The following is a 57671-nucleotide window of genomic DNA, read 5'->3' on the forward strand; positions in this document are numbered from 1 at the left end:
CCACCGAGGATATTGGCATCGAGAATCTCGCTGGCGGCGCCGTCGAGATTGTCATCGTGGATACGGCGGATGAAGGTCGGGATATCGATGCTGGTCGGGCAGGCCTTGATGCAGGGCGCGTCATAGCAATACAGGCAACGCGAACTCTCGATGAAGGCCTGACGCTTGGTGAGCGCCGGATGCAGATCAGTGAAGCGCGCACTCAGCGCCTCTTCCGCGAGCCCGGACGGGGCCCAGTGGGAAGGAGTGGAGGATGTCGTCACGGTGTGGCTCCTGCCCGCGCTCAGGCGCGGGGTCGTTGTTGTTGGTCTTGCAGGCGAGTCAGGTTGCGCGGCTTGGTTGGCAACGCCTTGATTGGCAGCGCTTCGGGACCGGCAGCGCGTCAGGTGCGCTGCCAGGCCGTCGTTCAGTCGTGTCGTTCAGTCGTGCCGGTCTTGTCTTGTTCGAGTCGTTCGTCGGCCGTCAGCTGCGATCCACGGCGGTGACGACATTGCTCTCGGCGCGGGCCTTGAGCTGGTCGAAGACACTGGGGTAGGGCGGGCGTTCGACGTATTGGCCGTGACCGCGCTTGGCATGCAGCTCGCCATCGCGCCATGCCCAGTCGCCGCGGCTGATGGTGTGACGCGGGATACCCTTGACGGTGCGGCCTTCGAAGATGTTGAAGTCGATGTTCTGGTGGTGAGTCTTCGCCGAGATGGTGCGTTCGGCGTTGGGGTCCCAGACCACGATATCGGCGTCGCTGCCGACCCGGATCGCGCCCTTGCGCGGGTACAGATTGAAGATCTTGGCGGCGTTGGTGGAGGTCAGGCCGACGAAGTCCTCGGCGGAGAAGCGCCCGGTGTTGACGCCCTCGTGCCACAGCATCGCCATGCGATCCTCGACCCCGGCGGTGCCGTTGGGAATCTTCGAGAAGTCGTCCTTGCCCATTTCCTTCTGCTCGGCACAGAAGCAGCAGTGATCGGTGGCGGTGGTCTGCAGGTCACCGGACTGGATGCCGCCCCACAGTGCCTGACGATGCTCCAGCGAGCGGAACGGCGGGCTCATCACGTGGCCTGCCGCGAATTCCCAGCTCTTGTTCTGATAGACCGCTTCATCGATCAGCAGATGGCCTGCCAGCACCTCGCCGTAGACCGGCTGGCCGTGCTCGCGGGCGTAGCGGATTTCCTCCAGCGCATCGGCGGTGGAGACGTGCACCAGATACACCGGCGTGCCCAGAGTGCCGGCGATGCGGATGGCGCGGCTGGCGGCCTCGCCCTCGACCTGCGGCGGACGCGACAGCGGATGTGCCTCGGGCCCGGTAATGCCATCGGCCAGCAGCTTTTGCTGCAGGTGGTAGACCAGCTCGCCGTTCTCGGCATGCACGGTGGGAATCGCGCCCAGCTCCAGACAGCGCGCGAAGCTCGAGACGAGGGTGTCGTCCGGCGCCATGATGGCGTTCTTGTAGGCCATGAAGTGCTTGAAGCTGTTGACCCCGTAATCGGAGACCAGCGTCTGCATGTCCTGGCTGACGCTCTCGTCCCACCAGGTGACGGCGACGTGGAAGCTGTAGTCACAGCACGACTTCTCGGCCCACTCGCGCCAGGTGTGATAGGCCTCCATCAGCGGTTGCTGGGGGGAGGGAATCACGAAATCGATGATCATGGTGGTGCCGCCGGCCAGCGCCGCGGCGGTGCCGCTCTGGAAATCCTCGCTGGCCACGGTGCCCATGAAGGGCAGCTGCATGTGGGTGTGCGGGTCGATGCCGCCGGGCATCACCAGACAGCCGCTGGCGTCGATCACTTCGCAGTCGTCCGGTACGTCCAGGTCGGTGCCGATGGCGGTGATGGTCTCGCCGTCACACAGCACATCGGCGGTGTAGCGCTCTTCGTGGGTCTGGATGCTGCCGCCCTTGATCAGGATTGCCATGAATCTCTCCCGGCCGCATCGCGCGGCCTTGTCCGGCATTGAGTGTCAGGTCGTGTTGTCGTTGTCGTTATCGTGCTGGCCGTCATTCACCATCGGTGAGGCGGGTATAGGCGTCCGGACGGCGGTCACGGAAGAACTGCCAGTTGTTGCGCACCTCGCGCACCATCGCCATGTCGAGATCGTGGATCAACAGCTCGTCCTCGGTGGCGCTGGCCTGGGCTTCGATCTGGCCGCGTGGATTCACGAAGTAGGAGGAACCGTAGAACTCGCCGATATCCCAGGGCTGTTCATGGCCGACACGGTTGATGGCGGCGATGTAGCAGCCATTGGCGGCGGCGGAGGCGGGCTGTTCCAGCTCCCACAGATACTGGGAGAGGCCGGCGACGGTGGCGGAGGGATTGAAGATGATCTCGGCGCCGTTGAGCGCCAGCGCGCGCCAGCCTTCCGGGAAGTGGCGGTCGTAGCAGATGTAGACGCCGATGCGCCCGTAGGCGGTGTCGAAGACCGGCCAGTCGGACTTGCCGGGCTTGAAGAAGAATTTCTCCCAGAAGCCCGCCACCTGCGGGATGTGGGTCTTGTGATACTTGCCCAGATAGCTGCCGTCGGCATCGATGACGGCGGCAGTGTTGTAGTACACCCCCGGCTGCACTTCCTCGTAGAGGGGCACGATGATCACCATCTGATGCTTCTTCGCGTACTGCTGCATCAGGGTGACGGTGGGGCCGTCGGGCACGCGCTCGGCGGCGGCATACCACTTGGCATCCTGGCTCGGGCAGAAATAGGGCTGATTGAAGACTTCCTGGAAGCACAGGATCTTGACGCCTGCCTCACCGGCCTGGTCGATCAGCGGCAGGTGGGCCTCGTTCATGGCATCGCGGATCTGTGCGGGCTCGAGGTCGGTGGAGACGTTGAGTCCCATCTGGATGACGGCGCAGCGCAGCTTGCCGGCATCCTCGGTATAGGAGATGCGGGAGTCGTTCGACATGTCATCCTCATCGGGCGGCTTGGCGCCGGTTGTTGTTGTCTTCAATGAGTGCTGGTGGGCAGAGCGGGTGAACCGGGATGGCGCGAAATGGGTTCTGGAAAATCACTCCGCCTGTCCGGAAAGTCTGCATGCCGGCGGCAGGTATCGTGGGTCAGGTAGGGTCCGATGCAGATCCTGTCTCGCCAGTCAGCTTAATGAACATTAGACAGTGTTCCCGCGTTCGGCAAGACGAAGTGTCAAATAAAGTCTTGTAGATTTATCTTGTTGTTATAAAAGGATTTTTGGTCAAGATTTCGCATGAATTCACCATTGTGGTGCCAGGAGAATCAGCGTGGTTCATGCGATTTTCAAAGGAAAACTCAATGCACATCAGTGGCTTGTGATCGTCTGTATGGCCCCTGTGCAAGACCGCCTTGCACCAGCTTGGAACCTGACCATACTGACAATTGGCGCGAACACGGCGTGTCGCCACCTGACGGGCATCAGACGGTCAAACCCGCGCCATTGCCTCTCAAGTTGTCTTGCGGGACAGGTTTGATTTGACGGCAATAATGCCGCCATCGGCATGCGATTTGCCCATGAAAGGTACCGCTTCATGTGGATGGGTAATTCGAGCATCCCTTGGCTGAAACAGGGTGAAAAGTGAATCAGGAGGGTGAAGGAAGGGACGGATCTTCAAAGACGGCAAGACGCGCCACAGAGCGCAAAGCCAGGACAAGCGACGTGCATCACCCTCAACAATAACAACAGCTGAACAGGTGAGGACTCATGGCCCCGACACAGACTCGCTCGCACATGGTGCGCAGCAATGAGGAAATGATCGAGCTGGTGGTGGCGCAGGACGTCGCCCGCAGCCCGCGCTACAACGAGGATATCGCGCCGACCAGGAGTGCCGAGCGCACCTGGTCGCGCTGGAACATCGCCGCGCTGTGGGTCGGCATGTCGATCTGCGTACCCACCTATACCCTGGGCGGCGTGCTCACTGCCTACTTCGGGCTGAGTGTCGGCGAGGCGCTGATCACGATTCTGGTCGCCAATCTGGTGGTACTGATTCCGCTGACGCTGAACGCCTTCCCCGGCACGCGTTTCGGGATTCCCTTTCCGGTAGTGCTGCGTTCATCGTTCGGGATCATCGGCTCCAACGTGCCGTGCATGATTCGGGCGGTGGTCGCCTGTGGCTGGTTCGGTATCCAGACGATGTTCGGCGGCCTGGCGATTCACCTGCTGCTGTCGAGCCTCTCGGCCGACTGGAAGGCGCTGGGCGGGGTGGGCGAGGTCATCGGCTTCTTCATCTTCTGGGCGCTCAACCTGTTCGTGGTGATTCGCGGCGCGGAATCCATCAAGTGGCTGGAGACGCTCTCCGCGCCCTTGCTGCTGGCGGTGGGGGTCGGCCTGATGGTGTGGGCGCTGCCGCATACCTCGATCAGCGAACTGCTGGCCCAGCCACCGAATCGTCCCGAAGGCGATGGCGTGGCCAGCTACTTCATGGCGGGCCTGACCGCGATGGTCGGCTTCTGGGCGACGCTGTCGCTGAACATCCCGGACTTCAGCCGTTACGCGAAGAGCCAGAAGGACCAGATCGTCGGTCAGATCATCGGCCTGCCGCTGACGATGTTCTTCTTCGCGGCGCTCGGCGTGGTGCTGACGGCCGCTTCCAGCTCGCTGGTGGGGGAGACCATCTCCGACCCGGTCAACCTGATCGGTCGCATCGACAGCCCCGGCTGGGTCGCCATCGCCATGGTGCTGATCATCATCGCGACGCTCTCCACCAACACCGCCGCCAACATCGTCTCGCCGACCAATGATTTCCAGAACATCGCGCCGAAATTCATCAACCAGACGCGCGGCGTGCTGCTCACCGGGCTGGTCGGGGTGCTGCTGATGGGCTTCGAGCTGATCAAGAAGATGGGCTGGATCGTCTCCGACGTGAGCCTCGAGAGCCTCTATTCCAACTGGCTGCTGGGCTATTCGAGTCTGCTGGGGCCGATCGCGGGAATCATGATCGTCGATTATTTCGTGATCCGTCGCCAGTCCTTCGATCTGCCGGCGCTCTATCTGGATGGCAGCACCTACCCGGCCTTCAATCCAGCGGGCTTCATCGCCTTCTTCGTGCCGGTGGGGCTGACGGTGATCAGCTTCTCGCAGCCCGGGCTTTCCTGGTTCTACGACTACGGCTGGTTCACCGGCTCGCTGCTGGGGGCGCTGGTCTACTTCGTGGCCAGCAAGCTGCTGGTCAAGGCACCGCCGGTGCATCTGCCGGAGGCGATACCGGGTGGCGGCGCGCAGCGTGCCTGACGCCGCTGGCGGATAGCTCGCAACGCAACGTCACGTGCAACGACAGACGGGCTGCCCATCGGCAGCCCGTCTGTCGTCGTGGCAAGGGGAAGTGACGGCCGGTTGAGGTATTCGCGCCCTGGCCGTCAGCCCACCAGGCCGGGGATGCCGTCCTCGAAGCGCTCGACCATGAAGTCGACGAACTGGCGCACCTTGGGCGAGAGATGGCGGTGGCGGGGATAGACGATCCACACCCCGGTATCGCGCACCTGATATTCATCCAGCACCGAGATCAGCTTGCCACTGGCCAGGTGAGGCGCGACGTAATAGTCGGGAATCTGGGCAAGCCCGAGGCCCTTGAGCGTGGCGTCCAGCAGTGCCGGCCCGGAATTGGCCTGCCAGCTGCCGGAGATGCGCACCTCGCGTCGCTGGCCCTCGACCTCGAACAGCCATTCACGCTTGGAGCCCGCCAGACAGCGGTGGCTGGAGAGCTCCGCCAGGGTGTGCGGACGCGGCGCACGCTGAAAGTAGTCGTGCGAGGCGACGACATACTCCTGGCGGTCCACCAGTCGCCGCGCGATCAGCGAGGAGTCCTTGAGCACGCCCATGCGAATGGCGACATCGAAGCCCTCGTCGATCAATTCCACCGGACGATTGGTGAAGTGCATCTGCACCTCCAGCTGCGGGTGCATCAGCTGGAAGTCGTTGACCAGTGGCGCGACGTAGCGCTCACCGAAGGTGGTGGCGCTGGTCAGCTTGAGCACGCCGCTGGGACGGGCGTGGAAGTCGCCGATGGCCTGTTCGGCGGCGCGGAAGCCATCGAAGAGGTGATGGCAATGCTCGTAATACACCTGTCCGGCATCGGTGAGACGCGTCTGACGGGTCGTGCGATAGAGCAACTGGGTATCAAGCTGGGCTTCCAGCTGGCTGATCAGGCGACTGACATGTGAGCTGGAGACCCCGAGATGACGGGCGGCACCGGAAAACGAGCCGATTCTGACGACTTCCACAAAGGCTTCGATGCGGTCCCAACGCTGCATGCCCGCTCCTCATCATTGTTGTTGAGTGACAATAATCATCTGAGTGCTGACGGCTTAATCCCGCCAAGGTCACTGCGTAGACTGTGTTGCATACTGATGGCACCGCACGCGTTGCGGCAATGCATTGCTCCTTGCCTGTCCCCCTGCGTGAGCCCCTTGTGAGCAAGGGGTCACCGGCAGGCTCGCCGGGAGAATGCCACGGATCAGTCTACCGCCATTGTTGCTCCGAGGAGATATTAATGAAATCACGTGCTGCGATTGCGCTGGAAGCCGGCAAGCCGCTGGAGCTGGTCGAGATCGATGTCGAAGGACCGAAGGCCGGCGAGGTGCTGGTACGCATCGTCAATACCGCCGTCTGCCACACCGATGCCTACACCCTGTCCGGCGCAGACCCCGAAGGCCTGTTCCCGTCCGTGCTGGGCCATGAAGGCGCGGGTATCGTCGAGGAAGTGGGCGAGGGTGTCACCGGTCTGGTGCCGGGCGACCACGTCATCCCGCTCTATACCGCCGAATGCGGCAAGTGCAAGTTCTGCCTCTCCGGCAAGACCAACCTGTGCAGCGCCGTGCGTGCCACCCAGGGCCGTGGCCTGATGCCGGATGGCACCTCGCGCTTCTCGCTGGACGGCAAGATGCTGCACCACTACATGGGCACGTCTACCTTCTCCGAGTACACCGTGGTGCCGGAAGTCTCGCTGGCCAAGGTGTCCAAGGAAGCGCCGCTGGACAAGATCTGCCTGCTGGGCTGTGGCGTCACCACCGGTATCGGCGCGGTGATGAATACCGCCAAGGTCGAGCCGGGTGCCACCGTGGCCATCTTCGGTCTCGGCGCCATCGGTTTGGCCGCCATCCAGGGCGCGGTGATGGCCAAGGCGTCGCGCATCATCGCCATCGACATCAATGAGGACAAGTTCGATCTGGCCCGCAAGTTCGGCGCCACCGACTTCGTCAACCCGAGCAAGCTGTCCGTGCCGGTCCAGGAAGCCATCGTCGACATGACCGACGGCGGCGTCGATTACTCCTTCGAGTGCATCGGCAACGTCAAGGTCATGCGTGCCGCGCTCGAGTGCGCGCACAAGGGCTGGGGCGAATCCATCATCATCGGCGTCGCCGGTGCCGGTGAAGAGATCGCCACCCGCCCCTTCCAGCTGGTGACCGGGCGTGTCTGGAAAGGCTCCGCCTTCGGTGGCGTCAAGGGCCGTACCGAGCTTCCGGGCTACGTCGAGCGCTACATGGATGGCGCGATCAACCTCGACGACTTCGTCACCCACCAGATGCCGTTCGAGAAGATCAACGAGGCCTTCGACCTGCTGCATGAAGGCAAGTCGATCCGTACCGTGCTGAGCTTCTGATCCGCGAGCGATCTTTGGCTGAAACGCCTCCGGGCCGGGCAGGCAAGCGTGATGCCTGGGCGGGCTCGGAGCGTGAAACGGCGTCGGCTTGCCGGCGCCGTCTTCATGAGGCGATATCACAAGGGAGAGCATGATGACCGCGACCGAACAACTCGAGCTGGTCAGCGCCAACAAGGTGCATGGTGGCTGGCTCAAGCGTTACCGTCACCGCAGCGGCAGTCTGGATTGCGACATGGTGTTCGCCATCTATCTGCCGCCGCAGGCCGAACAGGGCCCGGTGCCGATGCTGTGGTGGCTGTCGGGGCTGACCTGCACTGACGAGAACTTCATGCAGAAGGCCGGCGCGCAGCGCAAGGCAGCCGAGCTGGGCATCGCCCTGATCTGCCCGGATACCAGCCCGCGTGGCGTGGACCTGCCCGGCGAAGACGACAGCTACGACTTCGGCAGCGGTGCCGGCTTCTACGTCAATGCCACCCGCGAGCCGTGGGCGCGCCATTACCGCATGTACGACTACGTCACCGAGGAGTTGCCGGCACTCGTCAAGCGTCACTTCCCGGTGGATGGCGAACGCGAGTCCATCTCCGGCCACTCCATGGGCGGCCACGGCGCGCTGATCTGCGCGCTGAAGAATCCGGGCCGCTATCGCTCGGTCTCCGCCTTCGCGCCGATCGCCAATCCGATGGCCTGCCCGTGGGGCGAGAAGGCCTTCAGCGGCTATCTCGGCGATGACCGCACCCAGTGGGCGCAGTGGGATGCCTGCGAGCTGGTCAAGCAGGCGGGCAACAGCGGTGCCGCGCGTCAGGAGCTGTTCGTCGAGCAGGGCGAGAATGACCAGTTCCTGGAAGAGCAGCTCAAGCCGGAGCGTCTGGAGGCGGTCTGCGCCGAGCAGGACCACCCGCTGATCCTGCGTCGCCAGCCCGGCTACGATCACAGCTACTTCTTCATGGCCAGCTTCATCGATGAGCATCTGACCTACCATGCGAAGCACCTCCTTTGAGGTGTGAGTGTGGTGGCCGGTAGAGATGAAAAGGCACGCGAAGCACCTCCTTTCTTGAGGTGAGTCTGAAGCCTCGAGCTGTGATGTGACATGGCCAGCCACAGGGGATCGCTCCCCGAGCAGAGAACCTGCGTGAAAGACAGAAACGACAGCCCCGGCATCCATCACAGGATGTCGGGGCTGTCGTTTTTCCGTCATGAGCGACACCGCCTTTCAGAACCTTTCGCTATGAAGAACAGTTTTCGTGGCTCGCGGTTATATCGCGCCGATGTCAGCCAATCACGGCGTTATTCTGTGCCGTACAGCAACGATGATTTGCCGTGCAGCGGCGATTTAATCGCTGCGCGGTATCAGGGCGATGGTTTACTGTCGAGAGGTGGACAACGCACGACGTCCAAGCAGTGATTCACGACACCCCTGACGTTATCGGACTCCTTCGGGTCGCATCCCGAGTCGCTCAAGCGAGAGATCACGATGATGGCTGTCATCACTGCTGGAATCGCCAGCCTTCCGGTCGATTCCCTGCTGAGTGCCAACAACGACAATATCGCGGACCCCCTGATCGCCGACTGATCCGGGTGAGGGCATTCATGCTCCGGTCTGCAACTCAGGCAGATAGCAAGAAGGAGTTTCCCATGGCACTGACCAGTGGCCGCATTGATCGCCCGCACGATCGCTCTCACATGACATCCGGCTTTTCCTCCGATTCCCGCCGGGCGGGGGCTCGCTCGCTGGGCCCTCAGGCCGGCGAGACACGCCAGCCGCAGACCATCGGCTTCCTGTTGCTCGACAGCTTCACGCTCATCTCGCTGGCCTCGGCGGTCGAACCGCTGCGCATGGCCAATCAGCTGGCCGGACGTGAGCTGTATCGCTGGTACACCGTGACCCTGGAAGGCATGCCCGTGCGTGCCAGCGATGGTCTGCAGGTCACACCGGATGTGTCGGCCGAGACCTGCCCGGCGCTGGACATGGCCATCGTCTGTGGCGGCGTCGGTATCCAGCGGGCGGTGCAGCGCCCGCATGTCAGCTGGCTGCAGGCCCAGGCGCGCGCTGGCCGTCAGCTGGGCGCCGTGTGTACCGGCAGCTGGGCGCTGGCGCAGGCCGGGCTGCTGGAAGGTCACGAGACCAGCATTCACTGGGAGTGTCTGGCGGCCATGCAGGAGGCCTTCCCGCGCGTACCGCTGACCACGCGACTGTTCTCCATCGACCAGCAGCGTGCCACCGCCTCGGGCGGCACCGCGCCGATGGACATGGTATTGACCATGATCGCCCGCGAGCATGGCCGTGAGCTGGCGGCGGGCATCTCCGAGATGTTCATCTGTGACCGCGTGCGCGGCGAGCAGGACCAGCAGCGTGTACCGCTCAAGCACGTGCTGGGCACCACCCAGCCCAAGCTTCTGGAAATCGTCGCGCTGATGGAGGCCAATCTGGAGGAGCCCATCGGTCTGGACGAGCTGGCCCACTACGTGGATGTCTCCCGCCGTCAGCTGGAGCGCCTGTTCCAGCGCTATCTGCACTGCTCACCGTCGCGCTACTACCTCAAGCTGCGCCTGACGCGGGCGCGTCAACTGCTCAAGCAGACGGCGCTGTCGATCATCGAGGTGGCCTCGGCCTGTGGCTTCGTCTCCACGCCGCACTTCTCCAAATGCTACCGCGAGTACTTCGGCATGCCGCCGCGCGATGAGCGTATCGGTGGTGAGCGTCAGCCCGGCGTGTCTGACGTGCCGTGTCGTGCCGATGTCGATCATCAGCTGCACGGCGTGGCCAGTCTGGAAGGCGTACTGCATGGTGCCATCCATCAGTCGCTGAGCCAGACGACTGCCTCCTCGCCGCTGCATACCGCCGCCGAATCGCCGGTGTCCTCGGCGATCCTGGCGCTGGCCAATGCGCGTGGCGAGCCAACCTACGCAAGCGTCAGGCTCTGATCGCCATACACCTGCGTGACGGGATGACCCCTCGATGCCCCTGCCCTTCGGCCGGGGCATCTTGGTTTTCACAGGAGCCATCGGCGGGCTCTGGTACACTCGAGCGCTGCATGAGGCAGTAGCTGACAACAAGGGCTGGGAGACGGGATGACCCGTCGTGATCAGCCACGACACGCGCGACAGGGGACGGCGAGGGATGGCACGAACACAGGGGCAGAAGACCCGCGATGGGCAATCGGCACGCCGCGGCGCGACACGCAGGCCGGCGGCGTCCGTGAAGATGCGCCCGATGGAGCGTCTGCGCTGGCTGGCGACATGGGCGATCAAGGTGCTGGGCTGCTGGATGGTCGCCTGCATCGGCCTGGTGGTGTTGCTGCGCTTCGTGCCATTGCCGGTGTCGATGGTGATGCTGGAGAAGTGGGGCTACAGCCTGGTCTCGGGGGCGCCGATGGCGCTCCAGCATGACTGGGTGCCGATGGAGAAGATTTCCCGCAATGCCCGGCTGGCGGTGATCGCCTCGGAAGACCAGAAATTTCCCGATCACTACGGCTTCGATGTCGATCAGATCGTCAAGGCCATCGATGCGCGCCTGGCCGGTGAACGGCTGCGCGGGGCCAGCACCATCAGCCAGCAGACCGCCAAGAATGTCTTCCTGTGGAACGGGCGCAGCTGGGTGCGCAAGGGGCTGGAGGTCTGGTTCACCATCCTGATCGAGGTGATCTGGCCCAAGGAGCGCATTCTCGAGGTCTATCTGAACGTCGCCGAGTGGGGGCCGGGGGTGTTCGGTGTCGAGGCCGCGGCCGTACATCACTTCAATACCGATGCCACCAACCTGTCTGCCTATCAGGCCAGCCTGCTGGCGGCGGTACTGCCCAATCCGATCCGCTTCAATGCCGGCAAGCCCTCGGCCTATATCCAGCGGCGTGCCAGCTGGACGCGGCGCCAGATGAACAATCTCGGCATGGGCTATCTCAAGCGGCTGGAACAGCCGCGTGGCTGGTTGAGCTGGGACCTGCTGCCTTCGCTGAAGGAGCTGTCTCCCGCGCACTGACCGGCTTGACGGTACACCATCGGCTGTCCCACGACGCCCCGGCTCTCTCGAGTCGGGGCGTCGTCGTTTCAGAAACGACAGTCCTGACGCGATTCGGTAGCCACGCGTCGCATCTGGCGTCAGAGGGGGAAGAGGGCAGGACTATGCTGGCACAGCCTGCTGGAGATCGTGTTCCGGCAGACCCTGTCCGCCGGGTACGGGCAGTGACCTGACTTCCAGAGCCGCCTGCCCAGCGCCGGAGCGACATGATGTCCGAATTCTCCTCCTCCTTCGGTGGGTCCGATGCGGCCCGCGCCCTGCACGATGACAGCATCGTCATCGATGGTCTGGTGATCGCCAAGTGGCAGCGCGAGCTGTTCGAGGACATGCGCAAGGGCGGTCTGAGTGCGGCCAACTGCACCGTCTCGGTCTGGGAAGGCTTCCAGGCGACCGTCAACAACATCGTCAAGAGCAACCAGCTGATCGCCGAGAGCAGTGACCTGGTCTGCGTGGCGCGCACCGCCGCCGACATCCGCGCCGCCAAGGCCGCGGGCAAGACAGGCATCATCTACGGCTTCCAGAATGCCAACGCCTATGAAGACCAGATCGGCTATGTCGATGTCTTCAAGCAGCTCGGCGTGGGCATCGTGCAGATGTGCTACAACACCCAGAATCTGGTCGGTACCGGCTGCTACGAGCGCGATGGCGGCCTGTCCGGCTTCGGGCGCGAGATGGTCGCCGAGATGAACCGCGTCGGCGTGATGTGTGATCTCTCCCACGTCGGCTCGAAGACCTCCGAGGAAGTCATCCTCGAATCCAAGGTCCCTGTCTGTTACTCCCACTGCGCGCCGGCCGGTCTCAAGGACCACCCGCGCAACAAGTCCGATGCCGAGCTGCGCTTCATCGCCGAACACGGCGGCTTCGTCGGCGTCACCATGTTCACCCCCTTCCTCCGGGCTGGCGTCAACGCCACCGTCGATGACTACGTCGAGGCCATCGAATACGTGATGAACCTGGTCGGCGAGGATGCCATCGGCATCGGCACCGATTTCACCCAGGGTCACGGTCAGGACTTCTTCGAGTGGCTGACCCACGACAAGGGCTACGCCCGTCGTCTGACCAACTTCGGCAAGATCGTCAATCCGGAAGGCATCCGCACCATCGGCGAGTTCCCCAATCTGACCGAGGCGCTGCTGCGTCGCGGCATGAGCGAGCACCAGGTGCGCAAGATCATGGGCGAGAACTGGCTGCGCACGCTGGAAAACGTCTGGGGCGGCTGAGTCTGCCTGCCTGGGCCTTTTCTGGTTCGCTCTTTCTTGATCGCACTTTCGTGATCTCTCTCCTGATCTCTTTCTTGAACTCTCTTTTGCATCTCCCTTAAGCCCCCTTTTGAGGACACCGACATGAGCAAGATGGCCCCTGAACTGCCGATCGAGGTGGATAGCGAGACCGGCGTCTGGACATCGGACGCACTGCCGATGCTGTACGTGCCGCGTCACTTCTTCATCAACAACCATGTCGCGGTGGAAGAGGCGCTGGGCGTGGAGAAGTACGCCGAGATTCTCTACCACGCCGGCTACAAGAGCGCCTGGCACTGGTGCGAGAAGGAAGCCGAGCTGCACGGCCTGGTCGGGGTGGAGGTCTTCGAGCACTACATGAAGCGTCTGTCGCAGCGCGGCTGGGGCCTGTTCATCACCGAGGAGATCGATCTGGAGCGCGGTACCTGCAAGGTGCGCCTGGAGCACTCCTGCTTCGTCTATCAGCAGGGCAAGACCGGCACCAGGCTCGAGTACATGTTCACCGGCTGGTTCGCCGGCGCGATGGACCAGATTCTGGCCGCGCGTGGCAGCGAGCTGCGCACCGTCGCCGTCCAGACCCAGAGCGGCGGTGAGGAAGGCTGTGATGTGGGGTATTTCGAGGTCGCTCCCGGAACAGTGTGACGTTTTCAGATCCGCCACTCTCTATTCCATGGCTCGGGTCAAGGCCCAGGCCCGGCCCAGGCAAAAGGCAAAAGCCAAAAGCCGGCTGCCCGATCCTCTCTCTGTCACGACACTCACCACATACACAACAACGACAACGCAACGCCTGAGCGCCGCCTTTCCTGACATGCAAGACGCCTGACGCCGCCCGCCGCCACGAGCCCCGACTCGAGGCGGCGGGCAGGCCAGGCCGGCGTGACAAGGCGGCGCTCTCCCCGGCGAGGAGCTTTCACCATGGCATTCGACGCACTCTTCCAGCCGATCGAGATCGGCAAGCTGACCATCCGCAACCGCGTCGTCAGTACCGCCCATGCCGAGGTGTATGCCACCGATGGCGGCATGACCACCGAGCGCTACGTGCGCTACTACGAAGAGAAGGCCAAGGGCGGGTGTGGCCTGTGCATTTGTGGTGGCTCCTCGGTGGTGTCCATCGATAGCCCGCAGGGCTGGTGGAGCTCCGTCAACCTGTCGACTGATCGCATCATTCCGCATTTCCAGAATCTGGCCGATGCCGTGCACAAGCATGGCGGCAAGATCATGATCCAGATTACCCACATGGGCCGTCGCTCACGCTGGGACGGTTTCGACTGGACCTCGCTGATGTCACCGTCCGGTATCCGCGAGCCGGTGCACCGCTCCACCTGCAAGACCATCGAAGTCGAAGAGATCCAGCGCATCATCGCCGACTTCGCCCAGGCGGCGCGGCGTGCCAAGGAAGGCGGCCTGGACGGCGTCGAGCTGTCCGCCGTGCACCAGCACCTGATCGACCAGTTCTGGAGCCCGCGCGTCAACAAGCGCACCGATGAGTGGGGCGGCAGCTTCGAGGGTCGCATGAAGTTCGGTATCGAGGTGCTCAAGGCGGTGCGCGCCGAAGTCGGTGATGACTTCGTGGTCGGCATGCGTATCTGTGGCGATGAATTCCATCCCGATGGCCTGTCGCATGACGACATGAAGCAGATCGCCGCCTATTACGACGCCACCGGCCTGCTCGACTTCTTCGGCGTGATCGGCTCCGGCTGTGATACCCACAACAGCCTCGCCAACGTCATTCCCAACATGTCCTACCCGCCGGAACCCTTCCTGCATCTGGCCTCCGGCATCAAGGAAGTCGTCAAGATTCCGGTGATCCACGCCCAGAACATCAAGGACCCCAATCAGGCCGAGCGCATCCTGGAAGGCGGCTATGTCGACATGGTCGGAATGACCCGCGCGCACATCGCCGACCCGCACATCATCGCCAAGATCAAGATGGGTCAGCTCGACCAGATCAAGCAGTGCGTCGGCGCCAACTACTGCATCGACCGCCAGTACCAGGGCCTGGATGTGCTGTGCATCCAGAATGCCGCGACGTCACGCGAATACATGGGCCTGCCGCACGAGATCGAGAAGACCAGCGGCCCGGTGCGCAAGGTCGTCATCGTCGGTGGCGGTCCGGCCGGCATGGAAGCGGCCCGCGTATGTGCCGAGCGTGGCCATGCCGTGACGCTCTTCGAGGCGAAGGAAGAGCTGGGTGGCCAGATCACCACGGCTTCCAAGGCACCGCAGCGTGACCAGATCGCCGGTATTACCCGCTGGTATCAGCTGGAGCTGGCACGTCTGAAGGTCGATCTGCGCCTGGGCACCCGCGCCGATGAGGCCACCATCCGTGACCTGCGCGCTGACGTGGTGATCCTCGCGGTGGGCGGCCGTCCGTTCATGGAGCAGTTCGAATCCTGGGGCTACGACGAGGACCCGGCCAAGAGCCTGATCGTCTCTTCCTGGGACGTGCTGGACGGGCGTGTCGCGCCGGGCAGCAACGTGCTGATCTACGACAGCATCTGCGAATTCTCCGGTGTCTCGGTGGCCGATTATCTGGCCACCAAGGGCGCCAGGGTCGAGATCGTCACCGATGACATCAAGCCGGGGGCGGCGGTCGGCGGTACCACCTTCCCGACCTATTACCGCAGCCTGTATGCCAAGGAAGTCGTGATGACCTCCGACATGGTGCTGCATGAGGTCTACCGCGAAGGCGAGGGGCTGGTGGCGGTGCTCGAGAATGAATACACCGGCACGCTGGAAGAACGCGTCGTCGACCAGATCGTGGTCGAGAACGGCGTGCGCCCCGATGAAGCGCTCTACTACGCCTTCAAGGACGGCTCGCTCAACAAGGGCCAGATCGACGTCGAGTCGCTCTACGCCATCAAGCCGCAGCCGTGCCTGAGTCAGGCCACCGACGGGGATGATTACCTGCTGTTCCGTCTCGGCGACTGCAATGCACCGCGCAACACCCACGCCGCCATCTATGACGCCCTGCGCCTGTGCAAGGATTTCTGATCGCGTCTGACACATCGGTGGGAGGTTTGGCTATGAACGAAACAGTGTTGTCGGTGTTGATCTTCGCCGCCTTGGCGCTGGCCGCCATCGGTGCGGTCAAGCGCATCGGCCTGTGGCGCCAGGGGCGGGGGGATGCCACGTCCATGAGCGTGGGAGAGCTGATCGCGAGCCTGGCCAAGGTGCCGCGCCGCTACGGGGTGGACCTCCACCACGTGGTCGCGCGCGACCGCTACATGGCCAATACCCACGTCGCCACCGGCGGTGGCTTCGTGGCCGCGGCGCTGCTGATGGTGGTGGTCTACGGCTTCGGCATCGACTCCGCCTGGCTGGGCGTCTTGCTGCTGCTGGCCAGTGGCGCGATGTTCGCTGGTGCGCTGTTCGTGCGTCGTCGTCGTCTCGACCCGCCGGCGCGCCTGTCGCGTGGTCCGTGGATGCGTCTGCCCAAGAGCCTGCTGGTGTTCTCTGCCAGTCTGTTCGTGATGAGTCTGTCACTGGTGCTGCCGGAAGGCGTCGGCGGCATGATCTCCGGCGGTATCCTCGGGCTGGTGCTGGTGGCGGGGATCGCCTGGGGGCTGCTCGAGATGATCGTCGGCATGACCGGTGGCGGCTCGCGCATCACCGGGCCGATGAAGCATGCCTTCGCGGGCGCGCTGCATCTGGCCTTCCATCGGCGTCCGGGGCGTTTCAGCACCCGTGACAGCGCCGGCATCCGCGACAGCGCATTGCTGCCGCTGGATCTTTCCAATCCCGAGGCGCCGCTGGGTGTCGGCAAGCCTGCCGACTTCAACTGGCGTCAGCTGCTGGGCTTCGATGCCTGCGTGCAATGCGGGCGCTGTGAAGCGGTGTGTCCGGCGTTCGCGGCCGGTCAGCCGCTCAATCCCAAGAAGCTGATCCAGGACATGGTGGTGGGCATGGCGGGGGGCAGCGATGCCGCCTACGCCGGTTCGCCCTATCCGGGCGATGAGCCGAAGCGCGCCCCCGGCCAGCATGGCGGCGGCCCGCAGCAGGCCATCGTCGGGATATCGCCGCATGCTCGACCGGCAGGTCAGGCAGCGTCTTCTGGGCCGATCCAGATCAAGGCGGCGCCGGGCGCTGCAGGCAAGCCGGCAGACGCCGACAAGCTGATCCACGAATTCACGGTACTGGTCGAGCCGGAAACCCTGTGGGCCTGCACCACCTGTCGCGCCTGCGTCGAGGAGTGCCCGATGATGATCGAGCACGTCGATGCCATCGTCGACATGCGGCGCCACATGACGCTGGAGCAGGGCGCGACCCCGGGCAAGGGCGTCGAGGTGCTCGACAATCTCATCGCCACCGACAATCCGGGCGGCTTTGCGCTCGAGGCTCGCCTGCACTGGGCGGCGGATCTCGACCTGCCGCGCATCGCCGAGGTTCAGGCCGCCCGCGAGGCGGCGCGTGATCCGCGTCCTGTGGAAGCGCTGCTGTGGCTGGGCGACGGTGCCTTTGACATGCGCAACCAGCGCACGCTGCGCGCCTTCGTGCAGGTGCTGCGCGCGGCCAGGGTCGATTTCGCCATCCTCGGTGCCGAGGAGCGTGACAGTGGCGACGTGGCACGCCGTCTGGGTGACGAGGCGACCTTCCAGTCGCTGGCCACCCGCAATATCGCCACCCTGTCGAAGTACCGCTTCGCGCGCATCATCACCTGCGATCCACACAGCTTCCATGTGCTGGGACGTGAATATGTCGCCTTCGGTGGCGACTACCTCGTCAATCACCACACTAGCTACATGAACGAGCTGCTGGCGGCAGGTCGTCTGAGTCTCGATGCCACCAGACTGGCCACGCTCGGCTCGGTCACCTGGCATGACCCCTGCTATCTGGGCCGCTACAACGGGGAATTCGAGGCGCCGCGTACCCTGCTGGCGGCACTGGGACTGGAAGTGCGCGAGATGCAGCGCGCCGGCTTCCGCTCACGCTGCTGTGGTGGCGGCGGTGGCGCGCCGGTGACGGACATTCCCGGCAAGCAGCGTATCCCCGACATGCGTATGGGCGACGTGCGCGAGACCGGCGCCGAGGTAGTGGCGGTGGGCTGCCCGCAGTGCACCGCGATGCTGGAAGGCGTGGTGGCGCCGGCGGGTGAAGCCGAACCCCAGGTGCTGGATCTGGCGGAACTGATGGCGCGGGCGCTAGTACTGGAAGCGTCCACGCAAGGCTTGGCGGCGTCGACCACGCAGCCCACTGACGCGGAGGTGGCGGCATGACGATTCCCGTCGATCCACAAGCAACCGAGCGCGAGTCACTGCCACGCCGTGACCCGCGCCTGGAGCAGCAGGCACGCAATCGCCTGCACCCGCAGCATCTCATCGCGCTGCAGGCGCTGGGTCGCGGCGCGGCAGCCCCTCAGGAACGCTGGATGGGCCCGAAGGGCGTGATGCGTCGCAATCCCCACGTCGGGCACTTCATCGCTGCCAATGGTCGCAAGCGCATCGATCGCAGTGGCCGCTCCGGGCCTGCCGCGGCAGGTGCCGGTCAGGCCGCCGTCGTTGCCAAGGCGCGCGTGCTGCCGCTGGTCGAGATCGCATCACCTGCCTTCCTGATCGCGGTGGTGCCGGACATGACCGGCGGGCGACTCTCGAGTCACGACCGCGATGTGCTGGGGCTGGCGCGTCAGATCGCCGATGCCGACCCCGCCCATCTGGGGGCGGTGTTGGCCGTCACCTTCGGCACCTTGCGCGAGGAGGGTGACGCCGCCGACAGTGTCGGACTCGGTGCGGCAGGTGCCGATCGCTGGCTGCACTTTGCCGACAGTGTCCACGATGGTTACGCGCCGCTGGCCCAGCTGGCGGAGCTTGAGGCCATTGATACACGCCTGGCACCACGGCTGTGGTTGCTGCCGGAATCCCGCACTGGCGGCGGTGAGCGTGGCCGACGTCTCGGGGCGCGCCTGCTGTGCACGGGCGATGCGCTGGCGCGGCCCAGCGGCAATGTCTATCAACTCGAGGGCGAGCTTGCGGCCATCGGGCGTGGCGAGCTTGCCGAGGTGAACGTCACCGGGCGCAGCGGCAATGGTCAGCAGGACCTGACCCGCGCGCTGACCCGTATCCTGCTGTGCGAGGCGGAATGCGCCGAGCCGGTGGAAGATGTGCGCCACGCCGCGCTGCCGCTTGAGTGGGAGGCAGCCAGCACCGCGCACGCCGTGCCAGACGTGATCGAGGATCTTGGCCCGGTGGCGGTCGATCCCTCCGCGATCGCGCTGGGCGAGGCCGAATTCATTCTCTCGGCGGGCAACGGCATTCGCGACTGGGATGGCTTCCACCGTGCCGCCAGTCTGCTGGGCGCCACCGAAGGCGCCTCGCGGGTGGCGGTGGATGACGGCTTCATGCCGCGTGCCCGTCAGGTCGGCGCCACCGGTACCTGGGTGACGGCGCGGGTGTACGTGGCGGTGGGCATCTCGGGGGCCATCCAGCATCTGCAGGGCATCCAGCGCTGCGACAAGGTGGTGGCGATCAATCTCGATGGCGGCTGTGACATGGTCAAGCGCGCGGATCTGTCGGTGATCGGCGATGCCGGGGCGATCCTCGCCAGTCTCTGTCAGCAGCTCGAGGCCGAACCCGGTGCCGGTGGTGACGCCCAGGCGGCAGGTGGTGCCTCGGCGGCGGGTCAGTCGTCTACTGCGCCCGCTATGTCCTCCAACCCGTCATCCAGCCCGTCATCCGCCACGCTTGCCGCCGACGCGGCCTGAACTCGCGCCTGCGACAGGAGAAAGGAGAAGGACATGAAGGCAGATCATTCGTCCATTGCGCAGCAGGCCTCGGAACCGCTTGAGGTCGTGAGTCTGGTATCGCTGGGGCAGCACCCGGTCTCGGGGCGTCTGCGGCGCGCCGAGCAGGACGCCCGCGCCCTGGAGCTGTGTCTGGCATTGGAGCGCCAGTCGGCACCCGGTGCCGTCAGCCTCAGCGCCTGGCACGCCAGTGGCAGCAAGATCGCGCCTGGCAGCGAGCAGGACCAGGCGCTGCGTGGCTATCTGGGCATGGGGCTGGAGTCGTTGACGCTGGTGACGCCTGACTCTCTTCAAGCTGAACCGCTCACGGCTGTCGATCCGCAGGCGGCGGCTGCCGATCAACCGGTCATCGATGTCTGGCCGCTGCTGGTGACGCGCCTCAAGCAGGCGGCACCGCAGCTGGTGGTGTGCGGTGGCCAGAGTGAGACCGGCGAGGGCAGTGGCCTGCTGCCGCATCTGCTGGCGGAGAGCCTCGGCTGGCCGCTGGTGGAGGGCATCGTCGCAATCGAGAGCTGCGATGGCGCGCATCTCACCGCCTTGCAGGCCCTGCCGCGTGGTCAGCGGCGGCGACTGCGGGTGAAGCTGCCGGCACTTGTCAGCGTCGATGCCGCCGCGCCGGCAGCGCGTCAGTCGGCCTTCGCGCAGGCGCGGCGCGGTGAACTTGCCGCGGTGGCAAGCGGCGAGCTTGCCCATGACGCGGTGGCGGAAACCTTTGCCATCGCGCCGGCTCGCAAGCGACCCAAGCGCTTGAAGCGCATCAAGGCGACCAGCGCGCGGGACCGCTTCAAGGCCGCGGCCGCCAAGGCCGAGGGTGGCAGCGGCAAGCGTCTGGAAGGCGTGAGTGCCGAGGAGGGCGCGGCGGAAATCCTCAAGCTGCTGCGCGAGGAAGGCGTGCTGCGCTGAAGTTGCGCAGACATGAAAACGCCCCTGTCAGCTCGGCTGGCAGGGGCGTTTCGTCGTTCAGGCGTGTCATTCATCCCACTGCCAATCCTCGTCATCCAACGGCGCGGGCGAGGTATGTTCCTCGCTGCCCGAGGAGGTCTGACGGGTGGCCTCGCCGGCTTCGCGCTGGCGCATCGGCATGCTGTCGATCACCTGATAGATCTGGTCCGGTGCGACGAACCCCTCCAGCTGCATCTTCTTGCCACCGTCCTTGCCGATCAGGATGACGGTGAAGGGCGCGCCCTCGCGCAGCTGCATGGCATCACGCAGGGCACGAACCTCCTCGAAGCTCATCGGCACGCCATCGTGGATGCCGCGCGTGCCCATCAGCGTATAGAGCGTGACATCGCGCTGCTGCATCTCGCCACGCGTGGCGCGCAGCTCATCGCGCTGGCGTTCCAGCTCACGGTCCTGTTCATCCGGCGCGACCAGTACCAGCGAGCGACGGTTCCAGGTCTCGCCCAGCAGCGGGTTGGCGGCGGGGTCGACGTTGGCGGCGGTCATGGTGGTGTCTACCGTGTCTGGTGGAGAGGGCGGTGGCGGCGCACCTGCGGAAGTCTCGGCGGGCGCATTCAGCTCCGGATTCTCATCCAGCAGGCTGAGGGCCTGGGCGGGGAGACTCGTGAACAGTCCGGCCAGCAGGCACAGACTCACTCCTCGGGCGAATGCTGCCCGGACAGCGATGTGGCGCGGCAACGAGCGGCGCGAGGGCGAAGACGGCGTATATCGGGACATGACAGTCCTCCGGCGGCGTGGGGCAAGAATGCAGGACAGTCCGGCATGGGACCGCAACGCAGGGGCCTGATGTCAGGTTATGTCAGTCTGCACCAGTTTGCCGACCTTGTGCAGGCGGTTTGTGTGGTACTGCACGGGGCGATATATCAGCGGTAACTGCACGGACATGACGCCTGCTGTCTGACAGGATGGCTGCCAGATGAGGGAAAGTGTCTGCATGATCTTTCTCGGGCCACTCGGTGCTTGTATGGGTGTCCAGCTCGCAGGAGGCCTGCCATACGGGGCTTGGTGGTCTTTGCGTTGCTCGTTTGCGACAGTTGTATCCAGAGTTATCCGAATGTTTTTCAAACAGTTACACGAAAGATTGAACATCCGGCCGTGGTGTCCGTCTGAGTTGGTGTAATCACTTTTTGATGATCAATGAATGACTGGAGGTTGCAATGAAACGGATGACTGCATACATGACGGCTGCCCTGATCTCTGCGGGCATGATGTCTGCGCCGGCGTTCGCTGCTGACGCACCGGCCCAGGGTCAGGCTCCTGCTCAGGCGACACAGGCTCAGGCCGGTGACTTCAGCGATGCGCAGTTGGAACAGTTCGCTGCTGCCTCCCAGGAGATCGCACGCATTTCCCAGGATTTCGCCGGCAAGCTGCAGGAAGCTGACGACGAGACCGAAAAGCAGAGCGTCCGTCAGGAAGCCAATGACGAGATGGTCAGCGCGGTCGAGGACTCCGGTCTGGAAGTCGCGACCTTCAACTCCATCGGTCAAGCGGTGCAGAACAACCCGGACCTGATGAAGAAGGTGCAGAAGCTGGCTCAGGAAAACTCCTGATCTAGCCTGGATGACGTTCGGGTCATCCAATGAAAACGCCGCCCCCGGTTGCCGGGGGCGGCGTTTTTTTGTGCTCATGATCCGTCAGCGCCGCATGTCAGGCGCCGGTGACCGGTCGGGCGAGCGCGTCCTGCGCCTTCCTTTCCTGCATCAGACCACGGAACAGCGAATAGCACATCACCAGCAGTACCAGCGTGAACGGCAAGCCTGTCGCGATGGCACCGGCTTGCAATGAGCCGAGTGCGGCACTTCCCCCGCCGTACAGCAGGGCACCGGCAATCAGTCCCTCCATCGCCGCCCAGAAGACTCGCTGGCTGACCGGCGCATCCACCTTGCCGCCGGCAGTGATCGAGTCGATCACCAGTGAGCCGGAATCCGAGGACGTGACGAAGAACACCAGCACCAGCAGGATGGCGATGAAGGACGCCACGCCGGACAGCGGCAGGTTGTCGAGCATCTGGAACATGGCCAGTGACACGGAATCGATGCCGTTGGCCAGCGCGCCGACCCCATTGATGGCCTGTTCCAGCGCCGTGCCCCCGAAGACGGACATCCACACGATGGTGACGAGTGTCGGTACCAGCAGCACGGCGGTGACGAATTCGCGCACCGTGCGGCCGCGCGAGACGCGTGCGATGAACATGCCGACGAACGGCGACCAGGAAATCCACCACGCCCAGTAGAAGACGGTCCAGCCGTGGAACCAGCTCTCGTCCGGGCGATCGATCCAGTTGGACAGCGGCAGCAGGTATTGCACATAGCTGAGTGTCGTGGTGCCAAGTCCCGTGAGGATGGCCAGTGTCGGCCCGAAGATGAGGATGAAGATGATCAGCACGGCGGCGATGATCATGTTGATGTTGGAGAGCAGCTTCACCCCGCCATCCAGGCCGCGACTGACCGAGTAGATGGCGACCAGGGTCACCAGGATGATGATCGCGATCTGGGTCGGCAGGCCATCGCCGATGCCGAACAGGTAATCCAGCCCCGATGCCGCCTGAGCGGAGCCCAGCCCCAGCGACGTCGCCAGCCCGAAGATGGTCGCCAGCACGGCCAGAATGTCGACGACATGCCCCATCCAGCCCCAGGTGCGCTCACCGAGTATCGGGTAGAACGCCGAGCGGATGGTCAGCGGCAGGCCCTTGTTGTAGGTGAAGAAGGCCAGCGACAGACCCACCACTGCGTAGATGGCCCAGGGATGCAGGCCCCAGTGATACATGGTGGCACCCAGCGCGGCGCGAGCGCCCTCCGGCGTGCCGGCAGGCGCATTCAGCGGCGTGCCGTACCAGTCGGTGTAATAGGCCACCGGCTCGGCGACGCTCCAGAACATCAGACCGATGCCCATGCCGGCGGCGAACAGCATCGCGAACCACGAATGCGTCGAGAACTCGGGAGTCGCCTTCTGGCCGCCCAGGCGCAGCTTGCCCACCGGGTGAATGATCAGCAGCAGGCAGAACAGCACGAAGAGGTTGCCGGCCAGCATGAACAGCCAGTCGCCATGTGCGATGGACCAGGCCTTGGCGCCGCCCAGGGCACTTTCCGCGCCCGCGGGGAAGACGATGGCAAACAGGATGAAGCTGACGATCAGCACGGCGCTGATCGCGAAGACGGGGTTATGCACATCGAGACCCATGACCTGGACATTGTCCTGGCCGATCTCGTAGTCCGTGTCATACGGATTCGATGACATGTGGTGACCTCATGTTGTTATTGGTGTCGCCATCCGAGCAGGGCGGGTGGGGCGAGTCGAGGCGTTGTCGCGGGTGTCTCCCGTGGCTGCGATGAGGGAAGGGGGTGGAGTGGCAATCCGGAGCGCGGTGGCGAGTCTGACTGCGGGACAGGTCGCCGCCGGGCCTCGGTGATTGTGTGAGGGCTGGGCGAGGGCGAGTTAGCTGGATACGACGCCGACATGTGCGTGACTGACATGCGAGGCGATTCGGCGGGGGAGGCGGTTGTCGCGGCTCTGCCCGCTTTGTAGATTGCGATCTACAGTGAAGGAACCTGCCCGGCGTGACGCACCTGCCGGACAGCGCCCACCTTCACGCAGACGCGTCCACGGTCCAGCCAGGCCGTTGTCTCGACCGCACGATCCGCCAGTTCATAACGATAACAATGTGGTGCCGCCATGACGCCTGAGACCCTGACCGAGCCGACCCCCGTCGCTCGTCGCCGTTCGCGCAGCCAGTTGCGCGGCCGCCCGCTGGATGCCGAGGCCTGGGCCGAGGTGCAGCGCCTGCTGGGCGATGCCCCGGCGCAGCGTGACCTTCTGCTCGAATATCTTCACGTGCTCAATGATGAGGTCGGCTACCTGACGCTGGCCCATCTGCGCGCGCTGGCCGAGTGGATGCGCCTGCCGATGGCCGAGGTCTTCGAGACGGCCACCTTCTATGCCCATTTCACCGTGGTGCGCGATGGCGAGACGCCGCCTGCGGCACTGACCGTGCGCGTCTGTGATTCGTTGTCCTGTCAGCTGGCCGGCTCCGAGGCCCTGCGCGCCGGTCTCGCCTCCGGGCTGGACCCCGCACAGGTGCGCGTGCTGCGGGCACCCTGCATGGGGCGCTGCGACAGTGCGCCGGTGGCGGAGGTCGGGCATTGCCATCTTGGCCACGCCAGCGTGGAAGGCGTCACGGCGGCGATCGCCGAGGGCCATGTGCACGCCGCGCCGGCCGCGAGTCTCGACTATCCGCGGCTGGCGGAATATCGCGCCAGTGGCGGCTATGGACTGCTCGCCGCGCTGGAGGGCGGTGAGGTCAGCATCGATGACCTGGCGCAGATGATCGAACAGGCCGGTCTGCGTGGCCTGGGCGGAGCGGGCTTCCCGACGTTTCGCAAGTGGGGCTTCGTGCGTGCCGAGGCAGGGCCGCGCTATTGCGTGATCAATGCCGATGAGGGCGAGCCCGGCACCTTCAAGGACCGCTGCTATCTGGAGCGTGAGCCGCACACCTTTCTCGAGGGCGCGCTGGCCAGTGCGCATGCCATCGAGGCCGAGGCGCTCTACCTTTACCTGCGCGACGAGTACCCGACCCTGAATGACGTGCTGCGCGAGTGCATCGCGGAGCTGGAAGCCGCAGGCATCGTCGCGCCCGGCTTCATCCATCTGCGGCGTGGCGCCGGGGCCTATATCTGCGGCGAGGAATCGGCGCTGATCGAGTCGCTGGAAGGCAAGCCCGGCAAGCCGCGCCAGCGTCCGCCCTTCGTGGCCCAGTGCGGGCTGTTCGGACGCCCGACCCTGGTCAACAACGTCGAGACGGTCTATTGGATCGCGCGGCTCCATCGCGAAGGGCACGCGCCATACGTGGCAGCCGGACGCCAGGGGCGTCAGGGGCTGCGCAGCTTCTCGCTCTCCGGGCGCGTCAGACGCCCGGGCATGTATCTGGCACCGGCTGGCATCACGCTCAATGAGCTGGTCGAGGAATACGGCGGTGGAATGGCCGAGGGCCATCGCCTGCGGGCCTATCTGCCCGGTGGGGCCTCCGGCGGCATTCTGCCGGCCAGCAAGGCGGACCTGCCGCTGGACTTCGACACCCTGCAGGCCCATGGCTGCTTCATCGGCTCGGCCGCGGTGGTGGTGCTGTCGGACCAGGATGACCTGGCGGCGGTGGCACGCAATCTGATGAGCTTCTTCATGGATGAGTCCTGCGGCCAGTGCACGCCGTGTCGCGTCGGCACGCGCCAGATGCTGGCGGCGCTGAGCGGCGATGAGTGGGACGAGGCGCTGCTGGCGCGCTTGTCGCAGGTGATGATGAATGCCTCGATCTGCGGGCTCGGACAGGCCGCGCCCAATCCGGTGCTCGGCCTGCTCAAGGATTTCCGGGAGATCCTCGCCAGCAGCGGGGTGCGCTTGATCGCCACGAGCCATGCGGCTGACGCCACGGGAGGTGAGGCATGAATGCGCTGACAGGACTCGGCAACTCGCCTTCGGATGATCAGCCGCTGCGCGAGGATGGCTTCACCATCACGCTGGATGGTGCCGAGGTGACGGCCTATCCCGGCGAGACGCTGTGGACGATCGCCAGGCGTGCCGGCGAGACGATTCCCCACCTCTGCTACAGCGAAGCGCCGGATTATCGCGGCGATGGCAACTGTCGCGCCTGCATGGTCGAGATCGATGGCGAGCGCACCCTCGCCGCCAGCTGCATTCGCGAGGCGCGCGCGGGCATGGTGGTGCGCAGTACCAGCTCTGAGCGGGCGCGCGCGGCGCGCGCGATGGTGGTGGAACTGCTCGCCGCCGACATGCCAGCCGAGGCCCATAACCCCGATGTCAGCAGTCACTTCATGGCGATGGCCGAGCTGCTGGCGGTGGATGTCGGGCACGCTCGCGAGACGCTGGGCGGTGCCCGCGAGACGGTCCGCGAGTGGCTAGGGGATACGGCTGAGGAGTGGCTGCCGACGCCGGCCAGCGCTCTCGATCACTCCCATGCCGCGATGGCGGTCAATCATGACGCCTGCATCAGCTGCGGCCTGTGCGTACGCGCCTGTCGCGAGGTGCAGGTCAATGACGTGATCGGGCTGGCGGGGCGTGGCAGCAATACGCGCATCGTGTTCGATCTCGAGGACCCGATGGGCGACAGCACCTGCGTCGCCTGCGGCGAGTGCGTGCAGGCCTGCCCGACCGGCGCCCTGATGCCCGCCGCCCAGGTGGATGAGCAAGGTCATGGCGACAGCGCCGCCGTCGATGCGCGCGTCGCCTCCGTCTGCCCGTACTGCGGCGTGGGCTGTCAGCTGGAGTATCAGGTCAGTCGGGGCAGCGGCGAGGCGTTGGTCGGCGAAGGCCAGCAGGCCGCAACGCTGGCGGATGTCCGAGAGCTCAGTGCGCCCTCAGACGCGATCACTCGCGAAGCGACCAGCCACCGTCAGCCGGTCGCGGATGCGCGGCTCGACAACATCATCGCGGTCAGTGGTCGTGATGGCCCCTCCAATCACGGACGCCTGTGCGTGAAGGGACGCTTCGGCTTCGATTATCCGCGTCATCCGGAGCGCCTGATTCGCCCTCTGATCCGCCGTGACGGCGTGGCCAAGGGGCTGGACGCGAACTTTGACCCCGCCCACCCGCTGACCCACTTCCGTGAGGCCAGCTGGGACGAGGCCCTCGAGGTCGCGGCCGAGGGGCTCATGCGCCTCAAGCGAACGCATGGCCCCGATAGCCTGGCGGGCTTCGGCAGCGCCAAGTGCACCAACGAGGAGGCGTGGCTGTTCCAGAAGCTGGTGCGCACCGGCTTCGGCTCCAATCATGTCGATCACTGCACGCGGCTGTGTCATGCAAGTTCAGTGGCGGCGCTGATGGAAGGCGTCGGCTCGGGCGGCGTGAGCGCCTCCTTCATGCAGGCCGAGCAGTCTGATCTCATCGTGCTGACCGGCTGCAATCCGGGCGTCAATCATCCGGTGGCCGCCACCTTCTTCAAGCGCGCCGCCAGGCGAGGCACGCGCATCGTGGTGATCGATCCGCGCGCGCTGGCGCTGCGGCGTCATGCGCATCGCTCGATCCAGTTCACGCCGGGGGCGGACGTGGCGCTGTTCAATGCCATGCTCAACGTCATCATCACCGAAGGGCTGGCCAATCAGGCCTATATCGAGGCGCATACCGAGGACTTCGCCGCCCTGGCCGAGCACGTCATGGCATTGACGCCGGAGGCGATGTCGCCGCTGTGCGGCGTGGCGGCCGAGGAGATTCGTGCCGTGGCCCGTGAGTACGCGACGGCCGAGCGCGCGATGATCTTCTGGGGCATGGGGATCTCGCAGCACACCCACGGCACCGACAATGCCCGCTGTCTGATCGCGCTGGCGCTGGTGTGTGGCCATGTCGGGCGGGAGGGCACCGGCCTGCATCCGCTGCGCGGGCAGAACAATGTCCAGGGCGCCTCGGATGCCGGGATGATTCCGATGGTCTTCCCGGATTATCAGCCGGTGGGTGACACGGCGGCGCGCGCGCGACTGGAAGCGCTGTGGGATACGCCGCTCTCGGCCACACCGGGCCTGACGGTGGTGGAGATCATGCACGCCATCCATGCCGATCAGATTCGCGGCATGTACATCCTCGGCGAGAATCCGGCGATGTCGGACCCGGACCTCGATCACGCGCGCAGCGCGCTGGCGCATCTCGAGCATCTGGTGGTGCAGGACATCTTCGTCACCGAGACGGCGCAGTTCGCCGATGTGGTGCTGCCCTCATACGCCTGGCCGGAGAAGGACGGCAGTGTCACCAACACCAATCGTCAGGTGCAGCGCGGGCGGGCGGCACTGCGTGCCCCGGGCGAGGCCAAGCCGGACTGGTGGATCACCCAGCAGCTGGCGCGGCGCATGGGGCTTGCCTGGGATTACGCCGGGCCGCAGGAGATCTACGCCGAGATGCAGCAGGGCATGGATTCCCTCGACAACATCGACTGGGCGCGGCTGTCCGAGGAGAACTCGGTGACCTACCCGTGCCTGACGCCGGGAGGCGAGGGTGAGGATGTGGTGTTCGGCGATGGCTTCCCGCGCGCCAACGGTCGGGCCCGCTTCGTGCCGACCTGGCCCACGCCGCCGGATGAGACGCTGGATGACGACTATCCGACGGTACTGACCACCGGCCGTCAGCTGGAGCACTGGCATACCGGCTCGATGACGCGCCGCGCGTACGTGCTCGACAGTCTGGAACCTGCCGCCGTGGCCACGCTCAACCCCGTCGAGCTGGAGCGACTGGGCATCGCGGCGGGGGAGGCGCTCTCGATCACCACGCGGCGCGGTCAGATCACGCTGGCCACCCGCGCGGACCCGCTGACGCCGGCCGGCATGGTCTTCGTGCCATTCTGCTACGCCGAGGCCGCCGCCAACCTGCTGACCAATCCGGCGCTGGACCCGGTGGGCAAGATCCCCGAGTTCAAGTACGCCGCCTGCCGCCTGGCCAGAGCCGAATCTGCTTCGGCCAGTCTGGACACCTGACCGCGAGGGGAGGTGAGAGGAGGGAAAGGAAAGGGCAGGGCACGTCTGGCGCAAATGCCTATGGCAGTGGCGCTGGCGGATACGCAGGGCGTGCCTCGGTCTGACCAGAATGTCGGAGACAGCCCGCCGCGCGTTTCGGCTATCCTCAGAAGGGCCATGCTCAGAACAGAGTGGGTCAATACCAATGACAATGCCCGCCGTCAGCGAGCAAGGAGAATGACGATGATGATCGTGGAGCTGATTGATCACGAAGACTTTCGTGAGCGGCTGGTGGCACTGGGCGTGCAGATTTCCGAACATGCCTGCGCGGACACCTGTGCGCGCATGGCGTTGAGAAAGCATGTGGAAGTCGGGGTGCCCGGCTTGCAGGAGCTGGTGCGCGAGCTGGTGATGCACTCCGATATCCTGCTGCCTTCGGTGCGTCAGGCACTCGACAAGTACCTGCTGCCGGGGTTGCGCTGAAGCTTCCCCGCCACCGTCAATCCCCGCCACCATCAAGCCTCTGGGGCAGCGATTGCGGGATAGGTGAGTCACCAGAGTCACGAGAGCATCTTGAGCGGGCCTGTCATCAGACAGGCCCGCTCTGCGTTTCGGCCCGCTCAAGGCTGATCAGGCAGGTCGCTCAAGGCTGAAAAGACTGTCGGTGCGCGCATAATCGCTGCCGGCCATGCGCCCGATGGCGCGCAGCACCTCATTGTCGACATGGCGGCCATCCCAGACCTCGGGGTCTGCATGGACCACCACGACCTCGGCGAGCACCAGTGAGCCGGACAGGGGCTGGTCTCCCAGGTGGATGATGTCGCGGAGTCGGCAACCGAAGGCGATCGGAGCGCCGTCCACGCGGGGGACCTGCAGCGGCGGCATGGCTAGCTTGTTCAAGCCGGCGTGGGCGAATTCATCCTCGCTGGCCGCGAGGCTGGCACTGGTGAGATTGAGTGCCTCGCTCATGGCCTCGCCCCCGATATGGATGACACATTCCGCCACCTGTCCGAGGTTGTCGAGAGTGTCCTTGGTACGCCCTTCGCCGTTGCGCAACGGGCTGAAGGCTAGCACCGGTGGATTGACGCTTGCCACGGTGAAGAACGAGAACGGCGCCAGATTGGCATTGCCGGCGGCATCGATCGTCGAGACCCAGGCAATGGGTCGCGGCGCGATGCTGCCCGAGAACAGCCGATAGAGAATGCTGGCGGGCAGCTGGTCGGCGTCGAGCAGGGCATTGCTGGCGGAGGGGGGCTGGTCAGTCGTCATCGGGCGCTGCTCCATCGGGTAGACAGGTGCCCCTGGCAGGGGAGGGCGATGCGCAAGCGAGGTTCGACGTCGAGAAGGCAGGGCTCGTGATCGCCCAGCGGCGCTGCATCAGGATCTCGAATCTCGTCTTGACATGCCGCCTGCTCCCTTGCGGCAAGGGGGTGAACAGCAGGATAGCGCGTGTCCCTGCAGGAACAAACCTCCAAGTCTCGTTGCGCCGCGGCATGCGTATCAATGATTCGGGAGGATAGTCTGTACGGGAAAAGGAAAGTGAAAAATCAGAAAGATCATTGGCGACATTTCTGGTGTGGTCAATTGTCGCATCCCTTGACCTGATGCTGAAACATGGTTCCTGAGATGCCATCACGTTCTTCAGGCCTGGTGGCTCCGCAGGACTTTTCAGAGACTTGGCTGGCACTTGTGTGGTGTTTTTGTATCTATCTGGTATCTATTTGGTGTTTATTTGTAAAATTTTTATGAAATGGCGCGAGGCGTCATCTGATGAAAAAAGACTGAATATGAACAAATGATGAGGACGAAGTCGCTGGATTGTGACAACGATTTCATCCATTCGTGCGGGAATGAAAAATGTCATGGTGAATCAATATAAGGAGAATTACGTCACGATTTCCAGAGCAGGATGGGAAATTATAATGGAACGAAGTGCGGCATTTTTTGCAATTGAGAGTGTGAAAAAGACGTCGGTGATCTCGGTCCGTCGGTAGGCAGGCAGTCAGGCGTCTCGATGTGACGAGGTGTTTCTGCCAGGCGGCACTCCTTGCGCGGGTGTCATTGCGCGCACTTCTTTGGATGAATATTGCTGTATTTATTGTTTTGTTGAAATTTTATGCTCTTGTCGTGCTTGGGGTTGGCGTTTCCCGTGGGGGCTCGGCGGTCGCTCGTGGACCTGGGAAGGCACGTGAGTCGGGAAATGGTCATCGCGCAATGCGGGGGTGGCCAGAGCCTTGTCGGCGGGAGGAGTCAGGGCACCTCGAAGGGAGGAAATACCGGATTGGCGTCTGGTCGCCCAAGTGACGCCGTGTTGCCTGTCAACATGATTGACGCCTTCGTCAGGTTCCTCGTTCAGTGGTCAGGGCATAACCCGAACGCGTGAGGGAGGGCATCGTCCTCTCCCGATGGCGATTGGCTGCGCGCGCGAGGGGAAATTGATCGGCAGGTGCGACTACCTGCGTCAGTGTGCCCCGTAGTCAGCCCCCCTGATTTTTCTCTATCCTGTGCCCCGCCTGCGGGAAATCCTCTGATTTCGTTCGAACGATCGACGGCTTCCTGTTGGTCATTTCTTCGAACGCTGTGTTCCACATGTGGGCTCGTCATGACGTCATGGCGTGTTCCAACGAGGTCGTGAGATGAGAAAAAGCCTAATGCGGGGGGCTCTGCGGGGACTCCCCATCCTCGCGGGATTGTTGATGCTGTCCGGCTGTGATGCCGTGCTCTTCGATCCCAAGGGACCCATCGGTGAATCCGAGAAGTCGCTGATTCTGACTGCTACCTACCTGATGCTCGTGGTCGTTGTCCCGGTCATCTTCATGACGCTGTGGTTTGCTTGGCGCTATCGCGATACCAAGCAGAGCAAGGCGACCTATACGCCCAACTGGGCGCATTCCACCAAGATCGAGATCGTGGTCTGGGGCATTCCGTGCCTGATCATCCTCGCGCTGGGCATCCTGACCTGGAAGAGCACGCATGAGCTGGACCCGCGTGCCGAGATCCAGGATGGCGGCGAGCCGATCGAGGTTCAGGTCGTGTCGATGGACTGGAAGTGGCTGTTCATCTATCCGGAGCAGGGCATCGCGACAGTCAATGAGCTGGCCATGCCGGTGGATCGCCAGGTGCGCTTCCACATCACCTCCGAGACCGTGATGAACTCGTTCTTCGTCCCGCAGCTCGGCAGCCAGATCTACGCGATGGCAGGCATGGAAAACCGCCTGCACCTGATCGGCAACGAAGTGGGTACCTATGACGGTATCTCTGCCAGCTACAGCGGCGCCGGCTTCGCTGACATGCACTTCAAGGCGCATGTGATGAGCGAAGGCGACTTCGACGCCTGGATCGAGAAAGCGCGTGGCAGCAGCAAGGTGCTGGATGACGCCGGCTACGAGGCACTCAAGGAGCCGAGCGAAGACGTGGCACCCACCTTCTATGGTCAGGTCAAGCCGAATCTGTACGAACAGATCATGGCGCCCTACATGGATGGCATGGAGCTGGGCATGGGTGACATGAAGATGGGGGGCAAGCATCACGGCGAGTCCGCCCACGACATGTCAGGCCATGACGCTGCCGGTCACGCTGAATCTGCGATGGCAACCGAGGAATAAGCAATGCTTGGAAAACTCACAATAGAGGCTGTTCCGTATCACGAGCCGATCGTCATGATCGTGCTTGCGGCGGTAATCCTCGGTGGTGCAGCCCTGTTCGGCTTCATCACGGTAAAGAAAAAGTGGGCCTACCTGTGGAATGAGTGGTTCACCTCTGTCGATCACAAGAAGATCGGCATGATGTACATCATCGTCGCGCTGGTGATGCTGATTCGTGGTTTCTCCGATGCGATCATGATGCGTTCCCAGCAGATGCTGGCGTCCACCGGCGGTCACGGCTATCTGCCCCCGGATCACTACGACCAGATCTTCACTGCCCACGGCGTGATCATGATCTTCTTCGTGGCGATGCCGCTGGTCATCGGTCTGATCAACGTCGTCGTGCCGCTGCAGATCGGCGCACGTGACGTGGCGTTCCCGTTCCTGAACTCGCTGAGCTTCTGGCTGTTCGTGGTCGGCGCGCTGCTGGTCAACATCTCGCTGGGTCTGGGCGAGTTCGCCAAGACCGGCTGGCTGGCCTATCCGCCGTTGTCGGGGGCCAATTACAGTCCCGGGGTCGGGGTGGATTACTGGATCTGGTCATTGCAGATTTCCGGTGTCGGTACCCTGCTGACAGGTGTCAACTTCGTCGCCACCATCCTCAAGATGCGTGCGCCGGGCATGACCCTGATGAAAATGCCGGTCTTCACCTGGACCGCACTGTGCGCCAACGTCCTGATCATCGCGGCCTTCCCGATCCTGACCGCGACCATCGCGATGCTGACGCTCGACCGTTATCTTGATTTCCACTTCTTCACCAATGACCTTGGTGGAAACATGATGATGTACGTCAACCTCATCTGGGCCTGGGGCCATCCTGAGGTATACATCCTGGTGTTGCCGGTCTTCGGTGTGTTCTCCGAAGTCATCTCCACCTTCTCCAAGAAGAAGCTGTTCGGTTACACCTCTCTGGTGTGGGCGACCATCGTCATCACGATCCTGTCGTTCGTCGTCTGGCTGCACCACTTCTTCACCATGGGTGCCGGCGCTGACGTGAATGCCTTCTTCGGTATCGCGACGATGATCATCTCGATCCCGACGGGCGTGAAGATCTTCAACTGGCTGTTCACCATGTACCGCGGTCGTGTCGAGATGACCTCTCCGGTGCTGTGGACCCTCGGCTTCATGGTCACCTTCACCATCGGTGGCATGACCGGTGTCCTGCTGGCCGTGCCGGGCGCCAACTACGTCCTGCACAACTCGCTGTTCCTGATCGCCCACTTCCACAACGTCATCATCGGCGGCGTGGTCTTCGGTGCGATGGCCGGTATCACCTACTGGTTCCCGAAAGCGACCGGCTTCATGCTGTGCGAGAAGTGGGGCAAGCGTTCCTTCTGGTTCTGGATCACTGGCTTCTACCTCGCCTTCATGCCGCTGTACATCCTCGGCTTCATGGGCATGACCCGTCGTCTGCAGCACGTCGACAACCCGCTGTGGGTGCCGTACCTGGTCGTCGCCTTCATCGGTGCCTGCCTGATCATGATCGGTATCGCGTGCACCGTGATCCAGATCGCGGTCAGCATCAAGGACCGCAAGAAGCTGCAGGACACCACTGGCGATATCTGGGGCGCGCGTACGCTGGAGTGGAGCACCACTTCACCGGCACCGTTCTACAACTTCGCTCACGAGCCGCAGGTCTCTGAACTCGACGAGTTCTGGGAAATGAAGGAACGCGGTATCGAGCAGGAGGCCAAGAAGCCTTATGCGCCGATCCACATGCCGCGCAACGCAGCGGCCGGTGTCATCATCTCCGCCTTCAGCCTGGTGTTCGGTTTCGCGCTGATCTGGCACATCTGGTGGATGGCCGTGGTCGGGCTGGTCGGCATGGCCGTCAGCTTCATCGTGCGCACCTTCAACTATGACATCGACTACTACGTGTCCGTCGAGGAAGTGGAGCGTGTCGAGCGCGAAGGTCGCGAGCGTCGTGCCCTGCCCAGCGCCCGCACACCTAACGACACAGTGGTTCAGGGGTAATCATGGCGAACAATGCAATGACATCTCATGATGGGGCGCACGACGCCCATGACGATCACGAGCATCACGATACCAATGGCCTGAAGGTCTTCGGTTTCTGGCTCTATCTGCTGAGCGACTGCATCCTGTTCGCGATGCTGTTCGCAGGCTATGTGGTACTCAGCCAGGCGTATGCCGGTGGCCCGACGGGCGCCGAGATCTTCGAGCTTGACTTCGTGCTGGTCGAGACCGCGCTGCTGTTGGCCTCGAGCTTCACCTACGGCCTGGCGATGCTGGGCATGAACCGCGGAGACAGCTCCGCGGTGATCAAGTGGCTGATGATCACCTTCGCCTGTGGTGCGGGCTTCATCGCGATGGAAATCTATGAGTTCCATCACCTGATCGTGAATGGCCATGGCCCGGACAAGTCCGCGTTCCTGTCAGCCTTCTTCACGCTGGTCGGTACCCACGGTCTGCATGTGACCGTCGGTTTGGTCTGGATGGCGCTGCTGATCATCCAGGTCAAGCAGAAAGGCCTGACGGAAATGCATCGTGGTCGTCTGATGATGCTCAGCCTGTTCTGGCACTTCCTGGACGTCATCTGGATCTGCGTCTTCACCGTCGTCTATCTCACAGGAGTGATGCTATGAGCCATTCCAACAACGACCACAACGACAATCACGGCAGCGTCAAGCAGTACGTGACCGGTCTGATCCTCTCCATCATCCTGACCATCATCCCGTTCGGGATGGTGATGATGATGGACGATCCGGGTGTCGGCGTGATCTGGGCCATCTACGGCTTCGCCATCGCTCAGGTCTTCGTGCAGCTGTACTTCTTCCTGCACCTGGACGGCTCCAAGGAGCAGAGCTGGAATGTCATGGCCATGCTGTTCACCCTGGTGATCGTGGCAATCGTCGTTGGTGGTTCCATGTGGATCATGATCGAGCTGAATCAGAACATGATGCCCATCTGATAGCGTGAGCCTGATGATCAAGGACTACCTGCGTACCACCAAGCCGGGCATTATCTTCGGCAACCTGATCACCGTCAGCGGCGGCTTCTTTCTCGCTTCCGGTGGTGAGGTGGATTGGGCGCTGTTCATCGCCACCCTGGTCGGGGTGGCGTTGATCGTGGCCTCAGGCTGTGTGTTCAACAACTGCATCGATCGCGACATCGATCGTCACATGGCGCGTACCCAGGGCCGTGCTCTGGTGCAGGGCGACATCTCGCTGACGGGGGCCTTCGTCTTCGGCAGCGTGCTGGGCCTTGCGGGCTTCTGGCTTCTGGCCGCGATGACCAATCTCATGGCGATGATCGCCGTGGGTCTGGGCTTCGTGATCTACGTCGGGGCCTACAGCATGTGGCTCAAGCGTGGCTCGGTGTATGGCACCCTCATCGGTTCACTGTCCGGCGCCGCGCCGCCAGTGGTCGGTTACCTGGCTGTCACCGGCCAGGCGGACATGGGGGCGCTGCTGCTGTTGATCATCTTCAGCATGTGGCAGATGCCGCATTCCTATGCGATTGCCATGTTCCGTGTCGATGACTATCGGGCCGCCAATATTCCGGTACTCCCGGTAGCGCGAGGCATGGAGCATGCCAAGCGTGTAGTGACGGGGTACATTGCCGGCTTCATCCCGGTGTCGCTGTTGCTGACACTGTGGGGATATACCGGCATCTGGTATCTGGTAGTCGCGACCGTCACGGGTGGCTGGTGGCTGTATCTGGCCGCCTGGCGCCTCAAGGATCAGCCTGATGCCTCCTGGGCACGCAAGCTGTTCGGCTTCTCCATCATCATCGTCATGGCGCTCAGCCTGATGATGAGTCTGGACACGCAGCTGTAATCCAGCCGTAGTATCTCTCGGGTGACCGCCTTCGGCGTGTTGCCCGGGTGAAAGCCAAAAAAACCCGCCACCGGCAAGTCGGTGGCGGGTTTTTTCTTGCCTGTCCTTTGGAGTCCAGGTTTCGAGGACTCAAGGAATCCAGGACTCAAGCCCTCAGGCCAGCTGCAGATGCGGCTCCTGCTGTTCCTTGAGCGCTTCCTGCATGCGCTCGGCATACCAGTCGACGAAGTCGACGACGCCGAACTCGAAGGTCGCCGAGTAGGGGCCGGGCTGATAGGCGCTGGAGTTGACGCCGCGCTGGTTCTCTTCCACCAGCTGACGGTCCTGATCATTGGTGGCGTCCCACACCTTGCGCAGCTTCGCCAGGTCGTAGTCGACCCCTTCCACCGCGTCCTTGTGCACCAGCCACTTGGTGGTCACGCGGGTCTTGAGGGGGCCGATCGGGTCGACCTGGAAGACCACGGCGTGATCGCCCATGAAGTGGTTCCAGGAGTTGGGCAGGTTGAGGATGCGCAGCGAGCCCATGTCGGGGCTCTGCAGGCGACCCAGCAGCTTCTTGCACGCCGGCGTGCCGTCCGTGGTCATCGAGACGGTGCCTTCCAGCAGCGGCGTGCGCGTCATGCGATTGCGGCGACCGAAGCGCACCAGCTGATAGGGCACCTTCTCGGCATCCCAGTCGGCCTGCTTCTTGGCGACCAGCGCCTTGTAGGCTTCGGTGGCACGCGGGTCATCGGTGTCATCGAATTCCTGCAGGGTGTTGAGCAGCTCCGGGTGGGAGCCGTCGCAGTGATAGCACTCGCGATTGTTCTCGATCACCAGCTTCCAGTTGCCTTCCTCGATGATGGAGGAGCTGGCCGCGACCTTGACGTTCTCCATGTCGTAGGGCTTGAGGTAGAACTCCAGCGTCTTGAAGAACGGCTCACAGTTCTCGGGCTGCTCGGCGAGGTTGATGAACAGCATGCCGCCGGCTGAACGTACGTGGACGGGGTGCAGGCCGTAGTCACTGGTATCGAAGGTGGTGCCCATGTCGGAACCGGCGAACAGCAGACGGCCATCCAGTTCATAGGTCCACTTGTGATAGCCGCACACCAGCTTGGCGACCTTGCCGCGCTCGGTGCTGCACAGGCGAGACCCGCGATGGCGACAGACGTTATGGAAGGCATGGATGGCCCCGTTGTCACCGCGCACGATGATGATCGGGCTGTTGCCCACGTCCATGGTCATGAAGTTGCCCTTGAGCGGGATCTCGCTGCCGAGACCGGCAAACAGCCACTCGCGCTCGAAGATCTCCTTCATGTCGAGATCGAACAGGCGCTGATCATTGTAGAAGGGCTGGGGCAGGGTATAGCCGGGACTGCGGGTCTGTAGAAGCCGCGCGGCGGCCTCGCGTACCGCCTGACGCTGCTGGTCCTGAGCGTGTTCCAATAGATCGCTCATCGCGATGTCCTCGCACGGTCGGTAGGCGCCGGGAGCAGGGTCGCCTTGGGTTGAGTGAGTGTGCTGATCATTGTTGTTGTGAAGCCGGGACAGAGGAAACGTGTGAACAGACCATTGCCGGGCAGCACCGCGGCAGACATCAGCGCACCTATGAGTCAGCGCACCTATGAGTCAGCGCACCTATGAGTCAGCGCACCTATGAGTCAGCGCACCTATGAGTCAGCGCACCTATGAGTCAGTGCCGATGCATCGCGCGGTGCGTCGTCCTGTCCTGGTCGGTTCGGGTGTCGAGGGCGGCGCAGGCAGAGGGGCCGCTCGCTCAACAGGATAGTCAGCGTGGAAGTTCAGGCAGCCCGCATGATATCCGAGTGGCTTTGCCACGCATGGATCGCAGTGTGGCTGAGGTCAAGTCGCGACTTGTGTCTGATGGCGACGCTCAATGATGTATTTCCGACGCCGGTCGTCTGCGCAGGGCCTTCGAGGCACAGGCAGGTGCAGCGGTGAGGCGGGGGCAGGGCACTGCGGGGTCGTGATTGGAGGGATCGGGCATGTTTCTGTCGTGCACGGATAAATGCTTGCCGGACGCTGACTCGACAATCCAGAGCATGTCCCACCGTTGGTCGCGCACGCAGCGCAGGGTGGCCTGACACTGTCTCTTCAAGAACTGACACTGCCCTTTCAAGAACATGTCTCCAAGAACATGTCTCCAAGAACAACATGCCCAGCGAGGCCTTCATGAGCACCACACTCAGCAACTTCAATCCGGTTACGACGCAGACCTGGACCAACGGTCGACATAGCGTGCGCTGCGTGAAGGTCATTCAGGAAACCTGGGATGTGCGCACCTTCTGTTTCATGGCCGAACAGCCGGTGATGTTCTTCTTCAAGCCGGGGCAGTTCGTGACCCTGGAGCTGGAGATCGATGCGCAGCAGATCATGCGCTCCTACACCATCTCCAGCTCGCCGTCGGTGCCTTACAGCTTCTCGATCACCGTCAAGCGCGTGCCGGGCGGACTGGTCTCCAACTGGCTGCATGACAATCTGAACGAAGGTGACGAGCTGGCCGTGCACGGCCCGGTGGGCAACTTCAACTGCATCGACTATCCGGCGGAACGCATCCTGATGCTGTCAGGCGGGGTTGGCATCACGCCGCTGATGTCGATGGCCCGCTGGTACTTCGACACCAATGCCAACGTGGACATCGCCTTCTTGCACAGCGCCCGCAGCCCGCGCGACATCATCTTCTGGCGTCAGCTCGAGTTCATGGATTCGCGGGTGCCGGAATTCAACATGCACATCATCTGCGAGCGCTTCGAGACCGGTCAGACCTGGTCGGGCTACCGCGGCTATCTGACCGACGCGATGCTCGAGATGATCGCGCCGGACTTCATGGAGCGCGAGATCTTCTGCTGCGGCCCGACTCCCTACATGAATGCGATCAAGCATCTGCTTCGCAGCCATGGCTTCGACATGAGTCGCTACCACGAGGAGTCCTTCGGGGCCACGCCGGTGGAGGTCGAGGAGGAGGCCATCGAGCAGGCCGAGCAGGCGGAAGTGCTGGCCGATGAGCTGGACCGCGCCGACCTGACGCGCGTCGAGTTCGCCACGACCGGCAAGTCGGTGCAGATCGCCCCGGGCGAGACTGTCCACGCCGCCGCCGCCAAGCTCGGCCTGCATATCCCGAAGGCCTGCGGCATGGGCATCTGCGGCACCTGCCGCGTGCAGAAGGTCTCCGGGGAGGTCGCGATGGAGCACAACGGCGGCATCACCGATGAAGACGTCGCGGATGGCTTCATCCTGTCCTGCTGCAGCGTGCCCAATGGGGATGTGGTGATCGATTACTGATCTCGCCCACCACTCGCCGGCAAGATGACAGTGGCGACAGGTTTGAGGAGAGGTGAATGAATCTCGTGCAAGTGATTGGCAGAAAGTCGTAGACGATGTCGCATTCAGGGAGGTAGATGCCGCTGTCAGCCATCTGGAGCGGCGTCAGTCGATTAGCGTGGGGGTACAACAAGTACAACTGGCTAATGGAGCAATACCTCATGACTCGTGATGTTGATGCACCGCAACGCCCCTCTCTGCCCATGGCCAGCCTGCCGATTCTGGCAACCCTGGCCGTGCTGGCCCTGCAACTCTTCGTCTTTGGCGAGTTCACTCCTCACGTGCCGCTGATCTGTGGTGTCGCCATGACGGCGCTGGTCGGTTGGAAGCTGGGGCACGGCTGGTCGGCGATGGAAGAGGGCATGATGCGCATCGTGCGTGTCGGCCTGCCCTCCATCGCCATCCTCATTCTTGTCGGCATGACGGTCGGGGTGTGGATCGCCTCGGGCAGCGTGCCGATGATCATCTATTACGGGCTCAAGCTGATCTCGCCGGAATACTTCCTCGCGACGGCGATGCTGCTGTGCTCGGTGGTCTCGGTCACGCTCGGCACCAGCTGGGGCACCGTGGGCACCGTGGGGCTGGCCTTGATGGGCATCGGCGCCGGTTTCGGCATTCCACCGTGGTGGACGGCCGGTGCCGTGGTCTCCGGGGCCTTCTTCGGCGACAAGGTCTCTCCCCTGTCGGACACCACCAACCTCGCTCCCGCCGTCACCGGGGTGAATCTTTTCGCCCACATCCGCAACATGATGCCCACCACCATCCCCTCGATGCTGATCGCCCTGGTGATCTACCTGGTCGCCGGCAACCTGCTCGCCGCTGGGCAGACACTGGATCTCGAACGCATCACCGCGATTACCCAGGGCCTGGACGGGGCCTTCGAATTCAATCTGTGGGTGCTGGTGCCACCGCTGCTGGTGATGACACTGGCCATCGCCCGCATGCCGGCGTTGCCGGCGCTGTTCGTCGGGGTGCTGGCCGGGGCGGTAGTGGCCTATGGTGTCCAGGGCGAGGCCATCAAGGCGCTGTTCGGTTACATGCAGAGCGGCTACACCCTGAATACCGGCGTCAGCGAGATCGACAGCCTGCTCAATCGCGGCGGCCTCATGTCGATGGCCTGGGTCATCCTGCTGGTGATGATCGCACTGGCCTTCGGCGGGATGCTGGAGGTGATCGGCTGTCTCGAAGCGCTGTGCGCCGCCGTGCTGGTCAAGGTGCGCGGCATCTTCGGGCTGCAGGTCGCGGCCAGTTCCACTGCCGCGCTGACCAACGTCATCGCGGGCGACCCCTACCTCTCGATCGCCTTGCCGGGACGCATGTACGCACCGATCTTCCGTGGCGAAGGCTACTCGACCCTCAACCTGTCCCGCTCTCTGGAAGAGGGTGGCACGCTGGTCTCGCCGCTGGTGCCCTGGAATGCCAGTGGCGCCGTGGTCATCAGTTCGCTGGGGCTGATCACCAGTGGTGGCAGTCTCGAGGGGCTGCTCTACATTCCGCTGGCCTTCGCCTGCTGGCTATCGCCGCTGATCGGGCTGCTTTACACCCTGGCGGGACGCTTCATCGTTCGCGCCGACGATGCCGAGCGCGCCGAATGGGCGGACAAGGGCCATGCCGTGGTCTCCCTGGCGCAACTGCGGGACACGACACGGCAGACCGCACAGGCGGGACGACCGCTGCAGGCGCACGGTTGAGCGCCTCAAGCATGAGGGTTCTACGACTTCATGCTCAGGTTCATGAGCAAGTCGACTCGCGCAGGATGACGGCACAAACCATCTGGAGGAAATGCCGGCCTCGAGACTACGCTTCAGGTGTTGCCGACAGGAAGCCTGCTGGCTGTCAGGAAGGTCGTTGCGGGGTGCCCGCAAGCGCGATCCCCGTATCGTGCACCAGAGACCGACACTTCCTCTGCCAGCTTCCAGCTGCAGATCGAGAGCGGAAGACATCCTGAACGATGCGTGATGGCCACTCCCGTCACGGGAAAATCGGAAGAAAGGGCAATGTCTCATCAAGGGAACGGTTCACTGCCCCCAGGCTGAGAGGCAGTGACGGACGACTAGAACAGCCGGCAGAACAGGAAAGTTTCGCACTGCGGGAGCACGACGCATGCCTGGGCATGTGGAGATGGGCTCCCGCGGTGCGGCTACTTTCTGCAGGAAGATACCCACGACCACGCATGCCTCGGCCTGCGTGGTTTTTTCATGCGCCGAGCAAGCGCCGGGGCGTGCCCGGCAGGCATCACTGCCCCATCTCGGCCCCCAGCACGGCGAGCAGCGCCGGCAGGTAGAGGAAGGCCGCCAGGGTCGAGCAGAAGACCAGCGTGGCCACGTATTCCGGCTCGCGGCCTGCCTTCTGGGCAAACATGTAGTTGTAGACCGCCACCGGCATGGCCATCTGCATCACCAGCACGTGCAACGCCAGCGGCGGCAGCTCCAGCAGCGTGCCGATTCCCCAGGCGCAGGCGGCGGCGAAGGGGATGCGCAGGGCGCTGAAGCCCACGCCTGCCGCCAGATTCCTGACGCGGATACTCGCCAGCGAGACGCCAAGGGTGATCAGCATCAGCGGCACGGTGAAGCCGGAGATCAGCTCCAGGCTGTTGGCCACGAAGCGCGGCATGTGGATGTCACTGAGCAGCAGGGTGGTGGCGAGGATACTGGCCCAGATGGTCGGGGATCGCACGACGCTGCGCAGCGGGTTGCCGCTGGTGCTGGCAAGCCAGGCACCGAGCGTGAACTGCAGAAGCGACATGGTGACCATGATGGTGATGGCGTAGGCGAAGCCGGCCTGGCCGAAGGCATACAGGGACACGGGCAGGCCCATGTTGCCGACGTTGGAGAACAGCAGCGGGGCCACCGCGACCTTCCACGGCTTGCCGATCAGGCGAGAGAACGGCCAGCTCAGGGCCAGCAGCAGCGCCATTACCGTGAGGGTCGCCAGGCCCGTGCGCAGGAAGCTGGAATTGTCGATCTCGGCACTGCCCAACGCGTTGAGAATCAGTGCCGGTGTGCCGATGTAGAGCACCAGCCGAGTGACGAAGGCCATGGGGTATTCATTGCCCAGGCGCACCCAGAAGAAGCCGATGGCGGCGCCACACAGCACCGGAGCCATCACCGCCAGCAGTTCCATCAACATGCCACCTTCCTCCTTGTCTTCCCGTTTCGCCCTGAGTCTTCCCGTATCGCCCTGAGCGCGACAGCCCTTGCTGTCTGCGTATCTTCGCATATGCCTGTCGCTAGCATACCTGCCTTGTGGCGCCAGCCCGAGTCGCAACTGCGCAGGCATGTCGCATTCGCACTGCACGGTGACGCTGACAAGCAGCCTGCCCGTCAGGGGCGGGGCTAGTATCGGAGCACATCTTCAAGGTTTGACCTGCCGGGTCCTCATGACCCCTCTGCATTTCCAACGACAACATCCGATAACCGGAGGCGCGCAATGTCTCAGCAACATGGCTACACCCGTGATGACCGACTGGCCAGACTCGATCCCGCTCTGGCCGAGGCCATCCTCGAAGAGACAGCGCGTCAGGAAGCGCATATCGAGCTGATCGCCTCCGAGAACTATGCAAGCCCGCTGGTGATGGAAGCCCAGGGCAGCCAGCTGACCAACAAGTACGCCGAAGGGTATCCGGGCAAGCGCTACTACGGTGGCTGCGAATTCGTCGACAAGGTCGAGACACTGGCCATCGAACGTGCCTGTGCGCTGTTCGGCTGTGACTACGCCAACGTGCAGCCGCACTCCGGTGCCCAGGCCAATGCCGCCGTGTTCATGGCGCTGGTCTCGCCGGGCGACACCATTCTCGGCATGAGCCTGGCGCATGGCGGTCACCTGACCCACGGTGCCGCCCCCAACTTCTCCGGCAAGCACTACAACGCCATCCAGTACGGCCTGACCGAAAGCGGCGAGCTGGACTACGAGGAAATGGAGCGTCTGGCGCGCGAGCACAAGCCGAAGATGATCATCGCCGGCTTCTCCGCCTACTCCCGCGTGGTCAACTGGCGTCGTTTCCGCGACATCGCCGACGAGATCGGTGCCTGGCTGATGGTCGACATGGCCCACGTGGCCGGTCTGGTCGCGGCGGGTCACTACCCGAGCCCGATCCCCCACGCCCATGTCGTCACCACCACCACGCACAAGACCCTGCGCGGCCCGCGTGGCGGCCTGATTCTCTCCGCCACCGGCGACGAGGCACTGTACAAGAAGCTCAATGGTGCCGTCTTCCCGGGTCAGCAGGGTGGCCCGCTGATGCATGTCATCGCTGCCAAGGCCGCGGCCTTCAAGGAGGCGATGAGCCAGGACTTCGTCAGCTATCAGGCGCGCGTGATCGCCAATGCTCGCGTGATGGCTCACGTCTTCATGGAACGCGGCTATGACGTGGTCTCCGGCGGCACCGATGACCACCTGTTCCTCGTCTCGCTGATCCGTCAGGGCGTGACCGGCAAGGACGCGGATGCCTCTCTGGGTCGCGCCCACATCACCGTCAACAAGAACAGCGTGCCGAATGATCCGCAGAGTCCCTTCGTGACCTCCGGCCTGCGCATCGGCACTCCGGCCGCCACCACGCGCGGCTTCGGCGAAGCGGAATGCGAGGCGCTGGCTGGCTGGATCTGCGACCTGCTCGACGCGCTGTCCAGCGGCGAGAGCGACAAGGTCGAGGCTGAAGTGCGCGGCAAGGTCGAGGAAGTCTGTGCACGCTTCCCGGTCTACGCCTCCGCCAGCATCACTGATACCGCCGAGATTGCCTGAACAGGGCGCTGGCGAGAGACAACGATAACCACGACACATGCCGCAAGCGCAGAGACATCACTCGGGTGACAACAACAGACATCACTCGGGCGAGAGCACCGGACAGCGCTTGCGGTGGCAAAGATGTGAGGAGGGTGGCAAATGCAGCGTTACTCGGGATTCGGGCTGGTCAAGCATGCGCTCAGCCACCATGAGAACTGGCAGAAGGTCTGGCGCAGTCCAGAACCCAAGAAGGAATACGACGTCATCATCGTCGGTGGCGGCGGGCATGGACTGGCCACGGCCTACTACCTGGCCAAGGAACACGGCATCACCAATGTCGCGGTGATCGAGAAGGGCTGGCTGGGCGGCGGCAATACCGCGCGCAACACCACCCTGGTGCGCTCCAACTATCTGTGGGACGAGGCGGCGGCGCTCTACGAGCACTCCATGAAGCTGTGGGAAGGCCTGTCCCAGGACCTGAACTACAACGTGATGTTCTCCCAGCGTGGCGTGCTCAACCTGGGCCACACCCTGCAGGACATGCGTGACATCCAGCGCCGCGTGAACGCCAACCGTCTGCAGGGCATCGACGGTGAGGTGCTGGACACCCAGCAGGTGCAGGAACTGGTACCGGCGATGGACTGCTCCAGCCGCGCACGCTATCCGATTCTCGGTGCCTCCTGGCAGCCGCGCGGTGGCGTGGCGCGTCACGACGCCGTGGCCTGGGGCTTCGCGCGCGGTGCCGACAGCCTCGGCGTCGACCTGATCCAGCAGACCGAGGTCACCGGGTTCCGCAAGCAGGATGGCGCCATCGTCGGGGTGGAAACCTCGCGCGGCTTCATCGGTGCCAAGCGTGTCGGTGTGGTCACCGCCGGCAACTCCGGGGTGATGGCCGAGAAGGCCGGCTTCCGTCTGCCGCTGGAATCCCACCCGCTGCAGGCGCTGGTTTCCGAGCCGCTCAAGCCGATTCTCGACACCGTGGTGATGTCCAACCACGTCCACGGCTATGTCAGCCAGTCCGACAAGGGTGACCTGGTCATCGGGGCCGGCATCGACGGCTACGTGGGCTACGGCCAGCGTGGCAGCTACCCGACCATCGAGCACACCCTGCAGGCCATCGTCGAGATGTTCCCGATCTTCTCGCGGGTGCGCATGAACCGTCAGTGGGGCGGCATCGTCGACACCTGTCCGGACGCCTGCCCGATCATTTCCAAGACGCCCGTGAAGGGGCTCTATTTCAACTGCGGTTGGGGCACCGGTGGCTTCAAGGCCACGCCGGGGTCCGGCAACGTCTTTGCCTGGACACTGGCCAAGGGACGCACCCATCCGCTGGCAGAACCCTTCTCCTATGACCGTTTCAACACGGGCAAGCTGATCGACGAACATGGCGCCGCCGGCGTCGCGCACTGAACCTGCCGTCAGGAGACGACCGACCATGATGCATATCTTCTGTCCCTACTGCGGCGAGCTGCGCGAGGAAGAGGAATTCCACGTCAAGGGCCAGGCGCATATCGAGCGCCCGAAGGACCCCGAAGCCTGCTCCGATGCCGAGTGGGGGGATTATCTGTTCTTCCGCAACAACCCGCGTGGCGTTCATCACGAGCTGTGGATTCACGCCGTGGGCTGTCGCAAGTATTTCAACATCACCCGCCACACCGTGACCTACGAGATTCTCGAGACCTATCGCATGGGCGAGCAGCCCACCATCACCGGTGAGACGAAAGCCGATCCGACCACGCAAGCCAAGGGGGTGAGCGCATGAGCCAGCAAGACCACCAGACCGCCGCTGCCCCGCGCCGTCTCGCCTCGGGTGGACGCATCGATCGCGCCACGCCGTTGACCTTCACCTTCAATGGCAAGCGTTATCAGGGCCTGGCAGGCGATACCCTCGCCTCGGCGCTGATGGCCAACGGCCTCGATGTGCTCAACGCCAGCTTCAAGTATGCGCGTCCGCGGGGCCTGGTCGCCGCCGGTGCCGAAGAGCCCAACGCCATCCTGCAGCTGGGCAGCACCGAAGCGGGCCAGGTGCCCAACGTGCGTGCCACCCAGCAGGCGCTTTACGACGGCCTGGAAGCCCACGCCGTCAGCGGCTGGGTCAAGGCCCAGAAGGACCTGATGAGCCGTTTCCTGCCGCAGGTCGGCAAGCTGGGCGGCAAGTTCATGCCGCCGGGCTTCTACTACAAGACCTTCATGGCGCCGGCCTCGCTGTGGATGACGTATGAAAAGTACATCCGCAAGGCCGCCGGTCTCGGGCGTTCTCCGCTCGAGGACGACCCGGACATCTATGATCACCTGCATCAGCACACCGATGTGCTGGTGATCGGCTCCGGCCCGGCGGGCCTGATGGCGGCGCTGGTCGCGGCCCGCAGTGGCGCGCGCGTCATCCTGTGTGACGAGCAGGAAGAGCTGGGTGGCTCACTGCTCTCCATGTCGGCGGACTGTCTCGATCAGACCCTGGACGGCAAGCCGGCCATCGAATGGCGTGACAGCGTGCTGGCGGAGCTTGCGGCCTGTGAGGATGTGCAGCTGCTGCCGCGCACCACCGCCAACGGCTATCACGATCACAACTTCGTGACGCTGCACGAGCGCCGCACCGAGCATCAGGCCGATCTCGCGCCGCGCAATTTCCGTGGCGCCCAGCAGGCACGTTCACGCCTGCACCGCGTGCGCGCCCACCGCGTCATCATGGCCACCGGCGCCCACGAGCGGCCGCTGGTCTACAGCCACAACGATGTGCCGGGCAACCTGCTGGCCGGTGCCGTCACCACCTATCTGACCCGTTACGGCGTCGCCGCTGGTAACAAGCTGGTGCTGTCGGTCAACAATGACCATGCCTATCGCGCGGCGCTGGCATGGAAGGCGGCCGGTCGTGAGGTGGTCGCGATCGCCGATGCGCGTCCGGCCCCTGCCGGCGTGATGGTCGAGGCGGCGCGTGCTGCGGGTATCCGCATCATCGCCGGCTCCGCCGTGATCGAGGCCAAGGGCGAGCGCCGCGTGACAGGCGCGCGCATCGCGGCCATCGATATCGATGGATTTACTGTCACCGGTGAAGTGGAAGAGCTCGCCTGCGACACCATCGCCAGTTCCGGCGGCTACAGCCCGGTGGTTCACCTGGCGGCGCACACCGGCGCGCGTCCGGTATGGAGTGATGAGATCCACGGCTTCCTGCCGGCGCTGGGCGCACCGATGCTCAAGGGCTTCGATGCCTGCGGCGCCGCCAATGGCAGCTTCGCGCTGGAAGATGCGCTGGTCGCGGCCTATGCCAGCGGTGTCGCCGCGGTGGAAGCCTGCGAGTTCGAGATCGCCCGGGCCGAGGTGCCAGCGGTGTCCGAGCTTGCGGAGTCCCCGATGCTGCCGCTCTATCAGGTGCCGCATGACAAGCCCACCGCACGCGCACCCAAGCAGTTCGTCGATCTGCAGAACGACGTCACTGCCGCCGGGATCGAGCTTGCGACCCGCGAAGGCTTCGAGTCCATCGAGCACGTCAAGCGCTACACCGCGATGGGCTTCGGTACCGACCAGGGCAAGCTGGGCAACATCAACGGCATGGCGGTCGCCGCGCGCTGTCTGGGGCAGACCATCCCCGACACCGGCACCACCGTGTTCCGCCCCAACTACACACCGGTGACCTTCGGCGCCATCGTCGGCCGTCACTGCGGCGAGCTGTTCGACCCGATCCGCTACACCGCGATGCACGAATGGCACGTGGCGCAGGGGGCGAAGTTCGAGGATGTCGGTCAGTGGAAGCGCCCCTGGTACTACCCGCAGGGCAGTGAGGACATGCATGCCGCCGTCGAGCGCGAGTGTCTGGCGGTGCGCGAGAAGGTCGGCGTGCTGGATGCCTCGACCCTGGGCAAGATCGACATCACCGGTCGCGATGCGCGCGAATTCCTCAACCGCATCTACACCAACGCCTGGGCCAAGCTGGGCGTCGGCAAGGCGCGCTACGGCCTGATGTGTCACGACGACGGCATGGTGATGGACGACGGTGTCACCACCTGTCTGGCCGAAGACCACTTCCTGATGACCACCACCACCGGTGGCGCGGCCTCGATCCTTGAGTGGCTGGAACTGTGGCACCAGACCGAATGGCCGGAGCTGGACGTGCAGATGACCAGCGTCACCGATCACTGGGCGACCCTGACCGTCACCGGCCCCGAGGCGCGCGCGCTGGTCGGCGAGCTGACCGATATCGACCTTGACCGCGACAGCTTCAAGTTCATGGAAGTGCGTGAAGGGCTGATCGCCGACATTCCCGGGCGCATCTTCCGCATCTCCTTCACCGGCGAGCTGTCCTACGAGCTCAACGTGCCGGCCAACTACGGGCTGCATGTCTGGAAGCGTCTGTTCGAGTGCGGCGAGAAGTACGGCCTCACGCCCTACGGCACCGAGACCATGCACGTGCTGCGCGCCGAGAAGGGCTTCATCATCGTCGGACAGGACACCGATGGCTCGATCACCCCGGAAGACCTCGGCATGCAGTGGTGTGTCGGCTACAACAAGCCGTATTCCTGGATCGGCAAGCGTGCGCTGTCGCGTCCGGATACCCGCCGCGACGACCGCAAGCAGATGGTCGGCCTGATTCCGACGCGCAAGAAGGCCGGCGATGAGCGCATCGTGCTGCCGGAAGGCTCGCAGATCGTCTTCGACCCCGAGCACGCCATCCCGATGCCGATGGTCGGCCACGTGACCTCCAGCTACTACAGCCCGACGCTGGGACATGGCTTCGCGCTGGCGGTGGTCAAGGGCGGTGCCAAGCGCATCGGCGAGACGGTGTTCCTGCCGCAGGCCGATGGCACGACGCTGGAAGCCGAAATCACCTCACCGGTGTTCTACGACAAGAAAGGGGAGCGCCAGCATGTCTGATGCCACCACACTCGACCCGCAAGCGGGTGCCGCCGTCGAGGCGCAGCCGCAGGACATGACAAGTTCTCAGACGTCAGTGATCGACCAGCGCCCGACGCCTGAAGTTCACGCCCAGAGCGCCCGTTCGCCGCTGGCGCATCTGTTCACGGCCCGCGATGACGGTGATGCCGGCGTCGTGCTGCAGGAGAAGGCGTTTCTCGGTCATCTGACGCTGCGCGGTGACCCCGCGCAGCCGGGCTTCGCCGAGGGTGTCGAGGCGGCGCTGGGTCTGGCGCTGCCGTTGACCCCGGCGACCCTCCACCAGAATGAGGGCGGTCGCTCGATCCAGTGGCTGTCTCCGGATGAGTGGCTGATCCTGGTGCCCGGCGAGGAAGCCTTTGCTGTCGAGAAGGCGCTGCATGAGCGGCTTTCGGGGCGCTATCAGGTGGTCAACGTCAGCGGTGGCCAGACTGTCATCTCGCTGAGTGGCGACCAGGCGCGTCAGGTGCTGATGAAGTCGACGCCCACCGATGTGCACCCGCGAGCCTTCCCGGTCGGGCGGGGCGTACCGGCGGTGTTCGCCAAGGCGACGCTGGTGCTGCGCCGCGTCAGCGAGAGCGAATTCGAGCTGGTGGTGCGCAGAAGCTTCGCCGATTACCTCGGCCGCTGGCTGCTGGATGCCAGCGAGGAATTCGGGGTCTGCATCAAGGCCTGAGATCTGCGTCTGGAGAGAGCTCTGTCGCAGGCGCACGACACGACCTGAATCAACTGCCAGGGGCCTTGCCCGGGCCAGGAGGCGGGCTTCAGAAATACTGAAGCCCGCCTCAATAATATTGGTTTGTCGCGCAGGGCCCCGGATGCAACCCTGACGTTGCAGCTTCCAACAATGAATAATCCTTACATGACAGGCACCTATGTATGCGTGATACCTGGATTCTGACCGCCCAATGTCCCAGCCGTATCGGCACGGTGGACGTCGTGACACGCTACCTGCGTGAGCAGGGCTGCTATATCACCGAGCTCAATTCCTTCGATGACCGCCTGTCGGGGCGCTTCTTCATCCGGGCCGAATTCCGGCCCCAGACCGAGGCCGGCGAACTCAGCGACAGCTTTGACGCCGCCGGTTTCGAGCAGGGGCTGGGCACGCGTGCCGCCGACTTCGAGATGGACGTCAGCCTGAGTGCGCCGGAGGAGCGCATGAAGGTGGTCATCATGGTCTCGCGCTCGGACCACTGCCTGAACGACCTGCTCTATCGGCATCGCATCGGCCAGCTGCCGATGGACATCACCGCCGTCATCTCCAACCATCCGGACATGGCGCCGCTGGCCGAGTGGCATGGTCTGCCCTATCACCACCTGCCGATCACCGCCGAGACCAAGGCCGAGCAGGAAGCGCAGGTGTGGCAGATCGTGCAGGACACCGGTGCCGAGCTGGTGATTCTGGCGCGCTACATGCAGGTGCTGTCGAGTGACATGTGCGAGAAGCTCTCGGGGCGGGCGATCAACATCCACCACTCGCTGCTGCCGGGCTTCAAGGGCGCGCGCCCCTATCATCAGGCCTACGAGAAGGGCGTCAAGCTGGTCGGTGCCACCGCGCACTACATCAACGATGATCTCGATGAAGGCCCGATCATCACCCAGGGCGTCGAGACGGTGGATCACGCCCACTATCCGGAAGACCTGATTGCCAAGGGCCGTGATATCGAGTGCCTGACCCTGTCGCGTGGCGTGCGTTATCACCTCGAGCGTCGCGTCTTCCTGCATGACAGGCGTACGGTGGTGTTCGGCAACTGAGTGCAGATTGCGAAAAGAGAAACGCTGAAACACGAAGCCCGCGATCAGGAGGTCGCGGGCTTCGTGTCTTCTGGCGTCATGTCTTCTGGCGGTGAGGCCTCTCAACGAGAGCGACTCAGCCCGACTTGCGCAGGCTCCACAGGAAGTAGCTGCCGCCGATCAGCGAGGCCATCAGGCCGGCGGGGATCTCGTAGGGCGAGAGCAGCTGACGCCCCAGCCAGTCCGCCAGCACCATCAGCAGCGCCCCGCACAGCACCGCGCCGAGCATGTGCTCTCGCGCGCGGCTCAGCCCCAGCAGACGCGCCAGATGCGGGGCCAGCAGGCCGACGAAGGATAGCGGGCCGACGATCAGGGTCGCCAGCGCGGTGAGCACCGCCACCGCACCCAGCAGCACCAGACGGGCGCGGGTCACGCCGATGCCCAGCGCACTGGCGCTCGCCATGCCCAGCGGCAGGATGTCCAGCCAGCGCGCCAGCGGGCGCACCAGCAGCACCGCGACGATCGCCAGCGCGAGCACGCCAACCGCCGCCGAGAGACCCACGTAATAGGTGGAGCCGGACAGCCAGGCCAGGATCTGCTGACCGCGCGGGTCCCCATCGGCGAGGATGATGCCGCGCACCGCATCGTAGAGCGCCGTGATCGCCACCCCGCACAGCAGCACGCGTTCGGGAATGAAGCCGCTGCGATGATTGAGCGCCACCAGCAGCACCAGACAGGCCAGTGCCCCGCAGACGCCCGCGCCCAGCAGGGTCAGCTGGCCCGGTTCCGGCACCAGCAGCAGTGTCAGCATCAGCGCGATGGCGGTGCCGCCGCTGATGCCGAGAATCTCGGGGCTGGCCATCGGGTTGCTGGTCAGGCGCTGCAACAGCGTCCCGGCGAGGGCCAGCAGCACGCCGGCGCCTGCCGCCGCCAGCACGCGTGGCAGGCGGAAGTCCAGCACGCTGGTCTGGCCTGACAGCAACTGTTGGAGCATGTCACCGCCAAGCGTCCAGCCATCGGCGCCATTGCCGACGAGAAGCGCCAGCAGTAGGGCGATGATGACGCCTGCCAGCAGCCAGCCCAGCAGGCGGTCGGGACGGGGATGACGATGCGTCAGTGACATGCCGTGATGACTGGCGGGGCCTGCTCCCTGCGCCATCTTCAGGCGCGGAATCAGCCACAGCAGCAGCGGCGCGCCGAGGGCCGCCGTCATCGCGCCGGTGGGAATCAGGTTGGGCAGCAGGCCATCGAGACTGGCGACCACCAGGTCCGTCACCGCCAGCAGCAGTGCCCCGAACAGCGGTGCCCACAGCAGGCGCTGACCCAGGCGGCGTGCGCCCATCAGACGCACGCAGGCCGGCGCGGCCAGGCCGATGAAGCCGATGATGCCCAGCACGCTGACCACGCAGGCGCTCAGGAATACCGCCAGCCCCAGGCTCATCAGACGCAGCTTGCGCAGCGAGACGCCCAGGCTTCTGGCATTGGCCTCGTCGAGATCCAGCACCGCCAGCGGGCGCATCAGCACCAGTGCCAGCAGCATGCCCGGCAGCAGACGGGTGATCAGCGTGGTCACGCCGTCCCAGCCGTTCTGCGCCAGCGAGCCTGCGCCCCATACCAGGGTGCCGTGCAGGGCTTCCTGATTGAACAGCAACAGCACCATGCCCAGCGCGCCGATGTAGAGGTTGACCACCAGGCCCGCCAGCACCACCACGGTCGGTGACATGCCGCGTGCCCAGGCCAGCGCGAATACCAGCCCCATGGCGGCCAGGCCACCGGCCAGCGCGACCCATTCTCGGCCGAGCTGGAAGCCGTCACCTCCAAGACCCGTGCCGGCCATCAGCGCCGGGGCGAACAGCGTCGCCAGCATCATCGCCAGGCTCGCGCCGCTGGCGACCCCGAGGGTGGTGGGCGCGGCCAGCGGGTTGCGCAGCACCTGCTGCATCAGCACCCCCGCCATCCCCAGCGCAGCCCCGGCCAGCAGCGCGCAGACCAATCGCGGCCACCAGCTGACATGGGCCACCAGCTGCGCGGAGAGCAGGGCACTGTCTGCCTGGCCGAGACTGGCGGCATTCGTGACATCGGGGGATGCCCACAGTGCGGTCAGGCCCTGCATCAGGCTAAGGCCGTCACGGTTGAGGGCGAGGCTGCCCAGCACCAGCAGGGCCAGCGTGAGCAGACTGCAGGCTCTGCCGGGAGTGAGCCGAAGGGGACTGGGGGCGGAAGAGGAACGCTCTCTCATGACCTGCTCAGGGATGGCCATCGGTGATCTCTCCCTCAGGTGCCGGCTCGCCGTCGAGTGCCGTGTCCGTGTGGTCGTTGAACAGATGATCGTCAAGCAGATCCTCGTCAAGCAGATCCTCGTCAAGCAGATGATCGGCGAGCAGGTCGGCGAAACGATTGGCCGAGGGCAGGGCGCCAAAGCTCCAGACCGGCGGCAGGAACAGTGGCGCCGAGGCAGCGCTGTTCTCGCGCACGCCGGGCATGGCCTGCCACAGACCATTGCGCGCCAGGGCCTCGCGTCCGCCGGGTGGCAGGGGCTCCACCACCACCATGCGGCCCTTGAGGGTCACCAGCTTCTCGAGACTGACGGTGGCGAAGCCCCAGGCATTGGTATCGCCTTGCCAGGCATTGTCGATGCCCATGCGCTCGATCACCGCCTGGAACAGGCTGTTGTCACCGAAGATGCGCACATGGCGGTCATCCATGAACTGCACCATCAGCAGGGGGCGCAGCGCCTGACCCTCGCGAGCGCTCTGCTGGCGCAAGGCAGCAGCGTAGCCGGCCAGTCGGGCCGTGCTCTGGCGAATCAGTTGCTCGGCCTGTGGCTCGCGCTGTGTCAGCTTGCCCAGCTGGCGGGTCGCCGCGACCAGCGTCTGCCAGGTGTCGGCATCCGGGGTATAGATGGCGACACTGGTGACCGGCGCGATGGCCGACAGGCGTGGCGTGAGGCTGGCCAGCATCGGGCTGATCAGGATGTTATCGGGGGCGAGGGCGGCCAGCTGCTCCAGATTCGGTTGGGTGCGCAGGCCGAGATCCCGCGTGCCTTGAGGCAGCGCCGGTTGAGCCACCCAGCTGGCGTAGGTCTCCACCTGGCCCACGCCCATGGCGCGCACCCCGAGTCCGGTCAGGGTCTCGGCCAGGGTCCAGTCCAGCGCCACGACGGGGCGATCGACGAAGCCCGCTGGTGCCTCATGGGCGTCCCCCGTCGTGGCGGCGCTGGCGGACCCCGCGATCAGCAGGCTCAGGCCGATCAGTGCCATCAGCCACTTCATACCGGCACCGCGATCTGCTGCTGGCCATGCGCCGGGGTGATCACCTGCATCTCGACGCCATAGATATCCTTGAGCGTGGCGGGATTCATCATCTCGTCGGGCGCGCCTTCGGCCAGCACCTTGCCACTGTGGAGCGCTACCAGACGGTCGCAATATCGCGCCGCCAGATTGATGTCGTGCAGCACGATGATGATGCCCAGTCCCAGGGTGTGGCTGAGATGCGAGACCAGCTCCATCACCTCGATCTGGTGGGCGATATCCAGCGCCGCCAGCGGTTCATCCAGCAGCAGATAGCGGCTGCCCTGGGCTAGCAGCATCGCCAGCCACACGCGCTGACGCTCGCCGCCGGAGAGCGTATCGACCTGCTGGTCGGCGAAGGCCTCGGTGTGGGTCAGTGCGATGGCGCGCTCGATGGCGGCCTCATCCTCGGCGCCGGGACGCCCCAGCAGGCCGTGCCACGGATAGCGCCCGAAGGCGACCAGCTCTCGTCCGGTCAGCGCTTCGGCGGCCGGCAGGTGCTGGGGGAGATAGGCCACGGCGCGGGCGAATTCACGGTTGCCGAATTCCGAAAGCGCACGCGCATCCAGCGACAGCCGGCCGCTGGTGGGCTGCATCTGTCGCGCCAGCAACTTGAGCAGCGTCGACTTGCCGGACCCGTTGTGACCGATCAGGCCATGCACCTTGCCCGGCGCGAAATCCAGCGCGGAGGCTTGCAGCAGACAGCGCTGACCGAGGGTGAAGCGCAGTTGGTCGAGAGTGAACATTGAGGCGTCCGTCAGCCGCATTCGAGGCGGTGCTTGAAGGTGGAAATCATGATGAAGACCCGGGGATGTCGCCAGCGCGCGTCCTGTTGTCGGCCCGCTCACCGCGAAAGCAGCCGGCGGCCGTCAGTCGATCCGCACAATGGCGTTGCGCCTGCTGGACATAGCGGCCTGCCATGCGCTCCGAGACCCCCAGACGCTCGCCGATCTCACGCTTGGTCACGCCTTCCAGTCGATACCAGAGGAGTGACTGACGAAGATGGTGGGGCTGCTCGGCGAGCGCCTGCTGGATCACCTGAATCTTCTGGCGCCGCGCGAGACAGCGCTCGGGGTCCAGGCGTGTCGCCGAGAGGCGCTCGTCGTCGTCTTCCATTTCCTCGAAGATCGGGGCGCGCGACTGGTGGCGGTGATGATCGATGATCAGATTGCGTGCGATCCGATACAGCCAGGCGCGCGGATTGCGCGGCGGCTCCCCTGTCATCCTGAGGCGCAGATAGACGTCATGGCACATGTCTTCCGCCAGATCATGCGAGGCCAGCTGACGGGTCAGGAATCCGATCAGCTCCTGGTGATAGCGGGCAAACAGTGCGTCCAGCGACGCCAGCTCATCCTCGGCCACCGCGCTGGTGTCCGTCCGGGCGTCAGCCACCGGGCAGGCAGCCCGTGCCGGCGAATCGCAGGGGGGCCGTTGCGTCTGCAGGTCAGCGCCCTCATCTGAGCGGGCTTCTGTCAGTGCTTGGAATGCGCAGAAGAAAGAGGACATCCACGGCTCGCAATGAGGATTGGCGTGATGGGGCGCTCAATCATATTGGTGTTGCGAATCATTATCAATGTCTGTCTGGCAGGCACGCGTCTGACCGCCTGCGAAGCATTCGGAGGCGGTCAGACGCGCAAGGCGGGACTTGCGCGGAGGGGGCCGGCCTCCCGGATCACGTTCAGCGAGATGATCCGGGAGGCGCGACGCCGTCAGTGGCGGGCGAAGGCGGCGATGGGGTTGTCCAGCTCTCCCTTGAGTTGCAAGGCACCGGAGGGGTCGGTGAGGTCGACCATCTGCTGGTTGTTGCGCAGCTGCAGTCGGTTGAGGCACGACAGCGTGAAGCGTGGCGCGAACAGGTCGTGACGCGCGAACTTGTCGGCCATCTCCGGGTGCGCATCCTGGTAGTCATGGATGCAGGCCGCGACGCGTGACCAGAAGGCGTCTTCCGTCATCACCTGCTCGCGCACCAGCAGCGGTACCGCGAAGCGGAAGATGCAGTCGAAGATATCGGTGAGCAGCGACAGGATGCGGATCGGTTCCGGCACCTCGACCACCAGACGCTCGACTCCTTCCGGCAGCTCCAGGGCACGGGTCTCGTCGGTGGCGAACAGCGCGGCCTCTTCGGCGATGTCCTTCATCAGTGCACCACACGGCACGCCATCGCGCAGGCGCATGATCAGGTTCTCGCCGTGGGGCATGAACACCAGATCATGCTTGAAGTAGCAGTGCAGCAGCGGCGTCATGTAGGCCGTCAGCCACTTGTCGATCCACGCTTCGGCGCCGATGCCGGAGCGCTCGATCAGCGCAGGCAGCAGTGCCTTCTCGTCGTTGTCGACGTGCAGCAGCGCGGCCATGGTCATCAGGCGCTCGCCCTCGTCCTTGACGTCTTCCGGGCTCTCGCGCCACAGGCTGGCCAGCATCTTGCGATAGCCGACGGCCGCCGGGTCGGCATCTTCCAGCACGTCATCGCGATAGCCGATGGCAGCGACTTCACGCAGCAGACGGAAGCCCCATGTCTCGAAGGACGGGTCGGAGTCGATCAGCCCCTGCAGCCACTGGTTGATGGCCGGCGTGGCGCGCATGTAATAGGGCGACAGACCGCGCATGAAGCCCATGTTGAGGATCGACAGCGCGACCTTCACGTAGCGGCGGCCCGGCTGGTTGCGGTTGTAGAGCGTGCGGATCGACTGCTGGGCCTGATAGCGGTCTTCACCCAGTCCCAGACAGACGATGCGCTGGCTTGAGATCTCGGCGGCGAAGGTGATCGCCAGCTTGTGATTCCACTGCCACGGGTGCACCGGCATCATCAGGTAATCGGCGGCATCGAGGCCCTTGGCCGTCAGCTGATGCTCCAGGCGGGCCAGTTCGGCGTGACCCAGTTCCTCTTCCAGCAGACGGCGCGGATCGAGACCATCCACGCCGGAGTAATGCGCGTTGTCGCGATGCACGGCGATCCACACCAGCGCGAAGGGCTGTGCGGCCTCCGGCGCGAAGGCGCGGTAGTCCAGCGCATCGAAGCCCATGCGGCCATTGTTGGCGACAAAGCACGGGTGACCTTCACTCATCGCCGATTCCAGGGTCTGGAAGGAGGCACCGGCCAGCACGCGGGCGGATTGATTCTCGCGCACGGCGCGCTGCATCTTCCAGGCGCTGGAAGCGAGCGTGGCGCTGACTTCCTCGAGATAGACCGGCAGCAGGCGCGGCGGAATCTCCAGCACGTCGTTGAGCTCCAGAATCAGCTCGCGGGCATCCAGCGGCAGGGCCTTGCCATTGGCGTCCAGACGCTGAAGGGAGGCCGCGTCGATCAACCAGTGATCGAGCTGGAAGCGGCGTGCC

42 protein-coding genes (2 of these 42 running past the window's edge) are annotated in these 57671 nt (G+C 64.2%); 28 read left to right on the forward strand and 14 right to left on the reverse strand.

The annotated features are described in order from the left end of the window. The 3 genes from PJK54_RS05095 to PJK54_RS05105 form a co-directional block, all read right to left on the reverse strand. A protein-coding gene (locus tag PJK54_RS05095; RefSeq protein WP_271302384.1) for an NAD(P)-dependent oxidoreductase crosses the window boundary here: on the reverse strand, positions 1 to 263 show its 5' portion. Its footprint begins 1129 nt before the window's first position; 263 of the gene's 1392 nt are visible here — the first part of the coding sequence; the start codon lies at positions 261 to 263; the stop codon falls past the left edge of the window. 199 nt (positions 264 to 462) lie between these two features. Continuing rightward, positions 463 to 1905, reverse strand: coding sequence for a dihydropyrimidinase (hydA, locus tag PJK54_RS05100; RefSeq protein ID WP_271302385.1), 1443 nt, complete (start codon positions 1903 to 1905; stop codon positions 463 to 465). Between the two features lie 82 nt (positions 1906 to 1987). Further along, positions 1988 to 2890, reverse strand: a complete 903-nt coding sequence (locus PJK54_RS05105; protein WP_216060109.1) for a nitrilase-related carbon-nitrogen hydrolase — start codon at positions 2888 to 2890, stop codon at positions 1988 to 1990. A gap of 768 nt (positions 2891 to 3658) precedes the next feature. Here PJK54_RS05105 and PJK54_RS05110 point away from each other — a divergent pair. Then, positions 3659 to 5185: an NCS1 family nucleobase:cation symporter-1 gene (locus PJK54_RS05110; protein WP_170877479.1), complete on the forward strand. Its 1527-nt coding sequence runs from the start codon at positions 3659 to 3661 to the stop codon at positions 5183 to 5185. A gap of 125 nt (positions 5186 to 5310) precedes the next feature. Here the strand turns inward: PJK54_RS05110 and PJK54_RS05115 are convergent, their stop codons facing one another. Continuing rightward, positions 5311 to 6204, reverse strand: a complete 894-nt coding sequence (locus PJK54_RS05115) for a LysR family transcriptional regulator (RefSeq protein ID WP_077379042.1) — start codon at positions 6202 to 6204, stop codon at positions 5311 to 5313. Positions 6205 to 6443: 239 nt separating this feature from the next. Here PJK54_RS05115 and PJK54_RS05120 point away from each other — a divergent pair, with 239 nt between their 5' ends. The 10 genes from PJK54_RS05120 to PJK54_RS05165 all read left to right on the forward strand — a co-directional run bounded on the left by PJK54_RS05120 (position 6444) and on the right by PJK54_RS05165 (position 20442). Then, complete coding sequence (locus PJK54_RS05120) at positions 6444 to 7553, forward strand: S-(hydroxymethyl)glutathione dehydrogenase/class III alcohol dehydrogenase (RefSeq protein ID WP_077379043.1); 1110 nt, start codon at positions 6444 to 6446, stop codon at positions 7551 to 7553. 133 nt (positions 7554 to 7686) lie between these two features. Next, on the forward strand, positions 7687 to 8550 hold the full coding sequence (gene fghA / locus PJK54_RS05125) for an S-formylglutathione hydrolase (RefSeq protein WP_271302386.1): 864 nt from the start codon (positions 7687 to 7689) through the stop codon (positions 8548 to 8550). Positions 8551 to 9185: 635 nt separating this feature from the next. Beyond that, positions 9186 to 10475, forward strand: coding sequence for a GlxA family transcriptional regulator (locus tag PJK54_RS05130; RefSeq protein ID WP_240499605.1), 1290 nt, complete (start codon positions 9186 to 9188; stop codon positions 10473 to 10475). Between the two features lie 289 nt (positions 10476 to 10764). Then, entirely contained in the window at positions 10765 to 11526 is a 762-nt protein-coding gene (mtgA, locus tag PJK54_RS05135; protein WP_442870668.1) for a monofunctional biosynthetic peptidoglycan transglycosylase, read from the forward strand. Positions 11527 to 11774: 248 nt separating this feature from the next. Continuing rightward, positions 11775 to 12785 (forward strand): dipeptidase, encoded by a 1011-nt coding sequence (locus PJK54_RS05140; RefSeq protein ID WP_077379049.1) that lies wholly within the window; start codon positions 11775 to 11777, stop codon positions 12783 to 12785. A 123-nt stretch (positions 12786 to 12908) separates the two neighbouring features. Continuing rightward, positions 12909 to 13445, forward strand: coding sequence for a DUF5943 domain-containing protein (locus tag PJK54_RS05145; protein WP_107335564.1), 537 nt, complete (start codon positions 12909 to 12911; stop codon positions 13443 to 13445). 273 nt (positions 13446 to 13718) lie between these two features. Beyond that, the gene (dgcA, locus tag PJK54_RS05150) at positions 13719 to 15797 is read left to right on the forward strand and encodes a dimethylglycine demethylation protein DgcA (protein WP_077379051.1); all 2079 of its coding nucleotides are present in this window, start codon (positions 13719 to 13721) and stop codon (positions 15795 to 15797) included. Positions 15798 to 15829: 32 nt separating this feature from the next. Continuing rightward, positions 15830 to 18019 (forward strand): (Fe-S)-binding protein, encoded by a 2190-nt coding sequence (locus PJK54_RS17860; RefSeq protein ID WP_271302388.1) that lies wholly within the window; start codon positions 15830 to 15832, stop codon positions 18017 to 18019. Beyond that, entirely contained in the window at positions 18016 to 19500 is a 1485-nt protein-coding gene (locus tag PJK54_RS05160; RefSeq protein WP_271302389.1) for an electron transfer flavoprotein subunit alpha/FixB family protein, read from the forward strand. Before PJK54_RS17860 ends, PJK54_RS05160 begins: the two co-directional genes overlap by 4 nt. Positions 19501 to 19533: 33 nt before the next feature. Continuing rightward, positions 19534 to 20442 (forward strand): electron transfer flavoprotein subunit beta, encoded by a 909-nt coding sequence (locus PJK54_RS05165; RefSeq protein ID WP_191236553.1) that lies wholly within the window; start codon positions 19534 to 19536, stop codon positions 20440 to 20442. 66 nt (positions 20443 to 20508) lie between these two features. Here the strand turns inward: PJK54_RS05165 and PJK54_RS05170 are convergent, their stop codons facing one another. Beyond that, positions 20509 to 21216, reverse strand: coding sequence for a DUF4174 domain-containing protein (locus PJK54_RS05170; RefSeq protein WP_271302390.1), 708 nt, complete (start codon positions 21214 to 21216; stop codon positions 20509 to 20511). A gap of 440 nt (positions 21217 to 21656) precedes the next feature. Here PJK54_RS05170 and PJK54_RS05175 point away from each other — a divergent pair, with 440 nt between their 5' ends. Further along, the gene (locus tag PJK54_RS05175; RefSeq protein ID WP_077379061.1) at positions 21657 to 22049 is read left to right on the forward strand and encodes a DUF4168 domain-containing protein; all 393 of its coding nucleotides are present in this window, start codon (positions 21657 to 21659) and stop codon (positions 22047 to 22049) included. A 97-nt stretch (positions 22050 to 22146) separates the two neighbouring features. On the opposite strand, the gene PJK54_RS05180 is transcribed toward PJK54_RS05175, so the two are convergent. Next, positions 22147 to 23736 carry a BCCT family transporter gene (locus PJK54_RS05180; protein WP_084209349.1) on the reverse strand — a complete coding sequence of 530 codons (1590 nt, stop codon included), beginning with the start codon at positions 23734 to 23736 and terminating at the stop codon, positions 22147 to 22149. Positions 23737 to 24171: 435 nt separating this feature from the next. On the opposite strand from PJK54_RS05180, the gene PJK54_RS05185 reads away from it, so the two are divergent. The 3 genes from PJK54_RS05185 to PJK54_RS05195 all read left to right on the forward strand — a co-directional run bounded on the left by PJK54_RS05185 (position 24172) and on the right by PJK54_RS05195 (position 29426). Continuing rightward, positions 24172 to 25935 (forward strand): NADH-ubiquinone oxidoreductase-F iron-sulfur binding region domain-containing protein, encoded by a 1764-nt coding sequence (locus PJK54_RS05185; protein WP_271302391.1) that lies wholly within the window; start codon positions 24172 to 24174, stop codon positions 25933 to 25935. Continuing rightward, positions 25932 to 28964 carry a molybdopterin-dependent oxidoreductase gene (locus PJK54_RS05190; RefSeq protein ID WP_271302392.1) on the forward strand — a complete coding sequence of 1011 codons (3033 nt, stop codon included), beginning with the start codon at positions 25932 to 25934 and terminating at the stop codon, positions 28962 to 28964. The genes PJK54_RS05185 and PJK54_RS05190 overlap by 4 nt, the downstream gene beginning before the upstream one ends. 222 nt (positions 28965 to 29186) lie before the next feature. Then, on the forward strand, positions 29187 to 29426 hold the full coding sequence (locus PJK54_RS05195; RefSeq protein WP_077379069.1) for a hypothetical protein: 240 nt from the start codon (positions 29187 to 29189) through the stop codon (positions 29424 to 29426). Between the two features lie 147 nt (positions 29427 to 29573). On the opposite strand, the gene PJK54_RS05200 is transcribed toward PJK54_RS05195, so the two are convergent. Beyond that, on the reverse strand, positions 29574 to 30212 hold the full coding sequence (locus tag PJK54_RS05200; RefSeq protein ID WP_271302393.1) for a flavin reductase family protein: 639 nt from the start codon (positions 30210 to 30212) through the stop codon (positions 29574 to 29576). 1367 nt (positions 30213 to 31579) lie between these two features. Here PJK54_RS05200 and cyoA point away from each other — a divergent pair. From cyoA to cyoE, 5 genes are read left to right on the forward strand one after another with little or no spacing between them, the layout of a single operon-like run. Beyond that, positions 31580 to 32548, forward strand: coding sequence for a ubiquinol oxidase subunit II (gene cyoA / locus PJK54_RS05205; RefSeq protein WP_077379075.1), 969 nt, complete (start codon positions 31580 to 31582; stop codon positions 32546 to 32548). Between the two features lie 3 nt (positions 32549 to 32551). Next, positions 32552 to 34561 carry a cytochrome o ubiquinol oxidase subunit I gene (cyoB, locus tag PJK54_RS05210; RefSeq protein WP_136939036.1) on the forward strand — a complete coding sequence of 670 codons (2010 nt, stop codon included), beginning with the start codon at positions 32552 to 32554 and terminating at the stop codon, positions 34559 to 34561. A 2-nt stretch (positions 34562 to 34563) separates the two neighbouring features. Beyond that, on the forward strand, positions 34564 to 35190 hold the full coding sequence (cyoC, locus tag PJK54_RS05215) for a cytochrome o ubiquinol oxidase subunit III (protein ID WP_077379079.1): 627 nt from the start codon (positions 34564 to 34566) through the stop codon (positions 35188 to 35190). After that, positions 35187 to 35516, forward strand: a complete 330-nt coding sequence (cyoD, locus tag PJK54_RS05220) for a cytochrome o ubiquinol oxidase subunit IV (protein ID WP_054555337.1) — start codon at positions 35187 to 35189, stop codon at positions 35514 to 35516. Before cyoC ends, cyoD begins: the two co-directional genes overlap by 4 nt. A gap of 13 nt (positions 35517 to 35529) precedes the next feature. Beyond that, the gene (cyoE, locus tag PJK54_RS05225) at positions 35530 to 36384 is read left to right on the forward strand and encodes a heme o synthase (RefSeq protein ID WP_084209346.1); all 855 of its coding nucleotides are present in this window, start codon (positions 35530 to 35532) and stop codon (positions 36382 to 36384) included. 153 nt (positions 36385 to 36537) lie between these two features. On the opposite strand, the gene PJK54_RS05230 is transcribed toward cyoE, so the two are convergent. Then, the gene (locus PJK54_RS05230; RefSeq protein ID WP_271302394.1) at positions 36538 to 37821 is read right to left on the reverse strand and encodes an aromatic ring-hydroxylating oxygenase subunit alpha; all 1284 of its coding nucleotides are present in this window, start codon (positions 37819 to 37821) and stop codon (positions 36538 to 36540) included. 735 nt (positions 37822 to 38556) lie between these two features. On the opposite strand from PJK54_RS05230, the gene PJK54_RS05235 reads away from it, so the two are divergent. Together PJK54_RS05235 and nhaC are read left to right on the forward strand one after the other, a co-directional pair. After that, positions 38557 to 39666 (forward strand): hybrid-cluster NAD(P)-dependent oxidoreductase, encoded by a 1110-nt coding sequence (locus tag PJK54_RS05235; RefSeq protein WP_077379384.1) that lies wholly within the window; start codon positions 38557 to 38559, stop codon positions 39664 to 39666. A gap of 200 nt (positions 39667 to 39866) precedes the next feature. Beyond that, positions 39867 to 41396 carry a Na+/H+ antiporter NhaC gene (gene nhaC / locus PJK54_RS05240; RefSeq protein WP_244994954.1) on the forward strand — a complete coding sequence of 510 codons (1530 nt, stop codon included), beginning with the start codon at positions 39867 to 39869 and terminating at the stop codon, positions 41394 to 41396. A gap of 544 nt (positions 41397 to 41940) precedes the next feature. On the opposite strand, the gene PJK54_RS05245 is transcribed toward nhaC, so the two are convergent. After that, entirely contained in the window at positions 41941 to 42834 is an 894-nt protein-coding gene (locus PJK54_RS05245) for an AEC family transporter (protein ID WP_084209344.1), read from the reverse strand. Positions 42835 to 43134: 300 nt separating this feature from the next. On the opposite strand from PJK54_RS05245, the gene glyA reads away from it, so the two are divergent. From glyA to purU, 6 genes are all read left to right on the forward strand, one after another. Continuing rightward, positions 43135 to 44445, forward strand: a complete 1311-nt coding sequence (gene glyA, locus PJK54_RS05250) for a serine hydroxymethyltransferase (protein ID WP_077379135.1) — start codon at positions 43135 to 43137, stop codon at positions 44443 to 44445. 141 nt (positions 44446 to 44586) lie between these two features. Continuing rightward, entirely contained in the window at positions 44587 to 45837 is a 1251-nt protein-coding gene (locus PJK54_RS05255; RefSeq protein ID WP_077379137.1) for a sarcosine oxidase subunit beta family protein, read from the forward strand. Between the two features lie 25 nt (positions 45838 to 45862). After that, entirely contained in the window at positions 45863 to 46189 is a 327-nt protein-coding gene (locus tag PJK54_RS05260; protein ID WP_043333138.1) for a sarcosine oxidase subunit delta, read from the forward strand. Further along, the gene (locus PJK54_RS05265; RefSeq protein WP_271302395.1) at positions 46186 to 49293 is read left to right on the forward strand and encodes a sarcosine oxidase subunit alpha family protein; all 3108 of its coding nucleotides are present in this window, start codon (positions 46186 to 46188) and stop codon (positions 49291 to 49293) included. The genes PJK54_RS05260 and PJK54_RS05265 overlap by 4 nt, the downstream gene beginning before the upstream one ends. Further along, positions 49286 to 49987: a sarcosine oxidase subunit gamma gene (locus tag PJK54_RS05270; protein ID WP_240499601.1), complete on the forward strand. Its 702-nt coding sequence runs from the start codon at positions 49286 to 49288 to the stop codon at positions 49985 to 49987. Before PJK54_RS05265 ends, PJK54_RS05270 begins: the two co-directional genes overlap by 8 nt. A gap of 203 nt (positions 49988 to 50190) precedes the next feature. Beyond that, the gene (gene purU / locus PJK54_RS05275; protein WP_136939031.1) at positions 50191 to 51066 is read left to right on the forward strand and encodes a formyltetrahydrofolate deformylase; all 876 of its coding nucleotides are present in this window, start codon (positions 50191 to 50193) and stop codon (positions 51064 to 51066) included. A 115-nt stretch (positions 51067 to 51181) separates the two neighbouring features. Here the strand turns inward: purU and fhuB are convergent, their stop codons facing one another. The 5 genes from fhuB to PJK54_RS05300 all read right to left on the reverse strand — a co-directional run. Next, positions 51182 to 53305 carry a Fe(3+)-hydroxamate ABC transporter permease FhuB gene (fhuB, locus tag PJK54_RS05280; RefSeq protein ID WP_271302396.1) on the reverse strand — a complete coding sequence of 708 codons (2124 nt, stop codon included), beginning with the start codon at positions 53303 to 53305 and terminating at the stop codon, positions 51182 to 51184. Beyond that, complete coding sequence (locus PJK54_RS05285) at positions 53292 to 54317, reverse strand: ABC transporter substrate-binding protein (protein WP_271302397.1); 1026 nt, start codon at positions 54315 to 54317, stop codon at positions 53292 to 53294. The genes fhuB and PJK54_RS05285 overlap by 14 nt, the downstream gene beginning before the upstream one ends. Further along, positions 54314 to 55081, reverse strand: a complete 768-nt coding sequence (locus PJK54_RS05290) for an ABC transporter ATP-binding protein (RefSeq protein WP_077379143.1) — start codon at positions 55079 to 55081, stop codon at positions 54314 to 54316. The genes PJK54_RS05285 and PJK54_RS05290 overlap by 4 nt, the downstream gene beginning before the upstream one ends. Before the next feature lie 46 nt (positions 55082 to 55127). Then, positions 55128 to 55727, reverse strand: a complete 600-nt coding sequence (locus PJK54_RS05295) for an RNA polymerase sigma factor (protein ID WP_271302398.1) — start codon at positions 55725 to 55727, stop codon at positions 55128 to 55130. A 317-nt stretch (positions 55728 to 56044) separates the two neighbouring features. Beyond that, on the reverse strand, positions 56045 to 57671 hold the 3' portion of the coding sequence (locus tag PJK54_RS05300) for a GNAT family N-acetyltransferase (RefSeq protein ID WP_271302399.1). 1055 nt of this gene lie beyond the right edge of the window; 1627 of the gene's 2682 nt are visible here — the last part of the coding sequence; its start codon lies beyond the right edge, outside the window; its stop codon occupies positions 56045 to 56047.

This window comes from Cobetia sp. MMG027 (assembly GCF_027947415.1).
Classification (GTDB): Bacteria; Pseudomonadota; Gammaproteobacteria; order Pseudomonadales; family Halomonadaceae; genus Cobetia; species Cobetia marina.

Bases quoted from the DNA above. Each gene is read 5' to 3' on its own strand.
- PJK54_RS05230 (WP_271302394.1), bottom strand. From the start codon at position 37,821: ATGAGCGATCTATTGGAACACGCTCAGGACCAGCAGCGTCAGGCGGTA.
- cyoA (WP_077379075.1), top strand. From the start codon at position 31,580: ATGAGAAAAAGCCTAATGCGGGGGGCTCTGCGGGGACTCCCCATCCTC.
- PJK54_RS05285 (WP_271302397.1), bottom strand. From the start codon at position 54,317: ATGAAGTGGCTGATGGCACTGATCGGCCTGAGCCTGCTGATCGCGGGG.
- PJK54_RS05175 (WP_077379061.1), top strand. From the start codon at position 21,657: ATGAAACGGATGACTGCATACATGACGGCTGCCCTGATCTCTGCGGGC.
- PJK54_RS05180 (WP_084209349.1), bottom strand. From the start codon at position 23,736: ATGTCATCGAATCCGTATGACACGGACTACGAGATCGGCCAGGACAAT.
- cyoD (WP_054555337.1), top strand. From the start codon at position 35,187: ATGAGCCATTCCAACAACGACCACAACGACAATCACGGCAGCGTCAAG.
- glyA (WP_077379135.1), top strand. From the start codon at position 43,135: ATGTCTCAGCAACATGGCTACACCCGTGATGACCGACTGGCCAGACTC.
- cyoE (WP_084209346.1), top strand. From the start codon at position 35,530: ATGATCAAGGACTACCTGCGTACCACCAAGCCGGGCATTATCTTCGGC.
- cyoB (WP_136939036.1), top strand. From the start codon at position 32,552: ATGCTTGGAAAACTCACAATAGAGGCTGTTCCGTATCACGAGCCGATC.
- fhuB (WP_271302396.1), bottom strand. From the start codon at position 53,305: ATGGCCATCCCTGAGCAGGTCATGAGAGAGCGTTCCTCTTCCGCCCCC.
- PJK54_RS05165 (WP_191236553.1), top strand. From the start codon at position 19,534: ATGAAGGCAGATCATTCGTCCATTGCGCAGCAGGCCTCGGAACCGCTT.
- PJK54_RS05260 (WP_043333138.1), top strand. From the start codon at position 45,863: ATGATGCATATCTTCTGTCCCTACTGCGGCGAGCTGCGCGAGGAAGAG.
- PJK54_RS05270 (WP_240499601.1), top strand. From the start codon at position 49,286: ATGTCTGATGCCACCACACTCGACCCGCAAGCGGGTGCCGCCGTCGAG.
- PJK54_RS05160 (WP_271302389.1), top strand. From the start codon at position 18,016: ATGACGATTCCCGTCGATCCACAAGCAACCGAGCGCGAGTCACTGCCA.
- mtgA (WP_442870668.1), top strand. From the start codon at position 10,765: ATGGAGCGTCTGCGCTGGCTGGCGACATGGGCGATCAAGGTGCTGGGC.
- PJK54_RS05195 (WP_077379069.1), top strand. From the start codon at position 29,187: ATGATGATCGTGGAGCTGATTGATCACGAAGACTTTCGTGAGCGGCTG.
- PJK54_RS05185 (WP_271302391.1), top strand. From the start codon at position 24,172: ATGACGCCTGAGACCCTGACCGAGCCGACCCCCGTCGCTCGTCGCCGT.
- PJK54_RS05105 (WP_216060109.1), bottom strand. From the start codon at position 2,890: ATGTCGAACGACTCCCGCATCTCCTATACCGAGGATGCCGGCAAGCTG.
- PJK54_RS05245 (WP_084209344.1), bottom strand. From the start codon at position 42,834: ATGTTGATGGAACTGCTGGCGGTGATGGCTCCGGTGCTGTGTGGCGCC.
- PJK54_RS05190 (WP_271302392.1), top strand. From the start codon at position 25,932: ATGAATGCGCTGACAGGACTCGGCAACTCGCCTTCGGATGATCAGCCG.
- fghA (WP_271302386.1), top strand. From the start codon at position 7,687: ATGACCGCGACCGAACAACTCGAGCTGGTCAGCGCCAACAAGGTGCAT.
- PJK54_RS05200 (WP_271302393.1), bottom strand. From the start codon at position 30,212: ATGACGACTGACCAGCCCCCCTCCGCCAGCAATGCCCTGCTCGACGCC.
- PJK54_RS05115 (WP_077379042.1), bottom strand. From the start codon at position 6,204: ATGCAGCGTTGGGACCGCATCGAAGCCTTTGTGGAAGTCGTCAGAATC.
- hydA (WP_271302385.1), bottom strand. From the start codon at position 1,905: ATGGCAATCCTGATCAAGGGCGGCAGCATCCAGACCCACGAAGAGCGC.
- PJK54_RS05170 (WP_271302390.1), bottom strand. From the start codon at position 21,216: ATGTCCCGATATACGCCGTCTTCGCCCTCGCGCCGCTCGTTGCCGCGC.
- PJK54_RS05120 (WP_077379043.1), top strand. From the start codon at position 6,444: ATGAAATCACGTGCTGCGATTGCGCTGGAAGCCGGCAAGCCGCTGGAG.
- PJK54_RS05140 (WP_077379049.1), top strand. From the start codon at position 11,775: ATGTCCGAATTCTCCTCCTCCTTCGGTGGGTCCGATGCGGCCCGCGCC.
- PJK54_RS05290 (WP_077379143.1), bottom strand. From the start codon at position 55,081: ATGTTCACTCTCGACCAACTGCGCTTCACCCTCGGTCAGCGCTGTCTG.
- PJK54_RS05265 (WP_271302395.1), top strand. From the start codon at position 46,186: ATGAGCCAGCAAGACCACCAGACCGCCGCTGCCCCGCGCCGTCTCGCC.
- PJK54_RS05110 (WP_170877479.1), top strand. From the start codon at position 3,659: ATGGCCCCGACACAGACTCGCTCGCACATGGTGCGCAGCAATGAGGAA.
- dgcA (WP_077379051.1), top strand. From the start codon at position 13,719: ATGGCATTCGACGCACTCTTCCAGCCGATCGAGATCGGCAAGCTGACC.
- PJK54_RS05235 (WP_077379384.1), top strand. From the start codon at position 38,557: ATGAGCACCACACTCAGCAACTTCAATCCGGTTACGACGCAGACCTGG.
- PJK54_RS05255 (WP_077379137.1), top strand. From the start codon at position 44,587: ATGCAGCGTTACTCGGGATTCGGGCTGGTCAAGCATGCGCTCAGCCAC.
- PJK54_RS05130 (WP_240499605.1), top strand. From the start codon at position 9,186: ATGGCACTGACCAGTGGCCGCATTGATCGCCCGCACGATCGCTCTCAC.
- PJK54_RS05145 (WP_107335564.1), top strand. From the start codon at position 12,909: ATGAGCAAGATGGCCCCTGAACTGCCGATCGAGGTGGATAGCGAGACC.
- purU (WP_136939031.1), top strand. From the start codon at position 50,191: ATGCGTGATACCTGGATTCTGACCGCCCAATGTCCCAGCCGTATCGGC.
- nhaC (WP_244994954.1), top strand. From the start codon at position 39,867: ATGACTCGTGATGTTGATGCACCGCAACGCCCCTCTCTGCCCATGGCC.
- cyoC (WP_077379079.1), top strand. From the start codon at position 34,564: ATGGCGAACAATGCAATGACATCTCATGATGGGGCGCACGACGCCCAT.
- PJK54_RS17860 (WP_271302388.1), top strand. From the start codon at position 15,830: ATGAACGAAACAGTGTTGTCGGTGTTGATCTTCGCCGCCTTGGCGCTG.